Origin of the sequence: Paraburkholderia tuberum STM678 (assembly GCF_902833905.1) — a bacterium.
Classification (GTDB): domain Bacteria; phylum Pseudomonadota; class Gammaproteobacteria; order Burkholderiales; family Burkholderiaceae; genus Paraburkholderia; species Paraburkholderia tuberum.
On the sequence record NZ_CADFGP010000053.1, the window covers coordinates 1 to 48042 of the forward strand.

39 protein-coding genes and 9 pseudogenes are annotated in these 48042 nt (G+C 58.3%); 20 read left to right on the top strand and 28 right to left on the bottom strand.

Features of this window, described 5'->3' with window-relative positions:
- A partial coding sequence (locus HWY30_RS32150) for a helix-turn-helix domain-containing protein (RefSeq protein ID WP_176078980.1) occupies window positions 1-106 on the bottom strand: 106 nt, incomplete at its 3' end.
- A 90-nt stretch (window positions 107-196) separates the two neighbouring features.
- Here HWY30_RS32150 and HWY30_RS32155 point away from each other — a divergent pair.
- Window positions 197-643 (top strand): SRPBCC family protein, encoded by a 447-nt coding sequence (locus tag HWY30_RS32155; protein WP_090812619.1) that lies wholly within the window; start codon window positions 197-199, stop codon window positions 641-643.
- Window positions 640-1227, top strand: coding sequence for a flavin reductase family protein (locus tag HWY30_RS32160; protein WP_090812344.1), 588 nt, complete (start codon window positions 640-642; stop codon window positions 1225-1227). Before HWY30_RS32155 ends, HWY30_RS32160 begins: the two co-directional genes overlap by 4 nt.
- A 254-nt stretch (window positions 1228-1481) precedes the next feature.
- Here the strand turns inward: HWY30_RS32160 and HWY30_RS32165 are convergent, their stop codons facing one another.
- Together HWY30_RS32165 and HWY30_RS32170 are read right to left on the bottom strand one after the other, a co-directional pair.
- Window positions 1482-3017 carry a class I adenylate-forming enzyme family protein gene (locus HWY30_RS32165; protein ID WP_090812345.1) on the bottom strand — a complete coding sequence of 512 codons (1536 nt, stop codon included), beginning with the start codon at window positions 3015-3017 and terminating at the stop codon, window positions 1482-1484.
- Between the two features lie 128 nt (window positions 3018-3145).
- Entirely contained in the window at window positions 3146-4354 is a 1209-nt protein-coding gene (locus HWY30_RS32170) for a trans-sulfuration enzyme family protein (RefSeq protein ID WP_090812620.1), read from the bottom strand.
- A 223-nt stretch (window positions 4355-4577) separates the two neighbouring features.
- Here HWY30_RS32170 and HWY30_RS32175 point away from each other — a divergent pair, with 223 nt between their 5' ends.
- The 6 genes from HWY30_RS32175 to HWY30_RS32200 all read left to right on the top strand — a co-directional run bounded on the left by HWY30_RS32175 (window position 4578) and on the right by HWY30_RS32200 (window position 11244).
- Window positions 4578-5624 (top strand): hotdog family protein, encoded by a 1047-nt coding sequence (locus HWY30_RS32175; RefSeq protein WP_090812346.1) that lies wholly within the window; start codon window positions 4578-4580, stop codon window positions 5622-5624.
- 68 nt (window positions 5625-5692) lie between these two features.
- Window positions 5693-6631, top strand: coding sequence for a 2-hydroxyacid dehydrogenase (locus HWY30_RS32180; protein WP_167368844.1), 939 nt, complete (start codon window positions 5693-5695; stop codon window positions 6629-6631).
- Window positions 6632-6794: 163 nt separating this feature from the next.
- Window positions 6795-7952: a CaiB/BaiF CoA transferase family protein gene (locus HWY30_RS32185; protein WP_090812621.1), complete on the top strand. Its 1158-nt coding sequence runs from the start codon at window positions 6795-6797 to the stop codon at window positions 7950-7952.
- Window positions 7953-7994: 42 nt separating this feature from the next.
- The gene (locus HWY30_RS32190; RefSeq protein WP_090812348.1) at window positions 7995-9179 is read left to right on the top strand and encodes an acyl-CoA dehydrogenase family protein; all 1185 of its coding nucleotides are present in this window, start codon (window positions 7995-7997) and stop codon (window positions 9177-9179) included.
- Window positions 9180-9209: 30 nt separating this feature from the next.
- Complete coding sequence (locus HWY30_RS32195) at window positions 9210-10577, top strand: MmgE/PrpD family protein (protein ID WP_090812349.1); 1368 nt, start codon at window positions 9210-9212, stop codon at window positions 10575-10577.
- Window positions 10578-10695: 118 nt separating this feature from the next.
- On the top strand, window positions 10696-11244 hold the full coding sequence (locus HWY30_RS32200; RefSeq protein WP_244145088.1) for a transposase: 549 nt from the start codon (window positions 10696-10698) through the stop codon (window positions 11242-11244).
- A 446-nt stretch (window positions 11245-11690) separates the two neighbouring features.
- Here HWY30_RS32200 and HWY30_RS32205 read toward each other — a convergent pair.
- The 3 genes and pseudogenes from HWY30_RS32205 to HWY30_RS32215 all read right to left on the bottom strand — a co-directional run.
- A pseudogene (locus tag HWY30_RS32205) lies at window positions 11691-11933 on the bottom strand (transposase domain-containing protein); the annotation flags it as partial.
- Window positions 11934-12021: 88 nt separating this feature from the next.
- A complete protein-coding gene (locus tag HWY30_RS32210; RefSeq protein ID WP_090812350.1) occupies window positions 12022-13017 on the bottom strand; it encodes a tyrosine-type recombinase/integrase in 996 nt (331 codons plus the stop codon).
- Window positions 13014-13442 (bottom strand): annotated as a pseudogene (locus tag HWY30_RS32215) (tyrosine-type recombinase/integrase); the annotation flags it as partial. The gene HWY30_RS32210 and the pseudogene HWY30_RS32215, both read right to left, overlap by 4 nt.
- A 160-nt stretch (window positions 13443-13602) precedes the next feature.
- On the opposite strand from HWY30_RS32215, the gene HWY30_RS32220 reads away from it, so the two are divergent.
- Genes HWY30_RS32220 through HWY30_RS32230 form a run of 3 tightly spaced genes read left to right on the top strand, consistent with a single transcriptional unit; the run spans window position 13603 to window position 16756 of the window.
- Window positions 13603-14835: a site-specific integrase gene (locus HWY30_RS32220; RefSeq protein WP_176078981.1), complete on the top strand. Its 1233-nt coding sequence runs from the start codon at window positions 13603-13605 to the stop codon at window positions 14833-14835.
- Window positions 14832-15761, top strand: coding sequence for a tyrosine-type recombinase/integrase (locus tag HWY30_RS32225; RefSeq protein WP_090812623.1), 930 nt, complete (start codon window positions 14832-14834; stop codon window positions 15759-15761). Before HWY30_RS32220 ends, HWY30_RS32225 begins: the two co-directional genes overlap by 4 nt.
- Window positions 15758-16756: a tyrosine-type recombinase/integrase gene (locus HWY30_RS32230; RefSeq protein WP_176078982.1), complete on the top strand. Its 999-nt coding sequence runs from the start codon at window positions 15758-15760 to the stop codon at window positions 16754-16756. Before HWY30_RS32225 ends, HWY30_RS32230 begins: the two co-directional genes overlap by 4 nt.
- 62 nt (window positions 16757-16818) lie before the next feature.
- Here HWY30_RS32230 and HWY30_RS32235 read toward each other — a convergent pair whose 3' ends face one another.
- From HWY30_RS32235 to HWY30_RS32260, 7 genes and pseudogenes are all read right to left on the bottom strand, one after another.
- Complete coding sequence (locus HWY30_RS32235; RefSeq protein WP_244145090.1) at window positions 16819-17385, bottom strand: tyrosine-type recombinase/integrase; 567 nt, start codon at window positions 17383-17385, stop codon at window positions 16819-16821.
- Window positions 17382-18155 (bottom strand): site-specific integrase, encoded by a 774-nt coding sequence (locus HWY30_RS42010; protein ID WP_244145091.1) that lies wholly within the window; start codon window positions 18153-18155, stop codon window positions 17382-17384. The genes HWY30_RS32235 and HWY30_RS42010 overlap by 4 nt, the downstream gene beginning before the upstream one ends.
- A gap of 73 nt (window positions 18156-18228) precedes the next feature.
- A complete protein-coding gene (locus tag HWY30_RS42015) occupies window positions 18229-18615 on the bottom strand; it encodes a hypothetical protein (protein WP_244145092.1) in 387 nt (128 codons plus the stop codon).
- A gap of 154 nt (window positions 18616-18769) precedes the next feature.
- A pseudogene (tnpC, locus tag HWY30_RS32245) lies at window positions 18770-20119 on the bottom strand (IS66 family transposase); the annotation flags it as partial.
- A 30-nt stretch (window positions 20120-20149) separates the two neighbouring features.
- On the bottom strand, window positions 20150-20506 hold the full coding sequence (gene tnpB, locus HWY30_RS32250) for an IS66 family insertion sequence element accessory protein TnpB (RefSeq protein WP_090812713.1): 357 nt from the start codon (window positions 20504-20506) through the stop codon (window positions 20150-20152).
- Window positions 20482-21099 (bottom strand): transposase, encoded by a 618-nt coding sequence (locus tag HWY30_RS32255; protein ID WP_090812712.1) that lies wholly within the window; start codon window positions 21097-21099, stop codon window positions 20482-20484. The genes tnpB and HWY30_RS32255 overlap by 25 nt, the downstream gene beginning before the upstream one ends.
- Before the next feature lie 56 nt (window positions 21100-21155).
- The gene (locus HWY30_RS32260; RefSeq protein ID WP_244145093.1) at window positions 21156-21821 is read right to left on the bottom strand and encodes a recombinase family protein; all 666 of its coding nucleotides are present in this window, start codon (window positions 21819-21821) and stop codon (window positions 21156-21158) included.
- Here HWY30_RS32260 and HWY30_RS32265 point away from each other — a divergent pair.
- Window positions 21821-23317 carry an ATP-binding protein gene (locus HWY30_RS32265; protein WP_244145094.1) on the top strand — a complete coding sequence of 499 codons (1497 nt, stop codon included), beginning with the start codon at window positions 21821-21823 and terminating at the stop codon, window positions 23315-23317. The two genes, HWY30_RS32260 and HWY30_RS32265, sit on opposite strands and share 1 nt — an antisense overlap.
- 1 nt (window position 23318) lies before the next feature.
- Here the strand turns inward: HWY30_RS32265 and HWY30_RS42020 are convergent.
- The 5 genes and pseudogenes from HWY30_RS42020 to HWY30_RS32285 all read right to left on the bottom strand — a co-directional run.
- Window positions 23319-23581, bottom strand: a pseudogene (locus HWY30_RS42020) (IS6 family transposase); the annotation flags it as partial.
- Between the two features lie 30 nt (window positions 23582-23611).
- Complete coding sequence (locus HWY30_RS32270; RefSeq protein ID WP_090812711.1) at window positions 23612-24295, bottom strand: GH25 family lysozyme; 684 nt, start codon at window positions 24293-24295, stop codon at window positions 23612-23614.
- On the bottom strand, window positions 24186-25220 hold the full coding sequence (locus tag HWY30_RS32275) for a hypothetical protein (RefSeq protein WP_143037368.1): 1035 nt from the start codon (window positions 25218-25220) through the stop codon (window positions 24186-24188). The genes HWY30_RS32270 and HWY30_RS32275 overlap by 110 nt, the downstream gene beginning before the upstream one ends.
- A 124-nt stretch (window positions 25221-25344) precedes the next feature.
- Window positions 25345-26028 carry a putative adhesin gene (locus HWY30_RS32280; RefSeq protein WP_176078984.1) on the bottom strand — a complete coding sequence of 228 codons (684 nt, stop codon included), beginning with the start codon at window positions 26026-26028 and terminating at the stop codon, window positions 25345-25347.
- A 6-nt stretch (window positions 26029-26034) separates the two neighbouring features.
- Window positions 26035-26733 (bottom strand): hypothetical protein, encoded by a 699-nt coding sequence (locus HWY30_RS32285; RefSeq protein WP_090812708.1) that lies wholly within the window; start codon window positions 26731-26733, stop codon window positions 26035-26037.
- Window positions 26734-26821: 88 nt separating this feature from the next.
- Between HWY30_RS32285 and HWY30_RS32290 the strand changes: the two genes are divergently transcribed.
- Window positions 26822-27154 (top strand): hypothetical protein, encoded by a 333-nt coding sequence (locus HWY30_RS32290; RefSeq protein WP_090812707.1) that lies wholly within the window; start codon window positions 26822-26824, stop codon window positions 27152-27154.
- Between the two features lie 286 nt (window positions 27155-27440).
- Here HWY30_RS32290 and HWY30_RS32295 read toward each other — a convergent pair whose 3' ends face one another.
- From HWY30_RS32295 to HWY30_RS32305, 3 genes are all read right to left on the bottom strand, one after another.
- Window positions 27441-28484 carry an IS110 family RNA-guided transposase gene (locus HWY30_RS32295; RefSeq protein ID WP_090812706.1) on the bottom strand — a complete coding sequence of 348 codons (1044 nt, stop codon included), beginning with the start codon at window positions 28482-28484 and terminating at the stop codon, window positions 27441-27443.
- Between the two features lie 220 nt (window positions 28485-28704).
- Window positions 28705-29451 carry a beta-ketoacyl-ACP reductase gene (locus HWY30_RS32300; RefSeq protein ID WP_090812705.1) on the bottom strand — a complete coding sequence of 249 codons (747 nt, stop codon included), beginning with the start codon at window positions 29449-29451 and terminating at the stop codon, window positions 28705-28707.
- Entirely contained in the window at window positions 29441-29983 is a 543-nt protein-coding gene (locus tag HWY30_RS32305) for a hypothetical protein (protein WP_090812704.1), read from the bottom strand. The genes HWY30_RS32300 and HWY30_RS32305 overlap by 11 nt, the downstream gene beginning before the upstream one ends.
- Window positions 29984-30279: 296 nt before the next feature.
- Between HWY30_RS32305 and HWY30_RS32310 the strand changes: the two are divergent.
- The 3 genes and pseudogenes from HWY30_RS32310 to HWY30_RS32315 form a co-directional block, all read left to right on the top strand.
- Window positions 30280-30459 (top strand): annotated as a pseudogene (locus HWY30_RS32310) (IS110 family transposase); the annotation flags it as partial.
- A gap of 63 nt (window positions 30460-30522) precedes the next feature.
- Window positions 30523-30717 carry a hypothetical protein gene (locus HWY30_RS41150; RefSeq protein WP_199731510.1) on the top strand — a complete coding sequence of 65 codons (195 nt, stop codon included), beginning with the start codon at window positions 30523-30525 and terminating at the stop codon, window positions 30715-30717.
- Window positions 30687-31294, top strand: a pseudogene (locus HWY30_RS32315) (IS256 family transposase); the annotation flags it as partial. The gene HWY30_RS41150 and the pseudogene HWY30_RS32315, both read left to right, overlap by 31 nt.
- Before the next feature lie 1301 nt (window positions 31295-32595).
- Here the strand turns inward: HWY30_RS32315 and HWY30_RS32320 are convergent.
- The 6 genes from HWY30_RS32320 to HWY30_RS32345 all read right to left on the bottom strand — a co-directional run bounded on the left by HWY30_RS32320 (window position 32596) and on the right by HWY30_RS32345 (window position 39740).
- The gene (locus HWY30_RS32320; RefSeq protein WP_176078985.1) at window positions 32596-32955 is read right to left on the bottom strand and encodes a hypothetical protein; all 360 of its coding nucleotides are present in this window, start codon (window positions 32953-32955) and stop codon (window positions 32596-32598) included.
- A 105-nt stretch (window positions 32956-33060) separates the two neighbouring features.
- On the bottom strand, window positions 33061-34071 hold the full coding sequence (locus HWY30_RS32325; RefSeq protein ID WP_090812935.1) for a spirocyclase AveC family protein: 1011 nt from the start codon (window positions 34069-34071) through the stop codon (window positions 33061-33063).
- A complete protein-coding gene (locus HWY30_RS32330; protein WP_090812701.1) occupies window positions 34013-35182 on the bottom strand; it encodes a cytochrome P450 in 1170 nt (389 codons plus the stop codon). The genes HWY30_RS32325 and HWY30_RS32330 overlap by 59 nt, the downstream gene beginning before the upstream one ends.
- Window positions 35183-35435: 253 nt before the next feature.
- Complete coding sequence (locus HWY30_RS32335) at window positions 35436-36680, bottom strand: cytochrome P450 (RefSeq protein ID WP_090812700.1); 1245 nt, start codon at window positions 36678-36680, stop codon at window positions 35436-35438.
- A 19-nt stretch (window positions 36681-36699) separates the two neighbouring features.
- Window positions 36700-37743 (bottom strand): 3-oxoacyl-[acyl-carrier-protein] synthase III C-terminal domain-containing protein, encoded by a 1044-nt coding sequence (locus tag HWY30_RS32340; RefSeq protein ID WP_090812699.1) that lies wholly within the window; start codon window positions 37741-37743, stop codon window positions 36700-36702.
- On the bottom strand, window positions 37740-39740 hold the full coding sequence (locus HWY30_RS32345) for an AMP-binding protein (protein ID WP_143037367.1): 2001 nt from the start codon (window positions 39738-39740) through the stop codon (window positions 37740-37742). The genes HWY30_RS32340 and HWY30_RS32345 overlap by 4 nt, the downstream gene beginning before the upstream one ends.
- Before the next feature lie 721 nt (window positions 39741-40461).
- Here HWY30_RS32345 and HWY30_RS32350 point away from each other — a divergent pair.
- Window positions 40462-41753, top strand: a pseudogene (locus HWY30_RS32350) (IS256 family transposase).
- A 361-nt stretch (window positions 41754-42114) separates the two neighbouring features.
- Here HWY30_RS32350 and HWY30_RS32355 read toward each other — a convergent pair.
- Window positions 42115-42771 (bottom strand): annotated as a pseudogene (locus HWY30_RS32355) (IS6 family transposase); the annotation flags it as partial.
- A gap of 130 nt (window positions 42772-42901) precedes the next feature.
- Here HWY30_RS32355 and HWY30_RS32360 point away from each other — a divergent pair.
- The 3 genes and pseudogenes from HWY30_RS32360 to ltrA all read left to right on the top strand — a co-directional run bounded on the left by HWY30_RS32360 (window position 42902) and on the right by ltrA (window position 47877).
- A complete protein-coding gene (locus HWY30_RS32360; RefSeq protein WP_090812697.1) occupies window positions 42902-44041 on the top strand; it encodes an IS110 family RNA-guided transposase in 1140 nt (379 codons plus the stop codon).
- 234 nt (window positions 44042-44275) lie between these two features.
- Window positions 44276-45430 (top strand): annotated as a pseudogene (locus HWY30_RS32365) (IS110 family RNA-guided transposase).
- A 788-nt stretch (window positions 45431-46218) separates the two neighbouring features.
- Window positions 46219-47877: a group II intron reverse transcriptase/maturase gene (ltrA, locus tag HWY30_RS32370; protein WP_090812695.1), complete on the top strand. Its 1659-nt coding sequence runs from the start codon at window positions 46219-46221 to the stop codon at window positions 47875-47877.
- The last annotated feature ends 165 nt before the right edge of the window (window positions 47878-48042 follow it).

The window sequence follows — 48042 nt, forward strand, 5'->3', positions numbered from 1 at the left end:
GGCCGAGTGTTCGGGCCATGGCCCGAACACTCGAACCCTGCTGCTTCATGCTTGCAATCGTCATGCGTTCTTCAGGCTGCAGTTGTTGGTAACTTCTTTTTTGCATTGGCACACCTTACACGAGCAAGGTGTTGCACTTCAAATTTGATCGCGCCGGGTAAAAACAGCAATCCATCTGAACTAGGAAGGAATGGTCATGCCAACTGTCGAATTCTCCGCCGTAATTGATGGCGACGCCGATAGGATTTGGAACGTTCTTAAACGTTTCGGTAAAATCAGTGAATGGATTCCCGCCATCGCCGAAAGCATCACTGAAGGCGATCAGCCCGATGGTATGGTGGGGAGCGTTCGCCGCATCAGGCTTCAAGATGGCAGCACGTTGCGCGAACGCCTTCTTTCCGTGGATGACCGGCATCGCAGGCTATCGTATTGCATTGAAGAGTCGTTCCTCCCATTGGACAACTATGTCGCCGCCGTCATTCTTGTTCCGCTGACGGGAGAATCGCGCACCTTTATTCATTGGACGGCGAGCTTCGACCTGCGGGCAAGCGACGCCGAAGGCCAGTATGAGAAGCTCATCGCAGGGTTGTTCAGTGCAGGCAACGACAGCCTACAAGCATTCGTACGCAAGGAGCAGGCATGAACGGGTACCTGAAGCCGGTTGAACTCGGAAAGGCCTCCAGGTTGATCCATCATGGCCCCACCGTTCTTGTGTCTGCTCATCACCAAGGAGTGGACGACGTAATGGCGGTTGGGTGGGCTTGCGCGCTCGACTTCGCTCCGCCAAAGGTGACCGTAGTGCTAGATAAGGTCGCTCGTACTCGTGAGCTCGTAGAAGGTAGTGCGATCTTCGTAGTGCAAGTGCCTACAGTGGCCCAACTGCAGCTTGTTGATGCGGTGGGCACCAGCACACTGTTCAATGATCCGGATAAACTACTGAAAAGTGATGTGCATCTGTTCCACCAGGATGGCTTTGGGCACTTGCCTTTCGTAACCGGCTGTTCGGCGTGGCTCGCTTGCAAGCTAATTCCAGAGCCGCACAATCAAGAAAACTACGACCTTTTTATCGGCGAGATCGTGGGAGCATGGGCCGATACACGTGTATTTCGGGAGGGCCATTGGCATTTCCAGGATGCCGATCCGGCTTGGCGGAGTCTGCATTACATCGCAGGCGGGCATTATTACGCAACCGGCGACTCCTTCTTCGCCGCAACGGTTGAGAGCTAGATATCCTTCGAATGTAAAAAAAGACCGGTGCCCAGATCAAGGCGCACCGGTCGGAATACTCTACTCGCTAAGCGATGAGCGGGACTAGAGACGTCGCAAGACGAGGCCACATGAATGCCTTTTTTTCAAAACGTCAGCGGTTCGCTGAAAATGGCAGGACGTCCCTGTCGTGTCCTCCACTTGCGAGCAGCCGCTCGGCTGCTCCCGCAAAGATTGTCAAAGGTAGATGTTCCTCGCGCTACGGAGTGCTCGGCTCATCCCGAAAGGCCTTCCGCCTCCTTAAGTTCTGGTCGCGGCCCATCGATTAAATGGTACTGAGCCAAAATGGCGTCCTTGATTGCCCGCCTGACGATCTTACCCTGAGCGTTGCGTGGCAGTCTTTCGAAGGGCACTAGCAATCGCGGACGCTTATAGCTCGTCATGGATTCGGCTACGGCTCTCATCTGTTCCCGCCAGTTCGGAGGGGGAGACTCCACTGCCGCAAGTATGACCTCTCCCCAATACTCCGAGGGGATACCGACCACTGCGATTTCTGAGTTGCCCACGCTCCCCGCCAAAGCGCGCTCAACCTCATCGGGGGCGACCTTGTAACCGCCCGTCTTGATCATATCTGCGGCACGTCCGACTAGGCGCAAGCGGCCTTTGGCATCGATAAAGCCTAGATCGCCAGTATCGTGATATTCGCCTTGAGACATCGGCATGAAGCCGTCTCGCGTTCTGTACCCAGACATTAAGTGATGAGCTCGAACGTGTACCGTTCCTACCTCTCCGTCGGGAAGAACATTCGCATCATCGTCGCGAATCGCGACTTCCACTCCAGCAGCTGGCCATCCGACGCAAACAGCGAGTCCCTCTTCCTGATACCAATGATCCGTCTCAGCAGACTCCATCACAGTAATCGGATTAAACAGTTCGCTTTTACCATAAGTGATACGGATTACCGGTCCGAAGACCTCGCGAGCTCGGCGATACAGATGAGGGCTCAATATTGCCGTCCCGCAAAAGATCGACTTCACCGCAGCGAAGCGCCTACCTTCGGCCGCATCCACAACTTTTGCCAAGACAGTCGGCGGCATGAACGCCGCCGCACAGTCGCCACGCTCGAACATTTCCAGGACTTGCGGGGTATTCACTCCGTCCATCAGCACGACCGAACCGCCCGACGAGAGATATGCATAGGCGAGCAACGAAGCACCATGGGAAAATGGCGTCATTAAAAGCACTGGACCACTTTCCGACGGCTGATGCGGCAGGTTTGCACGAAGCAGCAGGTTGGCGATCCACCTTCCTTCCTGCGTATGTAGTGCGCCTTTTGGCGGACCAGAGGTTCCCGAAGTGAAAACAACACGTGCCGCTGCCGCTGGCTCAACCTGCGGATAGTCTGCGGGATCGAACGTTTTTGGTCCGATTGAATCTACCTCTACCACGGGGCCTTTAAATTCTGCAAAGCGCTCGACGAGATCTGCGCTGGTAAGCACGAGTTTCGCCTCGCTAACTGCCAGGCAGTGCTCCAATTCGTTCTTGCTGAGTGCAGGATTAATCGGCGCCTCAGCGAACCCCGCCATCATGACAGCATAACCCGCGGCAACCGCGTCAGAGCCGTTGCGAAACAGGGTTGCGATGGTCTCGTCTGCGCCTAACTGAAACGACCGCAGTTGGGTAGCGATTCCACTCGCCTTCGCAATAAGATCTTTATAGGTGACACGGCCACGTGTATCAATAACAGCAACACGGTCACCATAGCGCGCTGCAATTTGCGCGACGTCGTTCGCGGGCTTGAAGGACTGCATGTTTTAGACTCCCTTTGTCCGTAGGTGGGAGTCAGTATTGTTCTCGATTGAATCGACGTCACAGAGCAGATCGAATCATCACAAATGTGATCTAACGGAACCTCCGTTCTGGAATATTCTTCAGGGAATTATATTGCATTGAGCGCGACGTCAAAGTCACGCTTCAGGTCGTCAATGTGCTCCAGACCGACTGCTAGTCGAACGAGGTTCGGAACAATGTTGGCATCCCTCATTTGTGATTCTGTCATCGTGCCAGCCCACATGGCGGCCGTATGGACAACCAGCGTGTGCACTCCGCCCAGGCTGACCGCTTGGATCGCCAAACTCAATGATGCGACAAAACGGGAGGCCGCTTCAAAGCCCCCTCTAACCGCTAGCGCTATCACGGGCCCGAACCCCGTCATTTGACGCGTTGCCAAATCATGTTGGGGGTGACTACTGAGTCCTGGATAGTACACCCTCTCCACCATCGGATGTCGCTCTAACCAGGCCGCAAGTTCCAAGGCGTTGTCGTTGATGCGCGCCATACGCAATGAAAGCGTACGTACGCCCCGTAGCAGTAGCCAGCCATCCATAGGAGAGAGGACAGAGCCAAGGATGATATGCGTCGCCCAAATGCGCTCTGCAAGCGCATTGGAACAGCAGATGACGCCAGCCATCAGGTCATGGTGCCCTCCCAGTGCCTTGGTCGCGCTGTGGACGACGATGTCGATTCCAAGTGCATGTGGCTTTTGATTAATCGGAGACGCGAACGTGTTGTCGGCGACGGTTAAGATCCCTCGCGGCCGGGCCATCGACGCAATTCTTCTGAGATCGGTGAGGACGAGCGTGGGATTCGCCGGAGTCTCAAGCATGATGAGTTTCGTCTCAGCGCGCAACGATGCCTCAATGAGGTCTGCGTCGCTCTGTTCGACTAATGAGACTTCGACACCGAGTCGTGGCAGCAGCTCATCGAACAGCTTTGCAGTAGCCATATAGTGTCGAGTCTGCGCTATCAGATGGTCGCCTGCCTTAAGAAGGCTTAACGCCGTCGTGCTGATAGCGCCCATCCCGGAACCAGTAAGCAAGGCCGTTTCTGTGCCCTCCAGTTCAGCAACAATCGCGGCGACCCGATCGTGGGTCGGGTTCCCGTAGCGCGTATAGTAGGTGGAGTGGCGTGGAGTACTCGCCATCTCCACGAAGTCCGCAGCGTCTGTCGCTCTGAAGGTAGCCGAATAGTAGATCGGAGGCACAACAGAACTGCTATCGCCCTGCGCTGAGTCACCATGCAGGACGAGTGTTTCGTCGCGCCACTCCGCGCGGCTGCCGTGGACTGTTGCAGGCCTAGTGTCTTTCATCTCCACCCCTCCAATCAACTGACTATTTGACAAGACGCATCTTTCGCAGCGCATAGACCCGTCCCTCGATGTTCTCGCATTCTAACGGAATCCCTGACGATGGAAATCACAGATATTTTTGCGAAATCACGTGGAAACCAGCATTGCACACGTGTGTATTTGCGTATACCATGGCCTCATACATGGCTGACGTGCAGCAAAGTCGGTCGCATGGGGAGATCATATGTTTTCGGCTTATTACGCCTTGGGTAACTCCCGCTTCCAGGAGCGGTTCGGCGTTTCGTTTGAGGGGCTGGCGCCCGGTCAACGCTTTCTGCACCGACCGGGCATCACATTTTCCCAGCAGGAAAATGTGGATGATTCACTCAATATGCTGAACAGTGCGATGCTGCACTATGACGAGCGTTACGCGGGAGGGACCGCGTGGGAACGCCCGTTGATGGTGAGCACGTGGACACTTCAGCGCCTCATTGGCATGACCTGGAAGACCTTCGGAACTTACCGAAAACGAATTCTTTCAATGGACAGTATCGCCATGAAGGGGCCGGTGTTCGGCGGGGATACGATCTATGCAGAGACAGAAGTATTGCAGAAGACGCTGTCGAGCGCTTCTGCGTTAGTCAGGCTCCGTACGGAGGGCTACAACCAGCGCCGAGAGCAGATCGCGATCGTCGAGTACACCATTGAGATGTTCCATGAAGGTGACCTGCCCGACGCAATCCGGATTGGCGGGCAGCCAAGTGACGAACTCCGATTCCGCTCACATCGTGACAATGGTGACGGTACATATACCGAGCAGGTTGGGCTCTTCTTTGAAGACCTCGCCGAGAACGAAACCTTCGCTCACTTCCCTCGCCGTACCATCCTGCCCAGTGACCTCGCTGCGCGGGCTTATAGTGCGCTGGACTGGAGTCCTGCCAGCCATGACTTCGCTTGGGCGGAGGCCGCCGGGTTGCCTAGCAACAGTCCGCCCCAGACGTGGCTAGTAGGCCTCATAGCCGCGCTTTCGACACGAACGTTGGGACGTGTCGTGGCTAACTTGGCGTGGAATAAGGTCGAATTTCTTTCTGATGTCTTTGCAGGCGACACGGTCGAGTCTCGCTCCACCATCACGGGCACCCGAGTATCAACGTCCAGACCCAACGAGGGCATTGTTACTGTGGACACGGAGGGTATCGCGCAAGACAGCAGATGCGTTCTTCGATTTTCGAGAACGTTGCTCGTCTACCGCAAGTCCGCCCAAACCCCGTATCAGGCAGCCGGATACTAACAGCATCCCTTCGGAAATGCGTCTGTGTCAGGCGCGTTCGATTCAGGCGTCAAAATAAGGAGACAGCCATGAAAGCCCTGCTTCACTACCGTGCGAGCCCTATGTTTCAAGAGCGGCTGATGCAGAGCCGGCCTGACTGGCTAGATGTAGTCGTTGTCGATGAGGACGACCAGCCGGCTCTTCAGAAAGAGCTCAAGGACACAGACGTGTTGCTTCATGTGTTGGCGCCTGCCGACAGCACGTTGATGAGCTTTGCGCCACAACTGAAGCTGATCCAAAAGATCGGAATTGGCGTGAACACTATTGACCTGGTCGAAGCCGAGGCGCGGCGAATCAAAGTCGCGAACATGCCCGGCACAAATACTCAGGCCGTCGCTGAACTAACATTGGGCTTGATGCTCTCGACGCTCCGCAACATCCCTGTCCTAGACCGGGCTACCCGCTCAGGAGGAGGATGGACGCTCCCGGCGAGCGTGACCGACCGCCAAGGGGAAATATGTGGGAAGACAGTTGGATTAGTGGGCTATGGCGCAGTGTCGCAACGTCTTGCCCCAGTGCTCCGAGCTCTCGGCGCTGTCGTTAAGTATTTCAGTGTCGACGCTCACAACGATCCAGGCGCTACAGATTCCCTTGATGCGCTGCTGGCCCAATCCGATATCGTTTCCTTGCATTTGCCCCTTACACCAAAAACTGAACACATGGTGGACGCATCCTTCCTCGGCAGAATGAGGGCAGGCAGTCTCCTGATTAATACCGCCCGTGGCGGCCTGGTCGACGAGCCTGCGCTCCTTGAGGCACTACAAAGCGGACATCTGCGTGGGGCTGGACTCGATGTCTTGGAGCAGGAGCCTATCAAGGCATCCAACCCCCTGCTAACGCTCGATAGCGTCGTCGTCACGCCGCATTTGGCTTGGTTTACCGCCGAGACCGTGCAGCGAAGCCTTGATGTTGCCTTCGAGAATTGCAAACGCCTAAAAGAAGGCGAACCGCTCCTCTTTTCCGTCTAGGACGACAGATCAGTAGGCAGTGAGCTTACCGGCCTGAATGCACACGTGTGCCACTCCTCCCGACGAGTCAAGCCAATTCTTTCTTGGCAACCGGTATCGGGGCGACCTAGCCGACCGGGAACTTAAGTCGTCTACTGATGAACTGCATCAAACGGAGATCTTTATGTTGTTGCCAAATCAATTGCCACTCCGCGATATCGTCGTTATTGAACTCGGTCATAGCGTCGCGGCGCCGTTCGCGGGGCAAATATTCGCCGATCTTGGCGCCACTGTTATTAAGGTTGAAAAGTCTTCTGGCGATGATGCACGAGGGTGGGGGCCGCCGTTCTGGGAAGGAGCCGCATCCTTATTTCAGACCTTAAACCGCAATAAGCAGTCAGTGGTTTGCAATCTTCGCGATGCCCAGCAATTGCTCGCGCTTAAGCGGTTGATTCACGAAAGTGCGGACGTAGTGATTCAAAATCTCCGGCCCGGCCAAGTCGCGAAGCTAGGCGTGGACGCTAAAACACTGCGCGCCGAGAAGCCGGAACTCATTTATTGCAACATGGGCGCTTTCGGTAACAAAGGTCCACTAAAGGATCACCCAGGATACGACCCGCTGATGCAGGCCTTTGGCGGCATCATGAGCACCACGGGCGAGCCCGGCCAACGATCCGTGCGCGTGGGCCCATCCATCGTCGACATGGGCACCGGAATGTGGGCTGCAATCGGGGTGCTGACGGCGCTCTATCAGCGCAAGTCGAGCGGCAGCGGCGCCGACGTCGACGTATCCCTGTTCGAAACCGCTGTGTCTTGGATGTCGGTATTTGCCTGTCAATACATGTCTTCCGGTGAAGTTCCGGGCAAAAGTGGCTCTGGCTCGGCCAGCATTGTGCCTTACAAGAGCTATCTGACGGAGGATGGCGAACTGGTCGTGGCGGCCGGTAACGACGCCCTCTTCCAAAAGCTCTGCGTTGTAATTGGGATGCCAGAACTCGCCAATGACCCACAGTACATCGACAACAAGAGTCGAGTCCTGAATCACAAAGCGCTTTATGCTATTTTGGATCCGGTTTTCCTGCAGCGACCGTCCGATGAGTGGGCGTCGATCCTTGAGACTGCGGGAATCCCATGCGCCCCGGTTAATGACACCGCCGAGATGGTAAATCATCCGCAAACGGCAGAGCTGGGACTAATTGCTCCTGTGCCGGGGACGGAGATGCGCATGGTCGGCTTGCCAATCACCTTGAATGGTGAACGTCCAACTCCCTACCGCGCTCCGCCTGTGCTGGGTGAGCACACAGAGCAACACCTTTTCTCAACTGCCGCAGCCGCCGATTGAAGGCGCGTAAGCGACGACTCAATGACTTCTGGAATTGACGTTATGGAAACATACACCGAAGAGTTTGGCATGGCGGTCGAGGAAGATTTCCCAGAAATCCGCGACAGCATACGCCGCATTTGCGATCAGTTTGGCGGCGAGTACTGGCGCGCTCTTGACGAGAAAGAAGCTTATCCAAGTGAGTTTGTGACCGCACTTACGGAATCGGGATATCTTGGAGCGCTGATTCCTGAGGAGTATGGTGGTAGCGGGATGCCTTTGCGCGCAGCAGCCGTGATTCTTGAGGAGATTCACGCAGCAGGTTGCAGTGCCGGCGCGTGTCACGCTCAGATGTACACAATGGGAACGGTTCTACGCCATGGAAGTGCGGAACAAAAGAATAAGTATCTCCCCGCCATCGCCTCCGGTGAACTTCGTCTGCAAGCCTTCGGAGTAACAGAGCCTACTACCGGCACGGATACGACAAAGCTAAAGACGCGAGCGGTCCGTGAAGGCGATAGCTATGTCATCAACGGTCAAAAAGTATGGACGTCGCGTGCGCTGTTTTCTGACCTGATGCTATTGCTGGCGCGAACGACGCCTCTGGATCAAATCAAGAAGAAAAGCGACGGTCTGTCCGTCTTCCTTATCGACATGCGAGAGGCACGTGGCAACGGGCTAACAATCCAGCCGCTTAAAGCCATGGTCAATCACAATACGACCGAGGTTTTCTTCGACAATCTGAGGATTCCAGCCGACTCTCTCATTGGCGAAGAGGGAAAAGGTTTTAAGTACATTCTTGATGGAATGAACGCGGAACGAATCCTTGTGGGTTCAGAAGCCATCGGCGACGCAAAATGGTTCACGAAAAAATCCGTGGCCTACGCGAGTGAACGTACAGTCTTCGAGCGGCCTATTGGCCAGAACCAAGGCATTCAGTTCCCCATTGCTCGAGCGCATGCACAGACAGTGGCGGCCGAGCTCGTGCTTCGTAAGGCTGCAGCATTGTATGACGCGCACAAGCCCTGCGGCGATGAGGCGAACATGGGAAAAATGCTTGCGTCAGAAGCCTCTTGGGCAGCTGGCGAAGCCTGCATGCAAACGCATGGGGGCTTCGCGTTCGCGAGAGAGTATGACATCGAACGAAAGTGGCGCGAAACCCGCCTGTTTCAGATCGCTCCGGTCTCAACTAACTTGATCCTTTCCTACATCGGACAGCACATGCTCGGCATGCCGCGTTCGTTCTGATCCGCGATCACTCTGACCCAGGAGAACTACATGGTCGCATTGACCCAGTCATTGGCCTCCTATATCCACGCTCCCGACTTCGGCCCGGATGAAGATCAGGCCCTGTCGATGGCGCAGCAAGGCGTCTTGGACTCGATTGCCACTCTGTACGCGGGTTCGGGCGAAGAAGTCGTGAGAATAGTCTCGAGCCAGTTCAGCACCGTCGATCGTGAAGACGTGCGAGCGGCGCCCACGCCGTTCTCCGGACACCACTTCAAAGCAGATGAAGCTGCTTACGTTATTGGAGTTGCAGCACACGCACTTGACTACGATGATGTTGCACTGTCCGGTCACCCGAGCGCTGTCCTGATGCCGGCAATCCTTTCGCTCTGCTACAGCAGGAACCTGGGAGGGCTTGAAGCGCTTCGTGCGTACGTAGTCGGCTATGAGGTATGGGCCGAACTAGTGGCACGTGACAAGGATCAGTATCATACCAAGGGCTGGCATCCAACCAGCGTATTCGGAACGGTCGCTGCCACATCCGCATTGGCGTACCTTGAGCGCCTAAGCATGCCGCAGATACAACACGCCCTTGGAATTGCTGCCAGCATGGCGTCGGGGCTAGTCGCAAATTTTGGCTCCATGACGAAACCGTGGCAGGTTGGCCGTGCGGCCTCTTCTGCATTTTCAGCGGTCGGGCTTGCGAAGGCGGGCCTCACCGCTAGCACCGACGTTTTAGAACATCCGGCTGGATTTCTCAACGCTATTTCCCCCAGAGGGGGCGTGGATCTCGCTCGTCCATACATTATCGGGAAGCCACACATTGTAGAGCATGGGCTGTCAATCAAACGCTATCCGGTCTGCTACGGGAGTCACAGGGTTATTGATGGCGTTCTTCAGCTCATTACAGCCGCTGATATCCGCCCGCCCGAAGTCGTGAAGGTAGTCGCGACTATAGGAACTGGACAAGCATCAATGTTGCGCAATCACGCTCCAATGAGCGCACTCGAGGCAAAGTTCAGCTTGGAGTTCGCGGTGGCATCGGCAATTTTGGCCGGGAACGTCGGCCTTGCGGAACTAACCGATGATTTCGTGCGACGTGTCGATATCCAACACTTGGTCACGAAAACAGTCACTGATCTGACCTCGGATCCGTGTCCGATCGACAATGCGTTCTCGTACAAAGACCGAGTTGTCATATACACCGAGAATGGACGTCTTCACGATTCCGGCGATATACGCTTCGCAAGAGGACACAGCAAAAATCCCATGTCTGACACGGAGCTACGGACAAAGTTTTTGGATTCTCTTTCCTACTATACGAGTCTGAACGACACAGACCCTACGTATGGCGAGCGCTTGTATCAAAAGATTGTCGACCTTCGATCGATGAAAACTATTCGAGACCTTTGGACCTAACGCCCTTATCTCAGGAAACGTCGAAGTCGCATCCTCGTATGCGGTCCATTAACGACGTCCCGGGGCGAAATTCGTAACTGATGCTGCGTGTCCACGTGGACACCTCGCATCAGAGTGTATGAGAGAGAAACGAGATTTGCCTAGCCGATCGGTGACCGCCAGGGAACGAGATGGTCGTCGCGAATACGACGATACTGCTCACGATGAGCTTGTGCGGCTTGGTCTGCAGCCTGGCGTCTTGATCGCGAGGACGGCAATGGAGCACGAACTCGATTTGGACGTGCTTCGCAGTTGGATCGCGCGGTATGAGAAGGCCGAAGCCCAAGTAGAGCACGAGCGGGCCGCCAGAACGCCGACTGTCACCGAGGGCGTCTACATCGACATTGCGAGCGCACCGTCGGCGTTTGTTCCGGTCGCGTCGACTGCGGCTTCACCGGTGACACTGCCACCAACACCGTCGGCTCAGGTTCCTTCGATGGCGCTCTCGTTGTACGTGCGTCTTTCGAACGGTGTCGAATTTGATCTCGGTGAGGCGAGCATCGACGATCTGACCACGGTGATCCACGTGCTCGGGAGGGCGCCGGGTTCCGGGTTCGATAAAGATCTGGGGGTGTACCCGTCACATCTTCGAGATCCGTACGATCGCCACACCGTGATGTTGAAATAGGATGGAGAAGGTTATGGCAAATGCAGGAAGATCACTGAGAACTATGGTTCAGGATTGGCTGGCACCCGATCCCAGGAGAGGGTTTAGAGTCAGTCACGTTGGACGGTCCAAGCACGGGCGCTACGTTTGTGTCGTCGCAGACAATGGGACGGGATCAAGGGCGATGTTCTTTTTTCGCCACAGTGATGGGTCATGGCGAATCTTCCCACCGGAGCTCGAAAGACCAGCTATGCAGGTTGCGCAACTTGCCTGAACGGCGGAAGCGCAAATCAATTGACCGACGGAGTTCCTGATCCGGGACCGTGCTCCGTTCCGTTCATCGTTGCCTCGTTGCAGGGATGCGATGACCCGACCGATAATTCAAGACGTCTTGTGTGTACGCGATCCATTGACGACACCCCTCAGAGTAAGGGCGCGGTTCTCATGAGATGTGGTACAGGGCTCAGTCAGCGGAGATCGATGGGCATCTTCCAGGGCAAGAGCGCGTCGTAGTCGTCGACGGTCTGTGCCAGCGGGAGACGCTGTAACAGCCAGGTGAGATAGCGATACGGATCAATGCTGTTCGCCTTGCAGGTTTCGACCAGTGAGTAGAGATTGGCGCTCGCGTTTGCGCCATCGACGGTGTCAGCAAACAACCAGCCGCGGCGTCCCAGGCAGAACGGGCGAATGGAATTTTCGCAAGGGTTATGCCGACTCCCCGGTTATGCCGCGTCATGAATCCACGCACACAACGGTTGGGCGGATCTCTGTTCCCGGTCGCTCGGATTGTCGGCATTATCAGAGAGCCTCCAGGAAGGCGAGCAACGGATCTGGAGGTTTGTAGCGTGTCGGCGCGACGCCGCTCGCCGTGGCGTGCGCGAGCGCGCGTTCCTTGAGTTGCATGTCAGCGTGCAAGTAGATCTGAGTAGTCTCGGAGGACTCGTGACCGAGCCAGAGCGCGATCACGGTTAGGTCGACGCCGTGATGCATCAGGCTCATCGCGGCCGTGTGCCGAAGGGTGTGAGGCGTTATCGATTTTTTCTTCAGCGAGGGGCACGAGAGACGCGCGATTTCGGCGTTGCGCGACACGAGTCGCTGAAGAGCATCGGCACTGAGATGACCACCACGCGAACTGGGGAAGACCGGATCACCTGGTTCGCCTGGTTGATACAGCAGCCATGCTTTCAGGACTGCAACGACATCCGGTCGCAGAGGAGTGCATCTCATCTTTCTGCCTTTGCCTAGGCAACGGACGTGGGCGCCTGTCCCGAGCATCACATCCTGGCGCCGGAGAGTGGTCAATTCGCTGTTGCGCAGACCCGTTTGAACCGCTACAAAAAGCAGCGTTCGGTCGCGGTTGCCGATCCACGTTCGTACGTCAGGCGCCCCTACCAGAGCGGCGGCCTCGCTCTCAGTCAGAAACTCAACAGGGCCGTGCTCGCAGCGTTTAGATGGAATTGCAAGAATGCGCTGACACTGCAGAAACAACGCAGGCTCGCTGACCGCGACGAACCGGAAGAAGGCATGCAGGGCGGCAAGCCGCGTGTTGCGTGTTCGCACCGAATTGCCTCTGCCGCGTTCGAGATGCTGCAGGAATTCCTCGATCAACGACACGTCGAAGTCCTCGATTCGCAGCTTTGACGGCGCGCGCCCCATATGCTTCGTGGCGAACGCTAGCAGCAGCCGGAACGTGTCACGGTAACTTGCCACCGTATGCGAACTCAGACCTTGCTGCTCGAGCAGGCGCTGGGTAAAAAACCGCTGAACGAGGGATGGGAGGCCGGCGGCGCTCACGGCCGTTCTCCCGGATAGTCCTTGTCGAGATAGGCTGCCGCGAGTTCAAGCAACTCAGGAACCGCTTCGATGTACCAGTACGTAAGACCGATGTTGACATGCCCGAGGTAGGTGGCAAGTTTCGGCAATTCTCGACTTACGTCCAGACCGGCGCGATACCATTCGACCAGCCTTCCAGTCGCGAAGCTATGCCGGAAGTCCTGGAGGCGCGGGCCGTAACCATCGCGCCCATTCTCTGTCGCCGATCGCAGACCGATCGCGCGCGACATTCTGACGAACATGCTTCGCACAGTGCAGGCCTTCAGCCGGTTGCCGCGCTCACTAACCAGGAACGCCTCGCTCAATCGTAAAGGATAGACTTTATCGCGCTTCTGGGCATAGTGTTCGAGTGCCAACCGGGTCGACTCTTGTACAGGAACAAAGCGAGACTTGCCGCTACGCCGCTAGCGGCGTAGTTTTAACTATGCCGCATTGTAAACTATGCATCGAGATGCACAAGCAGAGCGCTAACCCAAGGGCAATGAACGAAATCCGCTCGGCATCGTCTGACTCGTATTAGACCGGCTTTTTAAAGAGGCGCAGGTCATGGATAAGTTGTACCCGAAAGCGCGGTCGCACTCGCTCGATGCACCAGATGGCCCGCTTGCTGAACATCTTGCTGTATTCGAAGGTCTGCTGACTAATCAAGGTTATGCGCAGGACTCCGTTCGCAGACACCTGCTTCTTGTTGCCGATTTCAGCGTGTGGCTCAAGCGCAAGAAAATCTTGATCGAGGAAGTGACTCACGAAACCGCGCTGCGCTATCTGCACTACCGAGCACACTACCGATGTCATCGCAAAGGCGAAGGATATGCGCTTAGATGCTTTGTGCAATTGCTGCAAAAAAATGGAATCGTTGCAAGAGACGCGCCCGTCGCGCAGACACCAGCTGAAAAACTGGTAAACGAATACGCTCTGTATCTGCACCACGAACGAGGCTTGGCAGCCACGACGATAAGGAAATATCGGTGGTGTGCGCATTTGTTTTTGACCAGGCAATTCGGTGACGGGACGGTGCGGCTCTCGGATCTCAGTGCCCGAGAAATCCTCAACTTTGTTCGGCATGAGGCCGCTGAACATGCCGCGCGAGCGCAAGCGATGACAATGGTGTTGCGCTCGTTTTTGCGGTATGCGCGTTATCGAGGCTTTATCAAGTTTGACCTCGCTGCGGCGATCCCATGGGTCGCCCACTGGTCAATGGCGTCAATCCCCAAAGCGATATCCCCTGAGTATGCCAAGCGAGCGTTGGCCAGTTGCGACCGCCGTCGCCCCATCGGCCGCCGGGATTATGCGATTCTGCTCCTCCTTGCCCGCCTGGGATTGCGCGGCGGCGAGGTGGTTTCCTTGACGCTGGATGATATCGATTGGGAAACCGGCACGTTGAACGTTCACGGGAAAGGCGGCCAGGAGTCGCCCTTGCCATTACTCGCGCCGGTGGGTGAAGCGATCGCCGACTACCTAAAAAACGGTCGCGGCGATTCTGAGAGTCGCAGTGTCTTCCTGCGTATAAACGCGCCGATTCGTGGCTTCAGGACGTCAAAAGCGGTAAGCAATGTAGTCAGATACGCTTTGGAGCGGGCTGGTATCGATTCGCCGAGAAAAGGAGCTCATCAATTCAGGCATGCGCTAGCGACGCAGATGCTGCGTCAAGGATCCTCGCTGGCCGAGATTAGCGAAATCTTACGCCACAAAAGTCCTGACTCAACGAGGATGTATGCGAAGGTCGATCTGGATTCACTGCGAATCTTGGCGCCCCCATGGCCGAGCACCCGATCATGAGTACGCTGCGCAAGTCAATGGAAGAGTACCTGACGATGCGTCGTCGTTTAGGATTCAAACTCCATGAAGCAGGCCAACGGCTGGAAGACTTCGTCCGCTTTATGGAACGGCGTCGGGCCTCTCACATTAGCGCGTCACTGGCGTTGAAGTGGGCGCAAAAATCTCCGTCGGTCCAACCAGTGATCTGGGCTCAGCGACTAGGCGTGGTGCGTGGGTTTGCACTCTATCTGAGTGCCTTCGATCCGCATACGGAGATTCCATCGGCCGAATTGCTGCCGCACCGGTATCATCGGCGCGCTCCCTACCTTTACACCGAAGAGAAATCCCAGAAAATATTGGCAGCCGCGCTGGCCCTTCCTCCCGCATCGGGGATCCGGCGGTGGACTTATTTTACCCTGATAGGCTTGCTAAGCGTCACGGGATTGCGACCCGGTGAAGCGGTCAATCTGGAGCTGGAAGACATTGACTTGAAAGAATGCATACTGACGGTGCGGGGAAGTAAATTTGGAAAGTCGAGGTATGTTCCCATTCATTCCTCCACCCGAGATGCACTTGCAAACTATCTTCGACGCCGTGAGCGATGTCTTGTGGGGCGCCCGGAAACCCATTTGTTCATCACTTCACAAGGCAAGCCTCTCAGTGGAGATATGATCTCCCATACATTTACGGCGCTCACACGGAAAATCGGTCTTCGAGATTCAACAATGCACGCTCCGCGGCTGATTGACTATCGCCATTTATTCGCGGTTACGACGCTGGCGAGATTAGACCGATCGGGTAAGGACCCGGAGCGTTGGTTACCAGTGCTGTCGACCTTCCTCGGGCACCAGTGGGCGAGCGCGACATACTGGTATGTAGAGCAGCACCCAGAGCTCATGCGGCAGGCGATGAAGCGCCTGGAACTCCGCTGGAAGGATGTGTCATGAAATCTACCGTCAGTTTCCCAGCATTAGTGCAGCGGTTCTTTACGGAACGTCTCATGCAACAGCGGCAGGCCAGTCCGCACACCATCAGTTCCTATCGGGACTCGTTTAGGCTGCTGCTGCGATTTGCCTACAAGCGTCTGCACAAACGGCCGGATCATCTGGCATTTGAGGACATCAATGCGCCACTTGTGACGGCGTTTCTGAATGATCTTGAGAAGACCCGGGCCATCAGCGCCCGCACCCGAAATCTGCGCCTGACGGCGATCCGCTCCTTCTTCCGGTACGCGGCGTTCGAGGCACCCGTGTATTCCGCGCAAATCCAGCGCGTGCTGTCGATGCCCGGAAAGCGCTACGATCGCAGGCTCATTCACTTTCTGACGCGGCAGGAAGTCAAGACGCTGCTTGCCGCACCCGATACGCGCACCTGGTGTGGTCGCCGCGATCATGCTTTACTCCGACTCGCGGTGGAGACCGGACTGCGTGTATCGGAAATGACCAGCCTCACATGCGAGGATGTGACTCTCGGCGCAGGCGCGCACGTTGATGTCGTGGGTAAAGGTCGAAAACAGCGCGTTACTCCCTTCAGCAAGCAGACTGCCGTTGTACTCAAAGCCTGGATGAAAGAGCCTCGCATCCCTCTCGAAGACGCGCTGTTTCCAAGCGTTCGAGGGGGGCATCTCAGTCCGGACGCGGTGCAACGTCTCCTGAAAAAGTACACCGCCCAAGCTGCCAAGGGATGTCCTTCGCTGCGAAAAAAACGAGTGACGCCGCACGTGCTAAGACATACGGCAGCCATGGAACTGTTGCAAGCCGGCGTGGATCCATTCAACATTGCCCTGTGGTTGGGCCATGAATCGCTCCAGACAACCCAGATGTACCTGGATGCTAGTCTGGAGCTGAAGGAAAAAATACTTGCCAATGTCGGACCACATGATGGCAGGCCTGTGCGATACCGGCCTGACAGTAAGCTCGCGACGTTTCTCAAAGGTCTTTAGCTGTTAAAACTATGCCGATCCGAAAGACTCGTGAGCGTCGTCTTACTGGCTCTTCACAAGCATCATCGTGATCCCAGTCCCACCCTGATCGGCATTGCCAGGAATTCGGCATAGTTGCCGAACTTCGACTCCCGGATGGACAGTATCCCGTTAACGAGGTCAACGTCGGACCGGTCGAGTCGAAGCGCTTCGCCTGGCCTGAGGCCCGTCGCTACAAGAAGCCCTATGAGCGTCGAATAGGTCAGTGCCCGCATGCCGGTTCGGGAGCGCAGTTGAGCGGCCTGGGTCATAAGCAGGTCAATTTCCTGCTCAGTGTATATATGCGGTGTATTGCGCCGTCTGCGGGCAGTCAGGAGTCCTGCTGGAGGAATCTGGTTTCGACTGTCAATGACGTTCATCCATCTGGCGAATCCTCTGACTTGGGAGAGGCGACGCCCCCAGGTGGCACGTTCGACGAGTACAGGAGTCGTCGCCCAGCGCAGAGCCAGATCGGTGGTAATGAACTCGGCGCCTTCGCGTTCCAGAAGATCAACGAAATGACCGAGTGCCAACGCAGGTTCATAGAATGACGCCCCGAGAGCACGGCGGACCGCCACGTACCGTGTGAGAGAGTCGCGGATCGCAGTCATATTGCACCTCCTGCCACGGGCCATGAGCGCGCGATTCCACGCAGGTCTTCAAACGCGACCTTTGCATAGATCGCGGTACTGTCCTGTGAGCGGTGTCGCAAGACCTCGGCTATTTCTGCCATCGAGGCACCGTGGCGAATCATCGTCGTCGCCAGACCGTGACGGAATAGATGTGCGGCGCCCCGGCACGCGGGGCTGAAACCGGCACGCGCGAAGGCCAGATGAACAATCTTGCCAATGGCCGCCGGTCCAGCCAAACCAACGCGAGGTGCCCATATGCGAAGAAAGACGCGGCGCGATGCGCTCGCTCCGCGACCATCGCGGAGGTATATTGCGATTGCTTCTCCAACCTCCGATGGAAGGGGGACATGCTCGACCATTCGCCCCTTGCCATGAACGACGAGTTCTCCCGAACGCCAGTGAATGTCGTCAAGCTCGATTGCGACGATTTCTCCGGCACGTAGACCGAGCCGCGCCAACAACAGCAGGATTGCATAGTCGCGGCGCCCAGTCGGAGTCGAGCGGTCTGCAGATGCAATGAGGGCTTCTTGCTGCTCAGGCGTGAGGAACGTCGGCACAGTCGACTGTCGCCACTTACGAACCGAAGGCACTGACTCATACAGGTCTCGGGCCGTATCGCCGCGCAAAAACAGGAAATGGCAGAACGAGCGAAGCGCAACTGCCACCAGCCTCGTGTACTCCGCCGATTGACCTTTGCTGTAGGCAAGGAAATGATCTCGGATCGTTACGGCGTCAAATGCATCGGGCAATATACTTCCGTCGTTGGCCGAGTGGCTGTCGAGAAAGTCGCGAATGAAGGGGCCGTAGACGAGCAGAGAGTTCTTAGCGAGTCCACGATCCTGCCTCAGATAGTCCAGGTATCGGCGATAAATGTGCGCGATCGCGGACTGGCCGCCCCAACGTCGGCGAACACACAATGGCTTCCGCGCGCAGATAGGCGAGAAACTGCCGTAATGTGGGACGCGCACGCTGGACGCGATCTCGTGATGCGTCGATCATGCGCTTCATAAAACGAGCCGTGACAGACTCATCGAGATCAATCAGGTCGATGTTCCTGTTCTTCATCCACCCAGAGAACGCACACAGGACTCTTCGTTTCTTGCGAAGCGATACCTCGGAATAGTGTGCCGTCCGTAGACGATCAAGAAATGCATCGATGTGATGAGCCGGCAGCCCGCCGGATTCGCTGACTGTGCGTGTCGCATTCATCTGATCTCTCCTGGCCAGCACCATAGCCAGCCTGAGAAATCATACGTTTATGCCGACACAGCGATCATGAAAGGCCATACCCATCGCCACGCGCATGCATGACGCGGCATAATTGGGGAGTCGGCATAATTGGGTTCATGCCGCTAATGGCATGACAGGGGTTGTTCGATATGGGCCAGTTGCCGTCTTCAACGTAACGGATCAGCTTCGGCCACTGCCCGTGCAGATAGGTCAGCGCCTTGCCGAGCAGACTGTTGGGGACGACGCCAGGCGAGTGCTCAAGCATCAGCTTTTCGATAACATCGAGTACGCACGCGCTGTATCGTCGCCGCAATCGCTGTCGTCGCCCAGCCGTCCACGTCTGGCTTCGCGCTTCGGCCGCGAACAGTTTTCCGATCAGGCTGATGAAGCGTGTCGCGAGCAGATCGGGCGGGCGCGCTGCTTTGGGGACATTGTCTTCCGCCTTCACAAAGTACCGTCTTGCGTGCGTCCAGCATCCGAGGTGCACGAGCTGGTACTGTTCAGCGATGCCGTTGTAGGGTTCGTATCCATCGGTCATCAGGGCGGCACCTTTACGGACACCGGCAAACAGCCTGTCAGCCAGCCTGGCGCCACGACCTGGCGTATAGGTGAAGCAACGGATGGGGATGCCCGAACCGGTCATCTGCGCCCACAGATAGCTTTTCGTTTGCGGCTTTCGCCCTTGCTCCTTCAGGACCTGGAACGTCGTCTCGTCGCCGTAGATCAGTTCGGCATCGAGCAGCGCATCGCGCATCAGGTTGATGACGGGTTGCGTCGCAAGACCGACGCGGACCATGCTCGCGGCAATCGTGTTCGACGAGATGTCGCCGCCGAAGCGACGCAGCAGACCGGCCTGGCGATAGAGCGGCATGCCGAACTGGTACTTGCCGGTGGCGATCCACGCGAGCGCCGATTCACTCAGCAGCCCCCGCGGGATGATACGGGGCGGTGCCGGCGTAACCTTGATGCCGAGATCGCAACATGGGCAGGCGTACTTGATACGCTGATGCTGGGTGACTCGCAACTGCTCGGGAATGACATTGAGCTGCTCACTGATCTCGACGCCGATCTCGACGAGCGCGTGTCCGTCGTGATCGCAGAAGCGCTCTGCCTCAGGGAGTTCGTGTCGCACGACATCACGCGGCAGATTGGGATCGAGAGGCTTGCGGTGGCCGCGCTTCTTGCGCTTGTGGGCCGCGACCTCGGTTCCGGGGGTATCTTCCTGCGCGGGAGTGGCGTTCGCACCGAGCGCTTCGGCTTCGTTGAACAGGCCGAACTGGTCCGAGGCACGCGCTTCGCTTTTCGCGCCAAACAGTTCGCGACGGTAAGCGCGCAGTCGTTCCTCGGCGAGATCGCGCTCAGCTGTCACGAGGCGCAGTGCGCTGCGAACCTCCTCATGATCGCGCTGAAGCGAACCATAGGCCTCTCGCATCGCGAGCAGTGCCTTGAGTTCGTCGGCGTCGATGATCACGTTGATCGGCATACCGCTTAGACCGGCACGCCGGTGACGTGTTCAGCTCACGCGTGCATAATTTCGACTGGGATGTCGCTGGACTGCGGCAATGTCGATGCCCTCGATAAGCCAGTGCAACTGCTCGACGCTCAGTGTCGCGACCCGGTTCGCGCTGTCAGGCCACACGAAGCGATCGTTTGCCTCGAGTCTCTTGAGCATGAGCCAGAAACCGTTGCCTTGCCAGCCCAGGATCTTGATGCGATCGCATCTCCGGTTGGTAAACACATAGAGCGAGGAATCCATCGGGTTCAAATGCATGGCCTGCTCCACGAGAATCGACAGGCTGTTCATGCCATACCGGAAGTCGACGGGTTCCCGATGCAGGTAGACCTTCAGGCCTTCGTCGAACCGGAACACGGCATCCTCCCCAGCATCTGGACCACGGCGGTCAGTTCGTCGATGCTCGCCTCGCCGAGATCAAACTCGACGCCGTTGGACAGTCGCACATGCAGTGCGAGCGTCAGCGATGGCGATGGCGATGGCGATGGCGATGGCGATGGCGATGGCGACGGTGACGGTGACGGCGACAGCGACAGCGACGGCGGTGCGGTTGGCAGTGCTGGTGGTGCTGCAACGACAGGCACGAATGCCGTGGGCGAGGCGACAGGTGGGGAGCGTTTGCGCGAACCCGGGATGTCAATGGGCGCGCCATCAATCACCGCGAGCGCGCCCTCCAGTACGATTTCCTCCGGGGCATGCGGACGTTCCTGTTCGCCGGTAGCATCATCCTGCGATGCCGGGGAGATGCCTTTCTCGCGCTCCAGCAGGTACTTCGTGATCCACTTGCGTAGCAGGTTGGCGTTGATCCCGTGCTCCTGCGCCAGGCGGGCAACCGACACACCAGAACGCAGCGCTTCCTCAACGAGCGCACGCTTGCCTTTATCGTCGTAACGACGGCGACCGTCGCTGCTGCGTCGAACTACTCTTAACTCTGGATCTTTGTCAGCCATAGGTGTCCACCTCCGAATAGGTGGACACCTATGCTCCTCGCTCCTGTCCCCAGCGGCTAGACGCCGAAAATGGATCGCTTACAAACGACCTGCAAGACCGCCTCGGCGATGGCCGCGTCCGCGCGTGTGCCACCGAACGCAATACAACGCGGTTGTCCCTTGTCCAGCCAGCCGCGATGACAGCTATAGCGCAAGGCGTCGTGCCTGTTACCCGTGTAGTGTAGCGTCAGCCTGCTCGCGCAGCGCCGGCAGCGCAACAGTCCCGCCAGCAGGGCCTCACCGTTCTTCGGGGCGCCAGCGTGTCCGGCCAGACGCAGGTTGCCACTGATCGTGCACTGGATCCGTTCGAATTCCTCCCAGTCAACGTACCCGTCGTGGGCATTGGGAATGAGCGCAAGCCACTGATCCCGCGGTTCGCGGCGATCACGTTTGCGCGGTTCCCCAGGCTCGTAATGGATCGCGCATTCGGTCTTGCCATATGCATACGTGCCACCGTAGATCGAGTTGGTCAGGATCCGGTACACCGTGCCGTAGCTCGGCCGTTTCCATTGGATTTCGCCGCGCGGCGTGCATGCCGGCAACTGCAGGCCGTGCTCCAGGAACCATAACAACGTCTGACGCACCGAACCAATCGCGCCGAACTGGCGGAATACTGAGCGGATGGCGTCCTGCACGCGCAAATCCGGATCCTTCTCCAGGCGCGGAGCGCCTGGACGACGCATTGGACCATCTCGTCGGTGCCGAACTGGTGTTCCGGCACGGGGCACCACCGGATGCGGAATACACCTTCAAGCACGCCCTGGTGCAAGATGCCGCGTACAGCTCCCTGCTGCGGGACCGGCGACAGCAACTGCATGCCCGCATCGCCATGGAGCTCGAGAATCATTTTTCTGACGTAGCGGAGCAACAACCGGAAATCCTGGCTGAACACTGCGCCCAGGCCGGATTGACTGCAAAGGCAGCCCGGCTGTGGCTGCGTGCCGGTCACAATACTGCAAAACGCGCCGCACATCGGGAGGCGTCGGTCTTGTTCGAGAAAGCCCTGACTGCCCTTGCGGTCCTGCCGTCCTCGGCCGACACACTCGGAGAAATCATCGACATCCGATGGGATCTTAGCCACTCCCTGCATGCGCTCGGAGAAGTGACACGGAACCGCGCGAATCTGGAGAACGCGAAAGATGTTGCCGAAGGGCTTGGTGACGAGGTACGCCTATCGCGTGTTCTATCAAGGCTGGCTTTCGCGCTCGGTTCGCTAGGCGATTCGATCGGCGCCGTCGAGGCAGGGGAACGCGCCCTCGCGTTGACGGAGCGGCGAAGCGACCCCGATGCGAAGGCTTGGGCGACCATGATGCTGGCACGATCACGGTATGGCTGCGGAAACTATGAGCGCGCGATGGTGCGTGCTCGGCAGGCGCTGGCACTCCTACATGAAGGCCATGGCCACGGCCTCGGACCCGATGAGACTTACGTGAAATACACGCGCGTCAACGCTCGTATCTGGCTGGTGCTGTGTCTTGCCGAACTTGGCCGGTTCGACGAGGCTGCTGCCCTTGGACAGGAGGCGATGGACATGGCCCGAGGGATAAATGAGCCAGAGCAACTGATCTTTGCTGGCCACGGTGTCGGACGGATGCACCTTGTTCAAGGCAATCTCGACGTTGCTGTCGAGACACTTGAGCCCGCATTGGCCATGTGCAAGGCTGAGTTTCCATACTACGTTCCCCGAATAGCCTCCTGTCTGGGGGCGGCGTATGGCTCGCTGGGCCGGACCAAGGAGGCACTGGTTCTTCTGAAAGAGGCAGTTCGCCAGGCAGCGGCGAGCAATTTAACGTTCGGACATTCGCTCGTGCTCTCGATTTTCGGTCGAGTGTGCCAGCTCGCTGGTCGAGAGGATGAAGCCCTTGCTCATGCACATCATGCCATTGACCTGGCACGAGCCTCCGGCGAACGAGGCAACGAGGCCTGGGCCGGGTGCCTGTTGGGCGATCTTGTCTCGGATGGCAACGCTACTGCACCTCGGATTGAGGATGCTCACAATCACTATCGCATGGCGTTGATGATCGCCCACGACCTCGGAATGCGTCCTTTGCAAGCACAGTGCCTATATGGCCTGTCTTGGCTGCAAAAGATGGGCGGAGATAAAGCATTGGGCGAGAGAAGTGCAGCAGACGTCGCATCGCTTTGCCGGGAAATGGGCATCAAACCATTGACTGGCTGAACATCGTCACGACCACCTCCTCCAGGTGCCACTTGTCGCCGCGACCCGGCGCTGTCGAACGGATACGCTTCGCGACCGCCAGACCGAACTTCGTCGCCCAGCACCGCACGTTTCGTACGTAAGCTCGATTCCCCGTGCCGCCAGCATCTCCTCAACCATGCGCAGGCTGAGCGGGAAGCGGTAGTACAGCCACACCGCGTAGCTGATGATGTCCGGCGGAAATCGATAGCCCTTGAACGAAATCGGCGCCTCGGCCGACAGCAAAACGGAAACGGAAGCTTTCTTTATGCCCCATTATATTCGTCGACCCCGGCGCCAACTTGACAATACCCCCTCGTGTCCAGTGTCGAGATTCCGACTGCCTGCTACGCGCGAAAACTGACCTAAATCGGTAGCGTTCCCGTTAAATACATCGAAGTCCGCCGGGTCGAGGCTGCGTTTCAGGTGATCGGAACGCTGCCAGAAGGCAAAACTCGTCCACGGAGGGGGCACGCGTGGCTGGCGGCCCTGGGTCCAATCCGCAATCCAGAGGGGATAGCGAGCGAATGCCGGCGAGTTCAGGTACCGCTGACCAAAGGCCCAATCCGTGTAGATCACAGGCGTACACTTCATCGTCTGTGAGACGTGCTTAAGCGCCGCAATGATCGTGCGCTGGACCTGCTCTACGGGAGGATAGGCCTGAGGCTTGTTGAGTCTCATTTCTTCGAAGTCAATGGTCAGGCAGAGATCTCGCGCTCGGGCCTCGCCCAGAGCTCGCACCGCACCGTCGACCTGCTCGACGGGGTCCTCGTCGAGCCGCAGGAAGAGATAGCCGCCCCGGTACAACGAACGGTGTCCCATGATCGCCCAATTGATGCTGAATTCCGGGTCAAGCCGGGTTCCATACGCGACTCGGGCAAACGCAAAGTCGAGATGCCGCACCGCGGCAAAAGACGGCCTCCGCGCCGGCCTTGCCTCCTCCGGACCATTGCGACACATCCAGGCCGTGGGCGTTGCCTGGCATGCTGTCCACCTTTACCACGGCGTCGTCGCCGTTTCGCAAGGGAAGAACGCCTGTCGCATCCAGCGCGCCAAGAGTTGGTGCAGCCACGGCGGCGCGCGGCGCGGGCGCCGGCAACGCGTTCGAAGCTACGCCGGTGGAAGCCGGCTGGGTCGTAACCGACCCGCGACCAACCGGTTGTGACGCGACTGCAACTGGGGCAGAAGACGACACGCGGCCGACCGCGGCGGAACACGCCGTCGACACGCCAAGCATCAAGGCGGAATTCACCTCATCCGGTATGCGAAAGCACCACGCAGCGATCGCGGTCAAAGCGCTTGCGCCGAGGACGACCGCGGCGGCGATCGTCCCCGCCCGCGGCAGAACGCGCCGGCGCCGGGTCGATGCATCTGGCGTCGTCTCGGCAGAACCTGGCGCGTTGTCCGACTGCGTATCCGTTGAACCATGAGTCAACGCATCATGTTGTCGCTCGCGGGCGCTTCCATGAGGGGGCGCCAGATCGCGCGGCGTCGGTGGTGCAAGCGCCGCCTGCAACGCCGCTCGCTCCGGTGCGCGCAGCATCAGCATGCCGTGCGTGGCGCTGCTGATCAGGTCGTACGCGTCCTGCGACAAGCAGATGCTGCGGTAAACGACCTCCCCCTTCTGGTTCAAAATTGTTGCCGGGTCATCGGTATAGTCCCCGGCGGAATTGATCACGATCCGAGGACGACCGGTCGCGACCTCCACGTGGGGATCCTGAAATGCCGCGCCGATACAGCGCACCTGTCCGCGCTGCGTTGATGATGTCTGAAATCTGAAGGCGAACCCATCTGCCACCAAGCCTTCGATTAACATCGCAAGCGCCAGCGTACGCTCGAAGCCACTGAGTGAGCGCGTGAGGCGGTCAATATTCGATACAGTCATGACATGGTGTGGCGAGGATGCGCATGATCGCTTCCGGTTAGGGACGGTCGGCAGCTGCCTCGCCGTCGGCTGCTGACAGCGATGCTAGGCGGCGGGCATCGGAGACGACTCTAATCGTCCTGTGCTATAGCGGTTTGAGGAGACTCGCCGTCGTCACATCGATTTTGGCCGCCGCCGCAACAGTGCCGGCCGTATCGCCCGGGCGGCTCATAGACCATTGGTCCGCTGCTGCTGCGGCGTTCTTTGCAGGTATATTCGTCGGATTCGCTCTGGAATAGGCCAATGCCGCTTGCGCCACTGCGCGACCATTGAAGTAGACGCTCGGGAACTGGGGCCTCTGTTCCTGTACTGCGCACGCCGCCCAAAACACTCTGACCGTTTTCCCAGCCGATACAGCAGCCTTTACACGACCAGTCACAATCGGGTTGCTCGTGAGAAGGTCGGCGAGAAGGGCGTCCGCGTTGACGAGAACTACTGCGCTGTTCCCTTTGGCTGCCCAGCCGTTGATCGCGCCTGCCTGCGCGCCGATGTCGTGCAGGATTAGGTTGGGTGCCTTTGCGCCGGCAGCGTAGACCGTGACGAGGCCCAACGCCGCGAAATCGTCATAGCCCTTCGGCGGATGAATCAGCGCACCGCGGTTCACCGGGGTATTCGACAGCAGCATCCCGGCAGCGCTGACCGTCATTGCTGAGCCGACCGTCTGAGAGATGTGCAATTCAACACCGGCCGGAACAGTAAAGGTTGCTGCACCCCCCCTATACGTGCCGTGTCCAACAATAATCGCATCATCCTTAGTTGTACTGATCATAACGTTTTAAAATTCCAAAGTAGGCGTCTGAACGCTACCCGTGACGGTGCAAGCAGCAGCGCATCTTTGTGCGTGCATGTCACAGCTACGACCAGCGTGCCAGCGATGCTGTGATTCTGGGTTTGACTGGATGCTGTGATTCTGGGTTTGACTGTTTACCTGACCAGCAGCCGAGCTAGACGCTTGCGATGCAAAATCATCGCCAAAAATATCAACCTGACCGCTAATGAATGTTGCGATCTTCGACGCATGCGTGCCGGAATTCTGCGTATTCTGATCAAGCGCGAAGTACTGGCAGTTCATATTCAGGCTGTCGGCCGACAACGGCATCTGCTTGATTTGCGTGTGGTTGTAATCGATCGGACTCTCGACGGAGCCAGTGATCGAGCCAAGCTTTGCCTTCAGCGGCTGGATCGCTTTGAGCGATGCGATCTTGGCTTTCGCATATTCTCCCGCCGCAGTGGCGATCTGCTTGCCCATATCGACGGACTCTGAGTCGACGGCTGACGTGTCCACTCCCATGCCCGCGAGTTCTTGCGAGGTCATGTCGAGGGAACGCTTGGTCGAGATCATCGAGTTGAGCGTGTCCTCGGCGGCATCCGCGGGCGCCTGCGCTTGGGAGATTTGCTCCAACGTCACCAGGCGGGCAGCACTGACGAGGTTTCCGAGCGCTAGCGCCGGATCGTAGGGGATGGTAGACGGCATGATTCAAAGACTCTAGGCGATTGACGATGCGTGGTGATGAGCTGGACGCCCGCCAGTTAAACTACGATGCGGCCGCGTGCGCGGCGGTATGCCCTTCTTCCTCTTCGCGGTAGGCCTTCAAGGGGTATGCGTCCTTTTCGTGCAAAATCTGGCGGTCTCCCCCGGTGAGCCGCATCCAGCAAGGCTTTCTGTTTGCGCGAGCGATGCACCAAGCTCGATCTTGCAAGTCGTTGAAAAATCAGGGCATTTCAGAGAAAAGCTCCAGGTTTTGCACGAAAAGGACGCATACCCCTACAAGCTCAGCCTGCGCGACCTGGTCGAGATGATGGCCGGGCGCGGTTTGTCGCTGCTCCCGCTGTCTGGAATGCCGTCCTGTTCAATCGATAAGGTATCCATACCGATAGGAAAAATCTCGGCCTGACCAGCCATTTGCACCATGTATGGACGACTCCCTGTTGTCAAGCAGTCCGGGTTCTCTGGCATTGGGTCGAGATTGCAGCCATGTATCCGGGCTCAGTTCGCAGCACTCGCTGCTGGCCCGCGATGTATATCCGCGAATGGGTACCCCATCAGAACCTCGGGCCTGGTTGCCCATGGTGCAAAGCGGGTTTGACCCACCATGGTCCGACCGTTGTGTCATCGAATTGAAGTCTGCTCAAGCAACCTCTGGAAAGTGGACGCTGTCGCGATGTTAAACGCTGGATCTGTCAATCCGTCGTGCTGGATCGTGTCGGCACGTGGCTAGCCTGATAGGCCTGACCTCGTATCAGCATGGCCCAGGCTGTCCGCGCATTCTTTGCCGCGAGCTCTACGGCAGCGATGTTTTTGTGTCGGCGTCGACACAGTTTCATCAGCCAGGAGTCAGCCATCTCGGGCTTGGAGGCTGCCATGCGTATAACCGCGCGGGCGCCGTGAATCAGAAGCGTTCGTAGTGCTGTATCGCCGCGCTTGCTGATGCCCAGCAGGTGCGGTGTCCCGCCCGAGGAATGCTCGCGTGGGACCAGACCCAGCCATGCAGCGAGTTCACGGCCGCTGCGAAAGGCTCGAGGGTTCCCGATTGAGGCTGCCAAGGCCGATGCGGTGAGCGGGCCGATTCTGGGTATGGTTTCGAGAAGTTGGCCGGGCGCATCCGTACGATGGATCGCGCGGATACGCCCTTCCAGTTCAGCCACCTTGTCGCCAAGTTCGCGCAGGTGCTCGACGAGCATCTGGACTAACGCACGGAACGGCTCGCAATGCTCACTGTCGTGACTGGATAGCGCCGCTATGGCCCGTTGCCCCAGCAGCCGGATACCTTGTGGCAGCGCGATGCCGAATTCACCGAGAAGACCACGGATCTGGTTGGCCAGTGCTGTGCCCGACTTGACCAGCCCGGCGCGTGCGCGGTGCAGCGACAGAATTGTCTGTTGCGCCTGCGTCTTGACCGGTACGAAGCGCATGTGCGGTCGCTGTATTGCCTCGCAGATCGCTTCAGCGTCGGCCGCGTCGGTCTTGTTGCTCTTTACGTAAGGCCGGACGAACTGCGGGGCGATCAGTCGAACGGTATGCCCGAGCTTCGCGAGCTCCCGGCCCCAGTAGTACGACGAGCCGCACGCTTGCATGCCAATCACGCACGGTTCAAGCGATGCGAAATACCGAAGCACATCCGCGCGTCTCAGCTGTTTGCGTACAACAATGTGGCCTTGCAAATCCACTGCGTGAACCTGCAGCAGATTCTTGGCCAGATCCAGTCCAACAATCGCTATCTTCATGATGAACGCTCCTTTGCCGTGGATATCTCGACCTCTCCACTCTGGCATAAATCTCTCGCTGCGTAGCGGGAGTCGTCCATCACATCAGAACCGCCGTATGAACCGTCCGTGCCTCCTCGCCTCGCATCATGAGGCAGGCACCGCGCCGAGTCCTGCCCGTTGCCGGGCAATGCCGCTGTCCTAGCCGGAAGTTGTGTGACGCGCGCCAGATTGTCGTCTTTCATCGCATGTGCATGCCGCCGTTGATGGCGAAATCCGCGCCGGTGACAAAACCGGCGTCGTCAGAACAGAGAAAGGCCACTAGGGCTGCGATTTCGTCCGGTTGACCGAGGCGGCCCACCGGAATCTGCGGGAGGATCTTCGTTTCCATCACGTCCTTGGGGACCGCCGCGGTCATCGCCGTGGCAAGGTAGCCAGGTGATACCGTGTTGATGGTCACGCCGTGTCTGGCCACCTCCAGCGCGAGCGACATCGTGAAGCCGTGAATGCCTGCCTTGGCCGCCGCGTAATTGGTCTGCCCGAACGCGCCGCGCGCGCCGTTCACCGAACTGACATTGACGATCCGCCCGAACTGCCGCTTGAGCATCCCGCCGAGCAGCGGTTTGGTCATGTTGAACATGGAATCGAGATCGGTGCGCAGCACCTTGTCCCAATCTTCCTTGTTCATCCTGACAAAAGTCGAGTCGCGGATGATGCCCGCGTTGTTCACCAGAATGTCCACCATACCGAATTCGGCGAGCACGCGCTCGGCGCAATGGGCGCACGAATCGAAGCTGGAGACGTCGGCCTCATAGGCGACGAAATGGCGACCGGCATCGCGTTCATGGATGAGCCAGGTGGCAACGTGATCGTTGCGCTCGGAGTGCGACATGGCGACCACCATGCCCGCATCGTGAAGACGCCGACTGATCGCGGCGCCCAAGCCACCCATGCCACCGGTAATGAAAGCTACGCGCTTAGCCGGCATGATGCTCTCCCTGCTCCGGACGGTTGCTGGAGGCCGGCGATTTAGCCGAAGTCACCGGCGTAACCTGACTGGAGACGTCGCCTCGGCCCGCTTGTCCGTAGGCCATGCCCGCCGCCGTGCTTGCCATACGTCGCAGCCATTCCTGCCACGGCAGCATGACCGGATTCATGGGGGCATGCGTCGGCCATTGCTCGCTCCAGGCCGATTGCCAGCTCGCCAACGCTTCGCGCAGGCCTTCGCTGAATTGGCTTTGCAGTCGCACGGCAGAGTCCAGCCCTTGCTGCCAGAGGTTTGTGGTGGTCGCCATGTAATCGCGCACCGTGGACTGGTAAGACGCCGAGAGTTCGCTCCAGTCATGAGCGGTCGACACCGCATTGCGAATGGCATGCGCCGCCGCCAGATCGCGCCGGATGCGCTGCATCTCGAACTCGGAAACCTGCTGCCGGGCTTCGTGGCTGAAACTCACCATTTGCAGCGCAAACGAGAGATTCGCGCGGTCCAGATCGAAGGGTGTGACGGATTTGCCTGCCATGATGGATCATCCTGACGTGATGAAGCGGTCCGCATGCATGCAACGAGAGGCTGCGGAAAATGCGTGCGCGGCAGCAGTGCGTCCAATGTACACGAGGCAGTCAGAAGCTGGTTGACCCGTGTCAACCGCGAGATAGTTTTCCGCGAACGCGAACGCGAACGCGAACGCGAGCGCTTTGCGTTGTCCGTCGGCCGTTTCGCCGTGCGTTCTGATGTGATGGACGACTCCCACTACGCAGCGAGAGATTTATGCCAGAGTGGAGAGGTCGTGATATCCACGGCAAAGGAGCGTTCATCATGAAGATAGCGATTGTTGGACTGGATCTGGCCAAGAATCTGCTGCAGGTTCACGCAGTGGATTTGCAAGGCCACATTGTTGTACGCAAACAGCTGAGACGCGCGGATGTGCTTCGGTATTTCGCAACGCTTGAACCGTGCGTGATTGGCATGCAAGCGTGCGGCTCGTCGCACTACTGGAGGGTGTAAAGATTTTTGTGTAAACGGTCATTTGGCAGGAGACTGTCAGCAACAGGAGCACAGATGACCGTAGCGAAACGCAACAAAAGAGAGAAACCCGATCCTGAACTCGTCAAGCTGGCAGACGGCCTGCTGGCGAATTACCAAAAGCCGGAAGATCTGATAGGCGAGAACGGGTTGCTCAAGCAGCTCACGAAGATGCTGGTGGAGCGAGCGCTTGAAACGGAGAGTTCTGGCTGCAAGTGGTCACTGAGCTGAAGACGCGGGGCGTGCAGGACATTTTTATCGCCTGCGTCGACGGGCTCAAAGGTTCCCTGAAGCCATTGAAGCGGTCTACCCGAAGGCGGCCGTGCAACTGTGCATTGTGCATATGGTGCGCAACAGCCTGAACTTCGTGCCGTGGAAAATGCAGCAGGAAGTCGCCGCCGATCTGAAGACGATCTACACTTCATCGACCGTAGAGCTGGCCGAACAGATGCTGGGCGCCTTCGAGGTTAGGTGGGACAAGGACTATCCGTCCATCGGACAGAGCTGGCGACGCAACTGGGCACGTGTGATTTCGTTCTTCGATTACCCACCGGAGATCAGGAAGGTGATTTACGCCCCGGAGGAAGTCTCCTTGGGGGACACCACGAATGCCATAGAATCGATCAACATGAGCCTGCGCAAAGTGATCAAGACCCGCAGCTCGTTTCCGACCGATGAGGCCGTGACCAAACTGTTCTACCTGGCGCTGAACAACATCAGCAAGAAGTGGACGATGCCTATCCGCGACTGGAAAGCGGCCCTGAACCGCTTCACGATCCAGTTCGAAGAGCGGCTGGTGCCGGATTAAACCTCAACCCGTTTACACAAAATTCAGGACACCCCCGTACATAGTGCGAGAACTTTACCCTCTCATTCTCGCCGATCTAGCGGACTCTACAGCCTTCGCTTGACATAGGAGCGTCAACGCGATATGCGAGTCGTTCTTCGGCACACTCGAAGCCAAACTGCTCTGTCGCGAACACTTCGCGACCCACGAACAGGCACGGCGGCGTCTGTTCTCGTTTCTGGAATTGGGTAGCCCCGTGCCCTTCCGGACACGGAGCCCCCGAAGAACCGTACGTGCGAGTTTCCCCGCATACGGCTCGAGCATCGCGTTAAGCGTCGCACTGACGCCGGCCTTGCCGGAACCGCACAAGGGCCTTCGCAAACCCTCGCGTCGTCGGTCTACCTGATCACTCAGGGGAAGGGCGCTGAACCAGCTTGCGCCGGCCACTCTCAAGCTGCCTTTCTGAGACCTCAGGTGCGCGTCTGCGACAGCTGCACCACACGGAAGTCAGCACCCTTTCAGGTCGGGGCAAATTTTGAACCCCTGTCCGGGCGGTTACAGCCCGGCATTCGCTTTTTCCGCGTTCTCTTACCCACTCCCCCAAAAGCTTGCCTCACGGCTCACCTGCCACGGGCCCGACTTCAGACCGATGGCGGAGAATCGGGCTTACCACGTTCCCGTTCCTGCCGACCCAGATGCAATTTGAACTTCTCCTCGCAGCGGGCCTGTCCGTTTAGCGCCCGTCTTTTCCGCGGCAGCGTTGCGACGACGTGCTCCTACAACCCAAAGGAGCATCCAGCTGCGTGCCTTTTTGGCTCGGGCCTGTAAGCCGCTTCGGCCCGTTGTTGTTTACGAGGTTTATCAACGGTTCACATCTGTTGCGCATGCGGAACTTGCCTGGCCTCCACGCCGCATTGCGGCTTGCAGCGTCGTCATTCACCGTCGCCAGTGATGACGTCTTTCGACGAGACGTTGTCCCTGGAGCTTCGCACCCGACCGTTACCAGTCACGCACGTCCAGGTAGGCAACTGCCGGTCGTACGGCAGGTCACGGCACGGCAAGCCGCGCGTGACAAGACAGAAACAGACTTTGCCATCCACTACATTGCCGATTTACGTCCGGCGGACGGCGACACGTGTCGCACGAGCTGGTACAACATACGCCGCCTGCACAGCAGCATCGGCTACTGTTCGCCGCTCGAGTTCGAAAACCTGCATGCGCAAGGTCAAAGCTTATCGCCGCGCGGGTTGCCCACCGCCGGGCAGCGTCGTGGTCGTGACAGGCGACCCGCCGCCCGGCCGTGGACAACCCGCGATTCAACCTTATCGGGAGGTACCACACCGCATTGAACTCAACTGCAAATCTATCCGTCGAACCGGGTCAACCTCACGGTTGGAGATCGGCTGCGCGCTCGCCCAGCGGTGCAGCCAGAAACCATCACGTCCGGCTTCGTAGCAGTTGCGAACCGGAGCGTCGTCGGGCAGGCGGCAACGCACCTTCGCTCTCGCAATCGCTTTCAGGACTGCCGCGGTATTGCCGGCAGCCACCGTACACCCGCTCGGCGAGCGAACGCCATCGCCAAGACAAAGCTTCCAGCTCCTGTCGCCCAACTCGAAAGCGACATACAACGAGCCGACCACCTTTACATCCTGCCCACTACGGGTCATGCCGGGCGTGTCCATTTGCGTGCTCCCATGAAGAAAACGGTTTGCATATTCCGTTTTACTCCTCAGGCTTCGCTTCTACTGCCCTCATAGTATCTGACGTGACAGTACCCGACCAACGCTTCACGTAACGCAGTTGAATGTACTGTCCGCATTGTCGAGGACCAGATAGCTTGGAACGGGTAGTGGCCCTTCAGCATGAGATCCAATCCACCAGTGCGCGAACACCGCGATGACGAACACGGTATTCATGAATCCAACTATTGCGAGGATCCGGATGGCCGTTCTCACGGGAGCTGATACCGGTAATTCGTCCGAGCCGCGCTCAACAAATGAGTAGCGCTGCTTGCGCGCGCCATATCGCAGCATCGCTACAATCGTGCAAAGCACCCCGAGGATCAGTGGACCGTAAAGCGGAAACTGATGAACGGTGCCCAACCAGAGCGTCCATCCAGGAACGACAGCTGCATACGCATACAGGCCGGAGAAAACGAAGATCAGTTCAAGCAGCGCATCCAGAAGGCTGAGCGTCACGACGCCCGCTAGCACTAACCCGAGTACTCCAATGCGTGGCCAGTGCAGTTCCAGCCGACGCGCGACACCGCAGAATACCGCGCTGAATAGCAGAAACCACCACCCATACAGGCCAGTGACGAAGACCAAGGGTTCGGGCGTCGGGTGTGCCGATCCGGATGCCCAACCGGGGATATGCGCGTTCCACGATCCCCAGTTCAGCATGTAGGCGTTGTACAGGACGACGGAGCGGAAGTAGTTAATGGCCGTGTCAAGCCAGCATACTGAAAGCCCGCCGATCATCAGGAGCGCGTCCCATGTCAGACAGCCTTCTCGGCGTGACCTGCGCACGCAGTAGATAGCGCAAACGAGGAACGCGACGACCGAATTGAACTGGGATATCCACGCCGACGTCCTGACCTGCGCTGGAACGGGGTCGACGCCTGTGCCACGGGATGCAAAATCTGGCGACAATACCCATGACAGCAACACGTATGCCTGCAACGCGAGAAACACGGCGCCGGCGCCCGCCCACCACAGCACGGGTTGCCGTACGACCGTTTCAGGTACCGTCAACGAAGCGTGACCGGCATCCATTCCGGTATTCTGATTCGTGCACATACTGGTCTCCAGAGGTTATTGTTCCCATCGGTTCCCGCTCGCGCCGAAGAGCCCACATCGCATGCAACGATTCGACCCCGCGGAGCGTGTTCGCGGCGTGCCAGTTCAGCTTGTCCAGATTCGTTAGTGCAAGACCGGGTAAGCGTTTTAACAAGGTTCGCAGCGCAACGGTGATTTCGATCATTGCAAGACGTGCGCCGAGACAGTAGTGCAGGCCACCGCCGAAGCTGGCGAGCTCTCTCGCATCAAGGGCGGGGCGGTCGATCATGAACCGGTCTGGGTCGGCGAACTTTTCGGGATCGCGATTAGCGGAACCCAGACATATCGCGACCGTGTCTCCGCGCCGAAGCGACACGCCTTCGAACGTGAAATCTTCGATCACCTCGCGCGCAGCGATCTGAACCGAGCTGTCGTAACGAAGACATTCGAGTACACATGCGGGCAACAGAGACTCATCGCGCTGAACACGATCGAGTGATTCCGGATGCCTGAATAGCGTGATCAGCGCGTTCCCTATCATGTTCGACGTCGTTTCATGACCTGCAGCGAACAGGAAAATGATATTGGCGACGATTTCCTCATCGCTCATTCGTGCGCCACGTTCCTCAAGGTGCAGGAGCAGCGAGATCAGATCTTCCCCCGGACTGTTGCGGCGCTGATGGAGTTTCTCTTTGAAAAATTCATGAAGACTGCGGGTTGCTTCGTTAGCGTCATCGATGTCCGCGCCGCTCATGTTCGCGACTTCGAGCGCACGGGTGAACGACTGGGTCAGGCGCCACATCCGGATCGTGAACAGGCTGGTTTCCGCCTCATCGAGGCCGAGCAAACGACAGATCGCGATGAGTGGCAATTGCAGTGCATAGCCATTCACAAGATCAGCGTTGCCCGCAGCAGCGAACTGATCAATCAGATGGTCGGCCGTATCGTGTGCCAGTTGCGTGAACTCGTCGATGTGCCGGGCGTTGAATGCCTGCATCAGCAGTGCACGCAAGCGCGTGTGATCGGGCGGATTCATCATCAGCAATGAGCGGTCGAACGTCTGAAACGCAGCGCCCGACGCAAGTTCGTCGCCATAACGGGAGCGAATGTATTGCAGATAACCCTTACCCATGCGTATTGCAGATAACCCTTACCCATGCGGCGGTCGCGCAACAAGCTTTCGGCTACCGCGTAGCGGCCGGTAATCCATAGCTGGGGCAGTAGACTAACGAGGGGGCCAGCCGCCCTCAACTGTTCGTAGAACGGATAGGGGCTCTCGTGGAACGAGGGCTCACCGAAATCAGCGAAATGCACGATGGTCGCTCCTGAATTGCGGAATTCGGTCAGCCGGTCGTATGCGTTCCGATTACGTCAATATTTTTGCTTCATGCGAAATTCGGCCGAGACCGGAAATTCCATGTGACCTGCAGCAACTCGACTCCGCGCAGCGTGTTCGATGGATGCCAGGCGAGACGGTCGAGATCAGGGATGCGCAGGTCCGGCAGGCGCCTCAAAAGCGTGCCAATCGCAGCTTCGAGTTCGATCATCGCCAGTCGTGCGCCCAGGCAGTAGTGCAGTCCTCCACCAAAGTTCAGCAACTGCCGGCTGTCGACGTCGGCGCGGCCGATCTGGAATCGATCCGGCTCCATAAAGCGCGCGGGATCGCGGTTGGCGGAACCGGAGCAGAGAAAGATCGTATCGCCCCGGGAAAAGCGGTAACCGTCTAACTCCATGTCCTCGAGCACATCACGAAATGCCATCTGCACGGAACTGTCGAAGCGCAGGCACTCAATAACGCAAGCTGAAATTAACGATGGGGCGCGTCGCAGCCGCTCCAGTTCGGCGGGGTGCCGGTGCAGGGCGACGAGCGCATTGCCGATCATATTGGCCGTCGTTTCATGGCCCGCGACGAACAGGAAAACGATGTTGGCGACGATTTCGTCGTCGCTCATTCGTTGCCCGTTTTCCTCAACTTGCAGAAAACGGGAGATGAGGTCATTTTTGGGCTGCCGCCGGCGCTTGTCGAGTTCACTGCGAAAGAATGCCTGCAACTTGAGTGTCGAGGCATTGGCGTCATCGACTTCGCGACTCGACATGCCGGATGCTTCGAAAGCCCGGGAAAATGGAACCGTGAGCGCCCACATTTCCTCGGCAAACGGTCCGGTATCCGCTTCGTCCAGGCCGAGGAGCTTGCAGATCACCATGATCGGCAGCCGCAGCGCGTAGGTACTGACCAGATCCGCTGAGCCGTGATCGATAAACCGGTCGATCAGGTCGTCGGCGACGGTCAGGGAGAGGTGGGCGAATTCTTCCGTGTGACTCGCGTTGAACGCTTTCATCAGCAGCGCCCGAACTCGCGTATGTTGGGGCGGATTCAGCATCAGGACCATCTGGTAGAAGACTTGGAAAACAGGATCGTCCTTGCGATCCTCCCCGTAGCGCAGTCGCACGTACTCCTCGTGCCACCGGCCGAGACGCCGGTCCCGGAGCACCGTTTCTGCAACGGCGTACCTGCCTGTCATCCAGATTTTAGGCATCAGACTGACGAAGGGCCCCTCGTTCCGCAGATCGGTGTAGAAGGGGTAGGGGTTCTCGTAGAAGTCTGGGGTCGTGAAATTGGCGAAGTCCATGTTCGCTCCGTGCGATCTTCTACAACGCGAAAGCAAACGACGCGAACGACATACCTGCGCTGCCGACCCAGCCTGCTAGCTGGTCCCCTTCGCGAACCGACCCTGCCTCGCGAGCCCGTGCCAGTGCCACAGGGACCGAGGCGGACACGAGGTTGCCAAGGTCCGGATAGATAGACTGGATCTTGTCCTGCACCCCCAGTTTTGTGCCCATTTCCCACCACGCCTGCATGGACGCCGCGTGCGGAAAAATCGCCTTGATCTCTTCGTGAGGTACAGAAAGGCGATTGAATATATCGATGGCGTGAGGCTTGCCTACGCGAAACATTTCGCTGGCGAAGGAGTGAAAATAGTTCGGCCCATTACGACCGAGGCGTGGCTGAGGCACGCAGTATCCCATGTAGGCGTCGAGCGGCACGCTGCAGAGGTCGCTGTACTGCGCCTCACTGCGGAAATGGAACTCCCACAGCCTTGTATCGTCTCTGACCAGCACTGTTGCGCTGGCTGCCTCGCCCAGTGTATACGCCGCAAGATTCCACTCCACTTCGTCGACATTGCCCAGCCGAAAGCAGCGCGGATTGACCCGGCCATCCGTGCGCATGTTGAACTCGCAGTTCACGATCAGCGCATTTCTGTACTGACTGGTGGACAGAAGGCTTGATACGACAAACGCCGCGCGTGTCCAACTCATGCATGCGTCGACGATGTCGAAACAGTGCGCCTGCGGCATACCTAGTGCTGCGCCGATCAGATAGGCCATCGCAGGTTCAAGAAAGCCCCGGTCGACGCCGGTGTAGACGATCAGGTCAATCTCCGAACGCTGCAGTTGCGCTTCCGCGATTGCCTCGCTCACAGCCTGCGACAGGAGGTCGAAAGGTACCTCGCCGTCAGACAACCAGCGACGTTCCCTAGATCCGGAATAGGTCAGGAAGAAGCTGACGCGCCGGAGGGCCTCACGCAAGTCTCGTTCGCCAAGTTCGGTGCTGTGCTCAGCGACCATGTCTTCGATGTGACGATTGGTTACGGTGCGCGATGGGACCGCAGCCCTGATTCCGGCAATTTTCATGAGGTGTGCTCCGCAAGATATCGGCTAAGGCGATCGATGTCAGGATGCTCGAGCGCAATTGTCGCAGGTAGGACCCGCGCGAGCCGCTCTTCCAGTGTCCCCGTCATCTCCAGCAACGCGAGGGAATCGAGCCCGAGGGATAAGAAGGACTCGGCGCTGGAAACCTGCGTTGCGGGGATGTGCAAGCGGCTCGCTACGAAATCGGTGAGCCATCTCCGCAGGCTGATCAGCCGCTCCTGAAACGGATCTGGCACGACGATCTGCTCGGAGGTTGTTGCTGCGCGCATCCGCGCGACCACCTGAAGTGAGCCCGCACGATATTCTTCACGCGCCGCTTGCCGTTGCACCTTTCCGCTCGATGTGAGCGGAAAGGTGCCTGTACGCACGAACACGACATCGTGTAGCTGCACCTCATGCTCCCTGGCGATAGCTTCCATGAGCTTTCCGAAAGCTTCGTCTGCGTCGAAGCCGTGTCGTTCGGTGCGCTCCACTTCTGCGACCAGCACAAGTCCCTCTCTGTCGCCGAGATCTATCGCAAATGCACAGCAACGCCCAAGGCGTACTGCCGAGTGTGCCGCCTCTGCAGCCGATTCAATGTCCTGGGGATAAAGGTTTCGGCCGCGGATGATGATCAGGTCCTTTACCCGACCTGCAATGTACAGCTCATGATCGAGAACGAAGCCGAGATCTCCGGTGCGCAAGAAGGGTCCTTCCCCGGTCACAAGCCTGGCCTGCATCGTAGCCACAGTCGATTCCGGTTGGTTCCAGTACCCCTGCGCCACGCTCGGGCTGCGTACCCAGATTTCGCCTAGTGCGTCGTCGTCACACTCTTCGCCGGTGGTTGGGTCGACAATGCGGATGTCTGCCCCGATATGCGTCCAGCCGCAGCTTTGAAAGCTGCGCCCAGTCGTGTCCACCGAACAGGGATGCAACTGGACCACGCGGCCTCGCTCGCAAGCTGCGGCATCGAGCCGGACGCGTCGCGCAGGTTGTCTGGCCGCGACGCTGGTGACCTTCAGCGTACATTCCGCCAGACCATATCCTGGACGAATCACATCGTGCCGCGCTCCACAGCTCGCAAACGCATCTGCGAAACGCTGTAGCGTTTGTGGTCGGACTGTTTCTGCGCCATTGATACAGACCTGCCAGGATGAGAGGTCGAGCTCCATTCTGGATGCTTGCGAGACGCGCTGGACGCAGAGTTCAAAGGCAAAGTTCGGTGCAGCGGAATGCGTGCCACGGAAGCGGCTTATCGCCTGCACCCAGCGTACGGGCTGCTGCAGCACCGCCGCCGGCAACAGTGAATAGACAGGGAAGCCGAAGTACAAAGGCAGCAGAGTGCCATAGATGAGGCCCATATCATGGTAGACGGGGATCCATGTCACCATCACCGAGGACTGGTCATGCAGGCAACTCGCATCCATATCTTTAAACAACGATAGCAGATTGGCATGGCTTATCGTGACCCCTTTGGGCGCGGCGGTTGATCCGGAGGTGTATTGCAGGAACGCAGTGTCGCAAGGCGCGACAATGGGCGCAACGGGCACCTCTGCTGTCGCGATGCGTTCGACTGCGATCCAGTGGAGACCGGAGAATGCGTCGGATGCGACGCTTAACTCGGCTCGCCGCTCGACCACCGGCTGGTTGGCTAGCGCAACGACGGGGCGCGCGTTCTCGATGATCGAGCACAGCCTCTCAAAGTTGCGAGCCGGCCGTCCAGACGAGCCTGGCTCCCGTACGGGATAGCCAGGTACAGCGATAACGCTTGCGATCAGACAGCCGAGAAATGAAGTAATAAAGTCGGGACCACCCGGGAAAAGTAGAATGGCGCGATCTCCGGGTTTGCATATTCGCTGCAGGCTTGCCGCAATTGCGTTGGATCGCGCCATCAGGTCACGATAGGTCAGCGAGGTTTCGATGTCGCCGGCCGATGAAACGAGGCCATAAGCGAACTCGTGCGGTCTGATTTCAGAATGCTGACGGATGGCGTCAACCAAGGTCCCTGACTGGGTCAGGCTTCCTGCTCGGTATCCGTTTATCACGCGTTTCCCCAGTAGCAAGAATTCCGAAATTGTCGGTTGGAATAAAAATATATGTCCGGAATGCAGTGTAATTTCAAATAAAAAATCGAACTTGGTTGTGTGTCATGAAATCACATTCCGTGGCGTACGTAAAGCCAGTAAATTAAATGCGCTTCTCGGCGGCGCACACAGTAACGCTGCGGCGGATCGAATTTGAATTAATTCCAGTATTCTTGAAAAATCGGCGCAATCCGGCCTAATTGGTTATCGCAAGGAAGAGCATGTAATGCGGTGAACTTCGCACCGAGAAGTCCGTGCCCGTGCGTTCACAGAAAGACAGACGCCTATTCGTGCCAAAAGCAATCCGACGCTGGCTGGCAATGTCTTTTCAGGCTGGTCCGGATATATCCAAATTTGTTTACGGAGCTAAATGATGAACCTGTTTTCGTTTGGCGATATGCAATCGTAGTGGAGTCTAGTACAAGTGCATTCGTTTTCCTAGGGCTGGTTAATAAGTCGAACCTGAACAATCTTCGAAGTCCTGTATGGCAAGGCTTTGACCCTGAAATGGTGTTATGAGATTTGCAGGAACCTGGCACATTAACGCGGGAATCCTGCATTATTCGACGAGGTTCAGATGGGTCCCGAGACGCCTGAGAGAGACTTCTTTCGGCAACCGCTGCGCGAACAGATCAACCTGAAGCACCCGTTGGTTGGTTTAGCGAAACGCAACAAAAGAGAGAAACCCGATCTTGAACTCTTCAAGCTGGCAGACGGCCTGCTGGCGAATTACCAGAAGCCGGGAGACCTGATAGGCGAGAACGGGTTGCTCAAGCAGCTTGCCAAGATGCTGGTGGAGCGAGCGCTTGAGACGGAGATGTCCGACCACCTGGGCCATGGCAAGAGCGAAACGGTGACCAATGCCACGGGCAACACCCGTAATGGTCATAGCGCCAAGACGCTGCAGGGGGAGTTTGGCGAGTTGCCGCTCAACATCCCGCGCGACCGTCAGGGGGCGTTCGAGCCGAAGCTGGTGGAGCGCCATCAGACGCGCTGGACGGGCTTCGACGACAAGATCATTTCGCTGTATGCGCGTGGCCTGAGTGTGCGCGAGATCCAGGGGCACCTGGAAGAAATGTACGGCACGGAGGTCTCGCCGACGCTGATCTCGGCGGTCACCGACGCCGTCAGTGATGAGGTGAAGGTCTGGCAGGCCCGTGCGCTCGACGCGCTCTATCCGATTGTCTATCTCGACTGCATCCACGTCAAAGTGCGCGACAGCGGCGCGGTGCGGACCAAGGCGGTGTACCTGGCCATCGGCGTGAACATGGCCGGCCACAAGGAAGTCCTGGGCCTGTGGATCGCCCAGACCGAGGGGGCCAAGTTCTGGCTGCAGGTGGTCACTGAGCTCAAGACGCGCGGCGTGCAGGACATCTTTATCGCCTGCGTCGACGGGCTTAAAGGCTTTCCTGAAGCCATTGAAGCGGTCTACCCCAAAGCGGCCGTGCAACTGTGCATCGTGCATATGGTGCGCAACAGCCTGAACTTCGTCCCGTGGAAAATGCAGCGGGAAGTCGCCGCCGACCTGAAGACGATTTACACTTCATTGACCATCGAGATGGCCGAACAGATGCTGGGCGCTTTCGAGGCCAGGTGGGACAAGGACTATCCGTCCATCGGGCAGAACTGGCGACGCAACTGGGCACGAGTGATTCCGTTCTTCGATTACCCACCGGAGATCAGGAAGGTGATTTACGCCCGGAGGAAGTCCCCTTGGGGGACACCACGAACGCCATAGAATCGATCAACATGAGCCTGCGCAAGGTGATCAAGACCCGCAGCTCGTTCCCGACCGATGAGGCCGTCACCAAGCTGTTTTACCTGGCCCTGAACAACATCAGCAAGAAGTGGACGATGCCGATCCGCGACTGGAAGGCCGCACTGAACCGCTTCACGATCCAGTTCGAAGAGCGGCTGGTGCCGGGTTAAACCTCAACCCGTTTACACAAAATTCAGGACACCCCCATGTCTCGATCGACATCCCCGTCCGACAGCCACAAGCCCGATGCATGTGAGTACCGCGCCGGCGTTTGTGCCCGTCGTTTCTGCGCCACCTGCGTCGTTGTTGCCGCCGACATCAACTTCTCCGGGGTCGTCGATGACACTCGCGCTACATGTGCGGTTACCCAACGGTGTCGAATTCGACCTTGGCGAAGCTAACGTCAGAGAGCTGACGACGATCGTGCAAATGCTCGGGAGGCTGGAATGTTCCGGTTCGACGAGGGACTAAATGGGCTTTGTCAACTTGACGAGCATAGGCTATGTTCCTGGTTAAACGTAGGTATCCTGATCAGATAGTTTGCTCGCATTCAGCGTCGACTGTCCAACCATACCAGGCGGCGATGCGTTTCTTGAGTATGGCGCGATGACATGCCGCGTTCATCTTTTGTCTGGGCAAGGCGAAGTGCTGCCGGATCGGGCCAAAGCATGAGAGAAACGCCTGCGTGCAACGTGCATCGCGAAAGCCGCACATGTGTCGTTCCCGCCTGCGAGTCGGCTGATGGCTGTTCTCTGCGCGATTGTTCATGCGTGCCGCCGCTTTGACGAATACGTGCTTCACCTGAGCGAGTTCGGGAATATCCGCCTTTGCTGCCGGGTAACTGCGCAACTGGTCCGTAACGATCCTGCGCGGCACCGGGTTCGAACGCAGCACCCGCCGGAAAAAGCGATTTGCCGCAGCCTTGTCGCGCCGCTTTTGCACCAGCACATCCAGTTCGGCACCATGTTCGTCGACCGGACGCCATAACAGATACGGCTCGCCGCGCAGCTTCACGAACATCTCGTCGAGGTGCCACGTGCTACCCGGTTTGGGCCGCACCGCCCTGGCGCGCTGAGCGAATCCGGCGCCGAATTTGTCACACCAGCAACGGATCGTTTTGTATGTGACTACGACACCGCGCTCTAGCAACAACTCCTCGATGTCGCGCAGGCTCAGGCTGAACCTGAAGGCAGTATGACTTTGCGTGAGGCAGGGGCTGGCCCGCCGTGGGGAAACTGAACGCGGGTTAGCATTGCTGTCAGAGCCGCACGGGCGTGGACTGGGCCACGCCCCGGCGATTTCCTCCACGGAGGCCAGCATGCGAAACGATAGCACGGTGTACGTTGGACTGGATCTTCACAAGGACTCGATCACGGTCGCCTACGCGATCGACGCGGGTGAGGTCGAAGTGCTGGGCAGGACCGGTACGACCGGGGCCGACATCGATCGCCTGTGCACGCGCCTGCAGTCCAAGGCGCCGCACGTACGCGTCGTGTACGAGGCAGGGCCATGTGGTTACGGGCTGTACCGTCAGTTCGTCCAGAAGGGCTTCGACTGCATGGTCTGCGCACCTTCACTGATCCCGCGTAAGCCGGGCGAGCGCGTAAAGACCGACCGGCGTGATGCCATCAAGCTGGCGCGCTCGCTGCGCGCCGACGACCTGTCGGCCGTGTACGTGCCCGGCATTGAAGACGAGGCATTCCGGGACCTCGCCCGCGCGTGGGCGGCTGCCCGCGAGGATCTGCGGCGTGCACGGCATCGACTGAAATCGTTCCTGCTCGCGCATGGCGTTCGCTATACCGGCAGCGCAAACTGGGGCGAGGCGCACCGTCGCTGGCTGGGCCGCTGTTCGTTTCCCAGTGCCTGGCAGCACCTTGCCTTTGACGAACACCGGCGCACGATCGAGGACCGGCTTGCGCAGTGCGCCCGTCTCGAAACAGCCCTGCGCGAAGCGGTGATCTCCTGGCGCTTCTATCCGGTAGTGCTGGCCCTGCAGGCCATGCGGGGCGTCCAGTTCGTTACCGCCGTCGGGATGGTTTCAGAAGTGGGCGACCTGTCCCGCTTCGAACACCCGCGTCAGCTGATGGCCTGGCTCGGCGTAACCCCATCCGAGCATTCATCGGGAGGCAAACGCCGGCAGGGCAGCATTACCAAAACCGGCAACAGCTACGCCCGAAGGCTGCTGGTCGAAGCGGCCTGGAGTTACCGCCATCCTGCCCGCGTCAGTCCGGAAATCCAGGCCCGTCTCGAAGGTCTGCCCAAGGCCATCATCGACCGCGCCTGGGACGCCCAGGTACGGCTGTGCCGACGATTCCGCCGGCTGATCGCGCGAGGCAAGCCCATCAACATCACGGTCGTGGCTATTGCCCGCGAACTGGCAGCGTTCATCTGGGACATCAGTCGACTGGCCATGTCGCTTGCGATACCTCGCAGCAAACTGCCCGCGGCCTGTGTGTGATCCCCGAACAACGGAAGGAGTTTCCTGAAGGCGGCGCAGCCCGGCATCCGAGCAACCCGCGATGGTATTACGCAACGGGCATCACCAACTTGCGGCGGAAGTTAGCGGCAGGCTCATGAGGCGGACCTCTGTAATGCGGTATCCAACCCGCGGATATCAGATCCTATGAAGCGAGGCCCTCGACAAGCTGACGCCTAAAATCAGCATGCTGAGGTTTGCTCACAGGAGAACATCATGCGTACCGATCAGGCATACACGGGTAATGGCGACGTACCGGTGCTGGCAGTGTCGCTGGAACTCGCGGCGGCCAAATGGAAAGTCGCGCTTCACGATGGCCGGCGCGAGAAGCCGGCCGTGCACACGGTCGCACAGCCGCAGGCCGCGGCTCGACTGCAGGCAATGCTGGACCTGATCGAGTCCCACCGGGAGAAGTGGTCGTTACCGTAAGACGTACGAATCGCCGTGAGCTACGAGGCCGGGCAGGATGCGTTCTGGATCTGTCGCGCGCTGCAGTCCCGACACGTTGACTGCTACGTTGTCGATCCGGCCAGCATTCCGGTCGAACGCCATCAGCGGCGCGCCAAGACCGACCGGCTCGATGTGATCAAGCTCGTCATCAACCTGCGCGCCTGGCTGCGCGGCGAGCGCGACCGCATGCACGTGGTGCACATGCCGTCACCGGAGGACGAGGCATCGCGCCACCTGATGCGCGAGCGCGGGCAACTGCAAAAAGAAGTTTTGCAGCACCGCGACCGGATGCGCAAGCTGCTGACCACGGTCGGCTGCTGGGACGCGGTCGAGCACCGCACCTTCGCCGACCGACTCAAGCGCGGGGAGGTCCACTGCCACGACGGCGCGCCGTTACCGCGCGAGTTGCGTGAGCGATTACTGCGCGAGTGCGAACGGCTGGCACTCGTCGAACAGCAACTTGCGGCGCTGGAGAAGACGCGACAGACAAACGTACCAGCACTCGCGCGCCAGCGTCGTGATGCGCTGGCGCGCCTGAGGGGAATTGGTGAAGTAGCCGCTTCCCGCCTTGCCCTCGAGTTGTTCTGGCGGGAGTTCAACAACCGCCGCGAAGTCGGTGCGTGCGTCGGACTGGTGCCGCAGCCTTACGACAGCGGCGAGAGCCAGGTTGACCAGGGGATCAGCAAACAGGGAAACCGGCGGGTACGCGCGCTGCTGATCGAGATCGCCTGGACCTGGCTGCGCTACCAGCCTGGCAGCGCGTTAACGAAATGGTTTGACCAACGCACACAGGGCACAGGACCGAACCGACGCGCACGTCGCATCGCCATCGTCGCAGTAGCGCGACGTCCTGCCATTTCATTGTGGCGCTATCTGAAAGACGGAGTCATACCTGAAGGCGCGCACCTTAAGTCGGCTTGAGTCCCCTCAGTTTTGCAGGAAGGAGGTAAAGGTTCGGTCAGGCAGTTTCGTAACAACACGATTGGAGTGAACATGCCCGTGATCACACTGGGTTGCTGAAGCAACCGAATATTTTCAGATGGGGCATGTTCGCGGAAAAGATTCCGGCGTAACGCGCATGCAGGATGAGGCTGGCGACACGCCGGCGGATAGAAGGTGGTGACTGCGACACGAAGTTGCTTGCAGGAGCTGTTCCCGCTTCGACATGAGGGAACCGCCCGTGTCACCGGGCGAGTCTAGGAGTCTGAATAAAGAGCGACTCTGACAATGTAACGAAGCATCGCAAGATGCGGGGTATCAATCGCGAGAGGCGTACCCTTCTGGCAGCCACACGTCGGATGAGTGCTAGACAGTCGGCATGGCGAACACATGTGAATCTGCGATAAAGGTCGTTATTCTAAACAAGCGGAAGTGGCTACTGCGCTTGAGCCAAAATGGCAATGGAGGTGGGAAGAGCGTCTTCACCTAAACGCTCTCGTGACCCATACGCCTCCCGGTCGACAGCAGGCGCCTAACCCGACATGCTTTCGCAAGCGGAACGTGGAAATCCCGTATCGCTCCCCTCGGGGACAGCAAGCCGCAAGGCTTGCCCATGGCGATGCAGGCGAAGGATTGAGGACAAAGCGAACGCCATCCTGTAACCGGATGGATAGGGGTTGCAACATCATCCCACGCGAAAGCGGGCAGACTTCCTCGTGGTCTCTCGTCACAAGAGAGTAGGTAGAACCATCTTAACGGAGGGGAAGCAAATGGACGCAGCAACACCAGCGTGTGCGCCTTCCGGCGTGGCATGGGACGGCATCAGTTGGGCCGATGTCCAGCGTCAGGTAAGACGGCTGCAAGCGCGTATTGTGAAGTGGACACAGGCCGGCAAGCACAACAAGGTGAAAGCCTTGCAATGGCTGCTGGCCCATTCGTTCAGCGGCAAGGCATTAGCCGTCAAGCGGGTGACTGAAAATAAAGGCAAGAACACCCCCGGTGTCGACAAGGTCATCTGGAAAACACCGGGGGCAAAGACCAACGCGATTGCGTCGTTGAAGAGACGGGGTTATTCGGCTCTTCCGCTTCGGAGGGTAATGATACCGAAGAAGAACGGGAAAATGAGGCCGCTCGGCATACCCGTGATGCGCTGCAGGGCGATGCAAGCATTGCATCTGCTTGCTCTGGAGCCGGTTGCGGAAACCACCGCCGACCCGGACTCGTATGGGTTCAGGCCGGAGCGCTCGACAGCCGACGCGGGGGAGCAATGCTTCATCGCCCTCGCGAGAAAGACAAGCGCGCAGTGGGTGCTGGAAGCCGACATTAAGGCCTGTTACGACGAGATCAGCCACGCATGGATGGTCGCCAACATCCCCACGGACAAGGTGATCCTGCAGAAGTGGCTCAAGGCGGGATATGTGTACCAGGACGAACTCTTCCCGACCGATGCCGGGGTCCCTCAAGGGGGAATTATTTCACCGGTAGTGGCCAACATGACGTTGGATGGTCTTGAAGCGATGCTGAGGAAGAAATTCCCGGCTGCAAAGCGAACAGGCCTGAAAATGCACATGGTGCGGTACGCGGACGACTTCATCATCACCGGCAACTCGAAAGAGTGGCTGGAGCACGAGGTCAAACCTGCGGTGGTCGCATTTCTGGCGGAACGTGGGCTCGTCCTATCGCCGGACAAGACCAAGGTAACGCACATCGACGAAGGGTTCGACTTCCTCGGATGGAATATCCGCAAGTACAACGGCAAGCTGTTGATGAAGCCGTCGAAAGCGAACGTCAAAGCGCACCTTGACAAGATCCGGGAAGTCATCAAAGGCAACAAGACGGCCAAACAAGCAAACTTGATATGCCTGCTCAACCCGATTCTGCGGGGCTGGGCAAACTATCACCGCCATGCGGTCGCCAAGGAAACCTTTGCTCGGGTTGATACGTATGTCTGGTCAATGCTGTGGCAATGGGCGGTTCGACGGCATCCAGAGAAAGGAGCCCGCTGGGTCAAAGATAAATACTTCAAAACCCAAGGCACCCGCAACTGGGTATTTGCCACAACCGAAAAACAAGAGGATGGGAGGAAGAAGGAGCTCGCGCTGCTGAAAACGGCGGACACGCCGATACAGCGGCATGTCAAGATCAAGGCCGGGGCCAATCCGCACGACCCACAGTGGGAACCATACTTCGAGACCCGATGGGGCAAGAGGATGATGAACCTGCCAAGGGGCCGCGCGAAGCTCTACCGGGTCTGGCTGAGGCAGGATGGCCTGTGTCCGACCTGTCAGGAACCGATCGCAATAGGTACCCCTTGGGCTACCCGCTTCATTGTGAAAAGAACCGACGGTGGGTCGATTGCAGCGGGCAACATTCAACTGCACCATCCCGGTTGTCATGGAATTCAAAAGTACGCCGGAAATACGTTGTGAAAGCGGGTGTCGAAAGATGCCTTGGCAGAGGCTTGAGCTGTATGCAGGGAAACTTGCACGTACAGTTCTTAGGGGGAATGGCACTTACTTAAGCCTACATGGAGGAGAAGACGCGGGTAAGTGCTTGAAGAGAAAGGGAGGGGGCTGATCCAGGGATTGATACGA

What these genes read in the sequence shown, in the direction of transcription:
- HWY30_RS32155 (WP_090812619.1), top strand. Translation starts at nt 197, where the DNA reads ATGCCAACTGTCGAATTCTCCGCCGTAATTGATGGCGACGCCGATAGG.
- HWY30_RS32160 (WP_090812344.1), top strand. Translation starts at nt 640, where the DNA reads ATGAACGGGTACCTGAAGCCGGTTGAACTCGGAAAGGCCTCCAGGTTG.
- HWY30_RS32165 (WP_090812345.1), bottom strand. Translation starts at nt 3,017, where the DNA reads ATGCAGTCCTTCAAGCCCGCGAACGACGTCGCGCAAATTGCAGCGCGC.
- HWY30_RS32170 (WP_090812620.1), bottom strand. Translation starts at nt 4,354, where the DNA reads ATGAAAGACACTAGGCCTGCAACAGTCCACGGCAGCCGCGCGGAGTGG.
- HWY30_RS32175 (WP_090812346.1), top strand. Translation starts at nt 4,578, where the DNA reads ATGTTTTCGGCTTATTACGCCTTGGGTAACTCCCGCTTCCAGGAGCGG.
- HWY30_RS32180 (WP_167368844.1), top strand. Translation starts at nt 5,693, where the DNA reads ATGAAAGCCCTGCTTCACTACCGTGCGAGCCCTATGTTTCAAGAGCGG.
- HWY30_RS32185 (WP_090812621.1), top strand. Translation starts at nt 6,795, where the DNA reads ATGTTGTTGCCAAATCAATTGCCACTCCGCGATATCGTCGTTATTGAA.
- HWY30_RS32190 (WP_090812348.1), top strand. Translation starts at nt 7,995, where the DNA reads ATGGAAACATACACCGAAGAGTTTGGCATGGCGGTCGAGGAAGATTTC.
- HWY30_RS32195 (WP_090812349.1), top strand. Translation starts at nt 9,210, where the DNA reads ATGGTCGCATTGACCCAGTCATTGGCCTCCTATATCCACGCTCCCGAC.
- HWY30_RS32200 (WP_244145088.1), top strand. Translation starts at nt 10,696, where the DNA reads ATGAGAGAGAAACGAGATTTGCCTAGCCGATCGGTGACCGCCAGGGAA.
- HWY30_RS32220 (WP_176078981.1), top strand. Translation starts at nt 13,603, where the DNA reads ATGGATAAGTTGTACCCGAAAGCGCGGTCGCACTCGCTCGATGCACCA.
- HWY30_RS32225 (WP_090812623.1), top strand. Translation starts at nt 14,832, where the DNA reads ATGAGTACGCTGCGCAAGTCAATGGAAGAGTACCTGACGATGCGTCGT.
- HWY30_RS32230 (WP_176078982.1), top strand. Translation starts at nt 15,758, where the DNA reads ATGAAATCTACCGTCAGTTTCCCAGCATTAGTGCAGCGGTTCTTTACG.
- HWY30_RS32235 (WP_244145090.1), bottom strand. Translation starts at nt 17,385, where the DNA reads ATGACTGCGATCCGCGACTCTCTCACACGGTACGTGGCGGTCCGCCGT.
- HWY30_RS42015 (WP_244145092.1), bottom strand. Translation starts at nt 18,615, where the DNA reads ATGAATGCGACACGCACAGTCAGCGAATCCGGCGGGCTGCCGGCTCAT.
- HWY30_RS32255 (WP_090812712.1), bottom strand. Translation starts at nt 21,099, where the DNA reads ATGGCTGACAAAGATCCAGAGTTAAGAGTAGTTCGACGCAGCAGCGAC.
- HWY30_RS32260 (WP_244145093.1), bottom strand. Translation starts at nt 21,821, where the DNA reads ATGCGTCGTCCAGGCGCTCCGCGCCTGGAGAAGGATCCGGATTTGCGC.
- HWY30_RS32270 (WP_090812711.1), bottom strand. Translation starts at nt 24,295, where the DNA reads ATGTGTCGCAATGGTCCGGAGGAGGCAAGGCCGGCGCGGAGGCCGTCT.
- HWY30_RS32275 (WP_143037368.1), bottom strand. Translation starts at nt 25,220, where the DNA reads ATGACTGTATCGAATATTGACCGCCTCACGCGCTCACTCAGTGGCTTC.
- HWY30_RS32280 (WP_176078984.1), bottom strand. Translation starts at nt 26,028, where the DNA reads ATGATCAGTACAACTAAGGATGATGCGATTATTGTTGGACACGGCACG.
- HWY30_RS32285 (WP_090812708.1), bottom strand. Translation starts at nt 26,733, where the DNA reads ATGCCGTCTACCATCCCCTACGATCCGGCGCTAGCGCTCGGAAACCTC.
- HWY30_RS32290 (WP_090812707.1), top strand. Translation starts at nt 26,822, where the DNA reads ATGCCCTTCTTCCTCTTCGCGGTAGGCCTTCAAGGGGTATGCGTCCTT.
- HWY30_RS32295 (WP_090812706.1), bottom strand. Translation starts at nt 28,484, where the DNA reads ATGAAGATAGCGATTGTTGGACTGGATCTGGCCAAGAATCTGCTGCAG.
- HWY30_RS32300 (WP_090812705.1), bottom strand. Translation starts at nt 29,451, where the DNA reads ATGCCGGCTAAGCGCGTAGCTTTCATTACCGGTGGCATGGGTGGCTTG.
- HWY30_RS32305 (WP_090812704.1), bottom strand. Translation starts at nt 29,983, where the DNA reads ATGGCAGGCAAATCCGTCACACCCTTCGATCTGGACCGCGCGAATCTC.
- HWY30_RS41150 (WP_199731510.1), top strand. Translation starts at nt 30,523, where the DNA reads ATGACCGTAGCGAAACGCAACAAAAGAGAGAAACCCGATCCTGAACTC.
- HWY30_RS32320 (WP_176078985.1), bottom strand. Translation starts at nt 32,955, where the DNA reads ATGGACACGCCCGGCATGACCCGTAGTGGGCAGGATGTAAAGGTGGTC.
- HWY30_RS32325 (WP_090812935.1), bottom strand. Translation starts at nt 34,071, where the DNA reads ATGTGCACGAATCAGAATACCGGAATGGATGCCGGTCACGCTTCGTTG.
- HWY30_RS32330 (WP_090812701.1), bottom strand. Translation starts at nt 35,182, where the DNA reads ATGGGTAAGGGTTATCTGCAATACATTCGCTCCCGTTATGGCGACGAA.
- HWY30_RS32335 (WP_090812700.1), bottom strand. Translation starts at nt 36,680, where the DNA reads ATGGACTTCGCCAATTTCACGACCCCAGACTTCTACGAGAACCCCTAC.
- HWY30_RS32340 (WP_090812699.1), bottom strand. Translation starts at nt 37,743, where the DNA reads ATGAAAATTGCCGGAATCAGGGCTGCGGTCCCATCGCGCACCGTAACC.
- HWY30_RS32360 (WP_090812697.1), top strand. Translation starts at nt 42,902, where the DNA reads ATGCGAAACGATAGCACGGTGTACGTTGGACTGGATCTTCACAAGGAC.
- ltrA (WP_090812695.1), top strand. Translation starts at nt 46,219, where the DNA reads ATGGACGCAGCAACACCAGCGTGTGCGCCTTCCGGCGTGGCATGGGAC.